The organism is Belliella pelovolcani, from assembly GCF_900156785.1.
Taxonomy (GTDB): Bacteria; Bacteroidota; Bacteroidia; order Cytophagales; family Cyclobacteriaceae; genus Belliella; species Belliella pelovolcani.
Window position 1 is genome coordinate 57,672 of the sequence record NZ_FTOP01000003.1, and the last position, 57,671, is coordinate 115,342.

The 57,671-nt window shown below is 39.4% G+C and carries 54 protein-coding genes and 1 riboswitch (2 of these 55 cut by a window edge); of the genes, 16 read left to right on the forward strand and 38 right to left on the reverse strand.

Annotation, left to right across the window (positions count from 1 at the left end):
• Together BW935_RS04285 and BW935_RS04290 are read left to right on the forward strand one after the other, a co-directional pair.
• A protein-coding gene (locus BW935_RS04285; RefSeq protein WP_076498908.1) for an amidohydrolase crosses the window boundary here: on the forward strand, nt 1-835 show its 3' portion. 809 nt of this gene lie to the left of the window's left edge; the window shows 835 of its 1,644 coding nt (coding positions 810-1,644); its start codon lies beyond the left edge, outside the window; the stop codon is at nt 833-835.
• 61 nt (nt 836-896) lie between these two features.
• On the forward strand, nt 897-1,472 hold the full coding sequence (locus BW935_RS04290) for a DUF2911 domain-containing protein (protein ID WP_076498910.1): 576 nt from the start codon (nt 897-899) through the stop codon (nt 1,470-1,472).
• A gap of 149 nt (nt 1,473-1,621) precedes the next feature.
• Here BW935_RS04290 and BW935_RS04295 read toward each other — a convergent pair whose 3' ends face one another.
• The 6 genes from BW935_RS04295 to gcvT all read right to left on the reverse strand — a co-directional run bounded on the left by BW935_RS04295 (nt 1,622) and on the right by gcvT (nt 7,472).
• Nucleotides 1,622-2,791, reverse strand: coding sequence for a trans-sulfuration enzyme family protein (locus BW935_RS04295; RefSeq protein WP_076498913.1), 1,170 nt, complete (start codon nt 2,789-2,791; stop codon nt 1,622-1,624).
• Between the two features lie 216 nt (nt 2,792-3,007).
• Nucleotides 3,008-3,111: riboswitch (SAM riboswitch) on the reverse strand.
• 168 nt (nt 3,112-3,279) lie between these two features.
• Nucleotides 3,280-3,840 (reverse strand): aminoacyl-tRNA hydrolase, encoded by a 561-nt coding sequence (gene pth / locus BW935_RS04300; protein WP_076498915.1) that lies wholly within the window; start codon nt 3,838-3,840, stop codon nt 3,280-3,282.
• Between the two features lie 114 nt (nt 3,841-3,954).
• Nucleotides 3,955-4,527, reverse strand: coding sequence for a 50S ribosomal protein L25/general stress protein Ctc (locus tag BW935_RS04305; protein ID WP_076498916.1), 573 nt, complete (start codon nt 4,525-4,527; stop codon nt 3,955-3,957).
• Nucleotides 4,528-4,569: 42 nt separating this feature from the next.
• Nucleotides 4,570-5,496 (reverse strand): ribose-phosphate pyrophosphokinase, encoded by a 927-nt coding sequence (locus tag BW935_RS04310; RefSeq protein WP_076498918.1) that lies wholly within the window; start codon nt 5,494-5,496, stop codon nt 4,570-4,572.
• A 104-nt stretch (nt 5,497-5,600) separates the two neighbouring features.
• Nucleotides 5,601-6,329 carry a 2-phosphosulfolactate phosphatase gene (locus BW935_RS04315; RefSeq protein WP_076498920.1) on the reverse strand — a complete coding sequence of 243 codons (729 nt, stop codon included), beginning with the start codon at nt 6,327-6,329 and terminating at the stop codon, nt 5,601-5,603.
• A gap of 48 nt (nt 6,330-6,377) precedes the next feature.
• Nucleotides 6,378-7,472: a glycine cleavage system aminomethyltransferase GcvT gene (gcvT, locus tag BW935_RS04320; RefSeq protein WP_076498921.1), complete on the reverse strand. Its 1,095-nt coding sequence runs from the start codon at nt 7,470-7,472 to the stop codon at nt 6,378-6,380.
• Nucleotides 7,473-7,967: 495 nt separating this feature from the next.
• On the opposite strand from gcvT, the gene BW935_RS04330 reads away from it, so the two are divergent.
• Entirely contained in the window at nt 7,968-9,059 is a 1,092-nt protein-coding gene (locus BW935_RS04330; RefSeq protein ID WP_076498924.1) for a hypothetical protein, read from the forward strand.
• A 58-nt stretch (nt 9,060-9,117) separates the two neighbouring features.
• Here BW935_RS04330 and BW935_RS04335 read toward each other — a convergent pair whose 3' ends face one another.
• The 23 genes from BW935_RS04335 to BW935_RS04445 all read right to left on the reverse strand — a co-directional run bounded on the left by BW935_RS04335 (nt 9,118) and on the right by BW935_RS04445 (nt 33,937).
• Nucleotides 9,118-9,444, reverse strand: a complete 327-nt coding sequence (locus BW935_RS04335; protein ID WP_014772526.1) for a HesB/IscA family protein — start codon at nt 9,442-9,444, stop codon at nt 9,118-9,120.
• Between the two features lie 136 nt (nt 9,445-9,580).
• Nucleotides 9,581-10,348, reverse strand: coding sequence for an ABC transporter permease subunit (locus tag BW935_RS04340; RefSeq protein ID WP_076498926.1), 768 nt, complete (start codon nt 10,346-10,348; stop codon nt 9,581-9,583).
• Complete coding sequence (locus tag BW935_RS04345; RefSeq protein WP_076498927.1) at nt 10,341-11,084, reverse strand: ABC transporter ATP-binding protein; 744 nt, start codon at nt 11,082-11,084, stop codon at nt 10,341-10,343. The genes BW935_RS04340 and BW935_RS04345 overlap by 8 nt, the downstream gene beginning before the upstream one ends.
• Complete coding sequence (locus tag BW935_RS04350) at nt 11,071-12,294, reverse strand: nitrous oxide reductase family maturation protein NosD (protein WP_076498929.1); 1,224 nt, start codon at nt 12,292-12,294, stop codon at nt 11,071-11,073. Before BW935_RS04350 ends, BW935_RS04345 begins: the two co-directional genes overlap by 14 nt.
• Before the next feature lie 93 nt (nt 12,295-12,387).
• Nucleotides 12,388-12,822, reverse strand: a complete 435-nt coding sequence (locus BW935_RS04355) for a nitrous oxide reductase accessory protein NosL (RefSeq protein ID WP_076498931.1) — start codon at nt 12,820-12,822, stop codon at nt 12,388-12,390.
• 42 nt (nt 12,823-12,864) lie between these two features.
• On the reverse strand, nt 12,865-13,473 hold the full coding sequence (locus BW935_RS04360) for a hypothetical protein (protein ID WP_076498933.1): 609 nt from the start codon (nt 13,471-13,473) through the stop codon (nt 12,865-12,867).
• Between the two features lie 45 nt (nt 13,474-13,518).
• On the reverse strand, nt 13,519-15,471 hold the full coding sequence (nosZ, locus tag BW935_RS04365; protein ID WP_076499435.1) for a Sec-dependent nitrous-oxide reductase: 1,953 nt from the start codon (nt 15,469-15,471) through the stop codon (nt 13,519-13,521).
• A 23-nt stretch (nt 15,472-15,494) separates the two neighbouring features.
• A complete protein-coding gene (locus BW935_RS04370; protein WP_245802635.1) occupies nt 15,495-17,297 on the reverse strand; it encodes a c-type cytochrome in 1,803 nt (600 codons plus the stop codon).
• Between the two features lie 27 nt (nt 17,298-17,324).
• Nucleotides 17,325-18,047, reverse strand: a complete 723-nt coding sequence (gene ric / locus BW935_RS04375) for an iron-sulfur cluster repair di-iron protein (protein WP_084565804.1) — start codon at nt 18,045-18,047, stop codon at nt 17,325-17,327.
• Nucleotides 18,048-18,100: 53 nt separating this feature from the next.
• Nucleotides 18,101-18,532: an RrF2 family transcriptional regulator gene (locus BW935_RS04380; RefSeq protein WP_076498936.1), complete on the reverse strand. Its 432-nt coding sequence runs from the start codon at nt 18,530-18,532 to the stop codon at nt 18,101-18,103.
• Between the two features lie 193 nt (nt 18,533-18,725).
• Nucleotides 18,726-21,860 (reverse strand): PAS domain S-box protein, encoded by a 3,135-nt coding sequence (locus BW935_RS04385; protein WP_076498938.1) that lies wholly within the window; start codon nt 21,858-21,860, stop codon nt 18,726-18,728.
• Nucleotides 21,861-22,112: 252 nt separating this feature from the next.
• Nucleotides 22,113-22,745 (reverse strand): nitroreductase family protein, encoded by a 633-nt coding sequence (locus BW935_RS04390; protein WP_076499439.1) that lies wholly within the window; start codon nt 22,743-22,745, stop codon nt 22,113-22,115.
• Nucleotides 22,746-22,954: 209 nt separating this feature from the next.
• Nucleotides 22,955-23,869, reverse strand: a complete 915-nt coding sequence (gene moaCB, locus BW935_RS04395) for a bifunctional molybdenum cofactor biosynthesis protein MoaC/MoaB (protein WP_076498940.1) — start codon at nt 23,867-23,869, stop codon at nt 22,955-22,957.
• Between the two features lie 319 nt (nt 23,870-24,188).
• On the reverse strand, nt 24,189-24,635 hold the full coding sequence (locus BW935_RS04400; RefSeq protein ID WP_076498941.1) for a molybdenum cofactor biosynthesis protein MoaE: 447 nt from the start codon (nt 24,633-24,635) through the stop codon (nt 24,189-24,191).
• Between the two features lie 439 nt (nt 24,636-25,074).
• Nucleotides 25,075-26,154, reverse strand: coding sequence for a HesA/MoeB/ThiF family protein (locus BW935_RS04405; RefSeq protein ID WP_076498943.1), 1,080 nt, complete (start codon nt 26,152-26,154; stop codon nt 25,075-25,077).
• A gap of 3 nt (nt 26,155-26,157) precedes the next feature.
• On the reverse strand, nt 26,158-26,385 hold the full coding sequence (locus BW935_RS04410; protein WP_009034400.1) for a MoaD/ThiS family protein: 228 nt from the start codon (nt 26,383-26,385) through the stop codon (nt 26,158-26,160).
• A gap of 35 nt (nt 26,386-26,420) precedes the next feature.
• On the reverse strand, nt 26,421-27,158 hold the full coding sequence (locus BW935_RS04415; RefSeq protein ID WP_245802636.1) for a sulfite exporter TauE/SafE family protein: 738 nt from the start codon (nt 27,156-27,158) through the stop codon (nt 26,421-26,423).
• Nucleotides 27,158-28,333 carry a molybdopterin molybdotransferase MoeA gene (locus BW935_RS04420; protein ID WP_076498944.1) on the reverse strand — a complete coding sequence of 392 codons (1,176 nt, stop codon included), beginning with the start codon at nt 28,331-28,333 and terminating at the stop codon, nt 27,158-27,160. Before BW935_RS04420 ends, BW935_RS04415 begins: the two co-directional genes overlap by 1 nt.
• Before the next feature lie 412 nt (nt 28,334-28,745).
• A complete protein-coding gene (gene moaA, locus BW935_RS04425; RefSeq protein ID WP_076498946.1) occupies nt 28,746-29,726 on the reverse strand; it encodes a GTP 3',8-cyclase MoaA in 981 nt (326 codons plus the stop codon).
• Between the two features lie 399 nt (nt 29,727-30,125).
• Nucleotides 30,126-30,653 (reverse strand): REP-associated tyrosine transposase, encoded by a 528-nt coding sequence (locus BW935_RS04430; protein WP_076498947.1) that lies wholly within the window; start codon nt 30,651-30,653, stop codon nt 30,126-30,128.
• Nucleotides 30,654-30,979: 326 nt separating this feature from the next.
• On the reverse strand, nt 30,980-31,657 hold the full coding sequence (locus tag BW935_RS04435; protein WP_076498949.1) for an anaerobic ribonucleoside-triphosphate reductase activating protein: 678 nt from the start codon (nt 31,655-31,657) through the stop codon (nt 30,980-30,982).
• Between the two features lie 5 nt (nt 31,658-31,662).
• A complete protein-coding gene (gene nrdD, locus BW935_RS18760) occupies nt 31,663-31,833 on the reverse strand; it encodes an anaerobic ribonucleoside-triphosphate reductase (protein WP_076498950.1) in 171 nt (56 codons plus the stop codon).
• Entirely contained in the window at nt 31,823-33,937 is a 2,115-nt protein-coding gene (locus BW935_RS04445) for a ribonucleoside triphosphate reductase (RefSeq protein ID WP_076498952.1), read from the reverse strand. Before BW935_RS04445 ends, nrdD begins: the two co-directional genes overlap by 11 nt.
• Before the next feature lie 230 nt (nt 33,938-34,167).
• Between BW935_RS04445 and BW935_RS04450 the strand changes: the two genes are divergently transcribed.
• From BW935_RS04450 to BW935_RS04465, 4 genes are all read left to right on the forward strand, one after another.
• Nucleotides 34,168-35,301 (forward strand): hypothetical protein, encoded by a 1,134-nt coding sequence (locus tag BW935_RS04450; RefSeq protein WP_076498953.1) that lies wholly within the window; start codon nt 34,168-34,170, stop codon nt 35,299-35,301.
• 147 nt (nt 35,302-35,448) lie between these two features.
• A complete protein-coding gene (locus BW935_RS04455) occupies nt 35,449-35,847 on the forward strand; it encodes a nucleotidyltransferase substrate binding protein (protein ID WP_076498955.1) in 399 nt (132 codons plus the stop codon).
• Nucleotides 35,844-36,158, forward strand: coding sequence for a nucleotidyltransferase domain-containing protein (locus tag BW935_RS04460; protein WP_076498957.1), 315 nt, complete (start codon nt 35,844-35,846; stop codon nt 36,156-36,158). Before BW935_RS04455 ends, BW935_RS04460 begins: the two co-directional genes overlap by 4 nt.
• 51 nt (nt 36,159-36,209) lie before the next feature.
• Nucleotides 36,210-36,650: an RrF2 family transcriptional regulator gene (locus BW935_RS04465; RefSeq protein ID WP_014772565.1), complete on the forward strand. Its 441-nt coding sequence runs from the start codon at nt 36,210-36,212 to the stop codon at nt 36,648-36,650.
• A gap of 39 nt (nt 36,651-36,689) precedes the next feature.
• Here BW935_RS04465 and BW935_RS04470 read toward each other — a convergent pair whose 3' ends face one another.
• A complete protein-coding gene (locus BW935_RS04470; RefSeq protein ID WP_076498958.1) occupies nt 36,690-37,586 on the reverse strand; it encodes a sterol desaturase family protein in 897 nt (298 codons plus the stop codon).
• Nucleotides 37,587-37,994: 408 nt separating this feature from the next.
• Between BW935_RS04470 and BW935_RS04475 the strand changes: the two genes are divergently transcribed.
• The 4 genes from BW935_RS04475 (at nt 37,995) to BW935_RS04490 (ending at nt 40,924) form a co-directional block, all read left to right on the forward strand.
• Nucleotides 37,995-38,552 carry a fasciclin domain-containing protein gene (locus BW935_RS04475; protein WP_076498960.1) on the forward strand — a complete coding sequence of 186 codons (558 nt, stop codon included), beginning with the start codon at nt 37,995-37,997 and terminating at the stop codon, nt 38,550-38,552.
• A gap of 135 nt (nt 38,553-38,687) precedes the next feature.
• Nucleotides 38,688-39,089: a methylmalonyl-CoA epimerase gene (mce, locus tag BW935_RS04480; RefSeq protein WP_076498961.1), complete on the forward strand. Its 402-nt coding sequence runs from the start codon at nt 38,688-38,690 to the stop codon at nt 39,087-39,089.
• A gap of 5 nt (nt 39,090-39,094) precedes the next feature.
• Nucleotides 39,095-40,126, forward strand: a complete 1,032-nt coding sequence (gene thiL, locus BW935_RS04485; RefSeq protein WP_076498963.1) for a thiamine-phosphate kinase — start codon at nt 39,095-39,097, stop codon at nt 40,124-40,126.
• Nucleotides 40,127-40,219: 93 nt separating this feature from the next.
• Nucleotides 40,220-40,924 carry an ERCC4 domain-containing protein gene (locus BW935_RS04490; protein ID WP_076498964.1) on the forward strand — a complete coding sequence of 235 codons (705 nt, stop codon included), beginning with the start codon at nt 40,220-40,222 and terminating at the stop codon, nt 40,922-40,924.
• Nucleotides 40,925-41,060: 136 nt separating this feature from the next.
• On the opposite strand, the gene BW935_RS04495 is transcribed toward BW935_RS04490, so the two are convergent.
• The 3 genes from BW935_RS04495 to BW935_RS04505 all read right to left on the reverse strand — a co-directional run bounded on the left by BW935_RS04495 (nt 41,061) and on the right by BW935_RS04505 (nt 43,658).
• Nucleotides 41,061-41,438, reverse strand: a complete 378-nt coding sequence (locus tag BW935_RS04495; RefSeq protein WP_076498966.1) for a hypothetical protein — start codon at nt 41,436-41,438, stop codon at nt 41,061-41,063.
• On the reverse strand, nt 41,435-42,841 hold the full coding sequence (rlmD, locus tag BW935_RS04500; RefSeq protein WP_076498967.1) for a 23S rRNA (uracil(1939)-C(5))-methyltransferase RlmD: 1,407 nt from the start codon (nt 42,839-42,841) through the stop codon (nt 41,435-41,437). Before rlmD ends, BW935_RS04495 begins: the two co-directional genes overlap by 4 nt.
• 217 nt (nt 42,842-43,058) lie before the next feature.
• Nucleotides 43,059-43,658: a Pr6Pr family membrane protein gene (locus BW935_RS04505; protein ID WP_076498969.1), complete on the reverse strand. Its 600-nt coding sequence runs from the start codon at nt 43,656-43,658 to the stop codon at nt 43,059-43,061.
• 161 nt (nt 43,659-43,819) lie between these two features.
• On the opposite strand from BW935_RS04505, the gene BW935_RS04510 reads away from it, so the two are divergent.
• Both BW935_RS04510 and BW935_RS04515 read left to right on the forward strand, forming a co-directional pair.
• Nucleotides 43,820-44,632 (forward strand): SDR family oxidoreductase, encoded by an 813-nt coding sequence (locus BW935_RS04510; protein ID WP_076498970.1) that lies wholly within the window; start codon nt 43,820-43,822, stop codon nt 44,630-44,632.
• 5 nt (nt 44,633-44,637) lie between these two features.
• Nucleotides 44,638-48,579 carry an AAA domain-containing protein gene (locus BW935_RS04515; protein ID WP_076498972.1) on the forward strand — a complete coding sequence of 1,314 codons (3,942 nt, stop codon included), beginning with the start codon at nt 44,638-44,640 and terminating at the stop codon, nt 48,577-48,579.
• A 15-nt stretch (nt 48,580-48,594) separates the two neighbouring features.
• Here the strand turns inward: BW935_RS04515 and BW935_RS04520 are convergent, their stop codons facing one another.
• From BW935_RS04520 to recQ, 4 genes are read right to left on the reverse strand one after another with little or no spacing between them, the layout of a single operon-like run.
• The gene (locus BW935_RS04520; RefSeq protein ID WP_217695342.1) at nt 48,595-49,062 is read right to left on the reverse strand and encodes a gliding motility lipoprotein GldH; all 468 of its coding nucleotides are present in this window, start codon (nt 49,060-49,062) and stop codon (nt 48,595-48,597) included.
• On the reverse strand, nt 49,043-50,500 hold the full coding sequence (locus BW935_RS04525) for a PSP1 domain-containing protein (protein WP_084565809.1): 1,458 nt from the start codon (nt 50,498-50,500) through the stop codon (nt 49,043-49,045). Before BW935_RS04525 ends, BW935_RS04520 begins: the two co-directional genes overlap by 20 nt.
• Nucleotides 50,501-50,544: 44 nt before the next feature.
• Nucleotides 50,545-51,843: a phosphoribosylamine--glycine ligase gene (gene purD, locus BW935_RS04530; protein ID WP_076498975.1), complete on the reverse strand. Its 1,299-nt coding sequence runs from the start codon at nt 51,841-51,843 to the stop codon at nt 50,545-50,547.
• Nucleotides 51,844-51,858: 15 nt separating this feature from the next.
• A complete protein-coding gene (recQ, locus tag BW935_RS04535; protein ID WP_076498977.1) occupies nt 51,859-54,036 on the reverse strand; it encodes a DNA helicase RecQ in 2,178 nt (725 codons plus the stop codon).
• 100 nt (nt 54,037-54,136) lie between these two features.
• Between recQ and BW935_RS04540 the strand changes: the two genes are divergently transcribed.
• Nucleotides 54,137-55,105 (forward strand): KpsF/GutQ family sugar-phosphate isomerase, encoded by a 969-nt coding sequence (locus BW935_RS04540; RefSeq protein ID WP_076498979.1) that lies wholly within the window; start codon nt 54,137-54,139, stop codon nt 55,103-55,105.
• 9 nt (nt 55,106-55,114) lie between these two features.
• A complete protein-coding gene (locus BW935_RS04545) occupies nt 55,115-56,188 on the forward strand; it encodes a mannose-1-phosphate guanylyltransferase (RefSeq protein WP_076498980.1) in 1,074 nt (357 codons plus the stop codon).
• Nucleotides 56,189-56,203: 15 nt separating this feature from the next.
• Here the strand turns inward: BW935_RS04545 and BW935_RS04550 are convergent, their stop codons facing one another.
• Nucleotides 56,204-56,923: a metallophosphoesterase family protein gene (locus tag BW935_RS04550; RefSeq protein ID WP_076498982.1), complete on the reverse strand. Its 720-nt coding sequence runs from the start codon at nt 56,921-56,923 to the stop codon at nt 56,204-56,206.
• Nucleotides 56,924-57,185: 262 nt separating this feature from the next.
• Between BW935_RS04550 and BW935_RS04555 the strand changes: the two genes are divergently transcribed.
• Nucleotides 57,186-57,671 carry the 5' portion of a DUF4136 domain-containing protein gene (locus BW935_RS04555; protein ID WP_076498983.1) on the forward strand. Its footprint extends 99 nt past the window's final position, so the window shows 486 of its 585 coding nt (coding positions 1-486); its start codon is at nt 57,186-57,188; its stop codon lies beyond the right edge, outside the window.

Here is a 57,671-nt window from a genome sequence, read left to right on the forward strand (position 1 = left end):
TGGGATGCTGAATGGTAATGATGATCAAATGATGGAAGAGTGGTTTGCAAAAGGACCCAAAATGGATTTAGATCGGAAATTTTTGGTAAAAGGAATTAAAGTATTTTACGATGGTTCTTTGGGATCAAGAACAGCGTTGCTCTTTGGGCCATATTCAGACAATCCCAAAGCTGCGAGAATGACTGAGAGAATCAGTATTTCCAAGATCAAAGAATTGGCTACCAAAGCAGCTGATAAGGATTTTCAGTTGGCTATTCATGCGATAGGAGACCTAGGAAATGACAGAATCTTAGATGTGTATGAAGAGGCTATCAAAAATAAACCTTTTGATCATCGCTGGAGGTTGGAGCATGCACAAGTAGTATACGAAAACTTCTATGTACGAGCATCAGAGCTAGGTGTGTGGGTGAGTATGCAGAGTAGTCATGCTGTAGGTGATCGCAATTGGGCTGAGGACAGATTGGGACCAAATAGAATAAAGCATGCCTATGCATGGAGAAATATGCTGGATAATCAAGTGCCATTTATTCTTAATTCGGATATGCCAGGTGAACCTTGGGAGCCGATGCAAACCCTTTATTTTGGTGTTACGAGGATGGACTTACAAGGGAACCCAACTTCAGCTTGGTATGCAGAACAAGCTTTGACAGTAGAGGAAGCATTAAGAGCCATGACTATTGATGGGGCTAAGTCCGCTTTTATGGAAAAAATGACAGGATCTCTAGAAGTAGGGAAATTTGCTGATTTTGTGATTCTTTCAGAGAATCCTTTAGAAGTAGCACCACATAAAATTAAGGACATTCAAGTTGAAAGAGTGGTTATTCAGGGGAAATAAATTTGCTAGCATTGACTTCAAGAAAAATTATTTAAATTCGAATTCGAAAAAACATAAACACATGAAAAAATCAAACGCTTGGATGATGGCCATTTTGATGGCTGGAACGATGACTTTCTACGGTTGTGGCGCTGAGAAAAATACAGAGGAGGAAGCATCTTCTGAAATGATGGAAGAACTAGCTCCAGTACAGGAGAGAGCGAGTCCATTGAGAACTGTGCAAGGTACAGTGGGAGATAATGTAACCCTTGACCTGCAGTATGGGGCCCCTTCTGTCAAAGGCAGAGTGATTTGGGGGGACTTGGTCCCTTACAATGAAGTTTGGAGAACCGGTGCCAATGAAGCTACTTGGGTAGAGTTTGCCACTGATATCACAGTAGAAGGATCAGTACTGCCTGCTGGTAAATACTCTTTATTTACTATTCCTAGAGCATCAGGAAAATGGACTGTGATTTTCAATTCTGAATGGGATTTGGAGCATGGGCATTTCCAATACAAAGAAGAGAATGATGTCTTGAGAGTAGAATCAACTCCAACTTTTGTAGAAGAAAGCCAAGAGCAATTGTCTATCTCCATAGAATCACCAGGTATCGTGGTGAAGTGGGAGAAATTGGTATTGCCAATTGTAATTGGATAAAGGGAAGTGGTTACTGGTTGATTGAGATATTAGTTGAACAGTAAACTTCATTAAATAAGATAAAAGGGAAGAACATCTGATGCTCTTCCCTTTTTGTTTAGTAGACCTGACAGGCTTTCAAAACCTCTCAGGTCTTTTCTTATTACAGATTATCTTGACTTTTCCAATGCACGCTCTACATCTTTGATGATGTCTTCTTGGTGTTCGAGGCCTACAGAAAGTCTGATAAGTCCATCGCTGATCCCTACTTTTGCACGCTCCTCTTCAGATAGTTTGCTATGGGTAGTCGATGCTGGGTGGGTGATGATGCTTCGGCTATCTCCAAGATTGGCAGTCACTGAGATCATCTGCAATTGATCGATGAATCTCTGTGCTCTGGCTATACCTCCTTTGAGTGTAAGTGTGATGATTCCACCCCCTAGCTTCATCTGTTTCTTGGCGAGGTCATACTGGGGATGTGACTTCAAGAATGGATACTTCACAAAATCCAAGTCAGCGCTATCTTGGAAGTATTCAGCTACTGCCAAGGCATTGGCGCAATGTCTGTCCATCCTTACAGCAAGTGTTTCCATACTTTTTGCTAGAATCCAAGCATTGAAAGGAGAGATAGAAGGACCAGTATGTCTGCTAAAGAATTGTACTTCTTGAATCAATTCTTTTTTTCCAAGAATCAAACCACCCAATACTCTTCCTTGCCCATCAATGAATTTGGTCGCTGAGTGAGTCACAATGTGCGCTCCCCATTTGGCTGGTTGCTGAAGGTATGGTGTAGCGAAGCAATTGTCCACTACAAGGATCAAATTATGTGCTGCTGCAAACTGTCCTGCCCATTCCAAATCAATGATTTCCAAACCTGGGTTCGAAGGGGTTTCGATGAAAAGCATTTTGGTGTTGGCCTGTATCAATTTATCCCAGTTTTTGTAATCTGAGATATCGCCATAAGTGGAGATGATGCCCCATTTTGGGAAAACTCGAGTCAATAATTGATGTGTAGAACCAAATAAGGATCGAGATGCCAAAATATGATCCCCCTGCTGTAGAAGTGCAGCCATGCTTCCAAACATCGCTGCCATTCCAGAAGCTGTGGCTATGCCGTCTTCAGTACCTTCAGCAGCACAGACCTTCTCTATCAACTCGGTGGAGTTTGGGTTGGCATAGCGGGAGTAGATGTTGCCGGGAATTTCTTCTGCAAACATGGCTCTGGCCTCCTCTGCTGAGTCGAAGGTGAAACTTGAAGTTAGGTATAGCGGCGCAGAGTGCTCTCTTTGGTTAGATTTAGATGCGTTGAGACGTATGGCATCAGTTTCGAAATGGGACATAATGAATTAGTTAACTATCGATTAGTTATTAGAGATTGAGGATTTTGGGGGTTTGATATATCTTGGATAAGGTTGATATACAATGAGTATCTGGTCGAAATATAGTTGAAATACTGTTTTTGAAAATGGGAATACAGTAGATAGTCATTTACACTTTTATCCATGTAAATCAACTTAAAAGAATAAAGATACTGCCTAGAAATATGCATAATGTCTAATTTATAGTTCCCACATTGGGCAGGTTTTGGCACCTTTCAGCTGGGATGTGATGGTTGCCAGAGGGTCACGGAGCCTGTTCTCTCACCTCTTCTTTATAAATCAGTAAACTGAAGTGCTACAAAGTAAAGACCTAATTCTCGAAATTCAAAAAATAGACCTCTCAGATTTCTTTCTAATTTAAGATTTAAGAAGGTAGATTTTAGATTTGAGGGATCAACCCCTGTTATTGCAGATGGATTATTTTTAAATCTAAAATCTAAGATCTAAAATCATTCATTAAACTGCGACATCGTCATATTGATACCGATAGTCCCGAAAGATATGATCATCTCAATGGCTTTATCCATAAATATGGGTAGCTCGTCTATTTCTTGTTGGGTCCATCTTCCGAGGACATATTCTACCTGCCTCCCTTTAGGGAAGTCATCTCCAATGCCAAACTTAAGTCTAGGATAATCTTGCCCTCCCGTTAATTCCTCTATATTCTTCAAGCCATTGTGACCAGCAGCGGAGCCTTTTCCACGCATGCGCAATTTTCCGAAGGGTAAAGCCACATCATCTACTACCACCAAGATATTTTCCTTGGAGATATTGAGTTCTTTCATCCAATAGTTGACTGCTTTGCCACTGAGGTTCATGAAAGTAGTCGGTTTGATCAGGTGAAATGTTCGTCCTTTGAATTTGAAATTAGTGGTAAATGCCAGTCTGCCACTTTTCCAAGAAACGCCATGCTTATCGGCCAGTCTGTCCAAAGTAAGAAAGCCTACATTGTGTCGTGTCAATTCATATTCTGGCCCTATGTTGCCCAATCCTACTATTAAATACTTCATCTATGATAAACTTAAATCTATTCTTAAGCCTGATAGCTCTGATAATGTGAGCACAAAAATAAAAAATCCTGCTCGCGAACAAGCAGGATTTTACAATATTCAAGAAAGCCGTGATTATTCAGCTTTTTTACCTCTAAGTGCTCTTGGAATACCGATCGTAGCGATAGATACATTAGGGCTAGTTAAGATTTCGAAACCTTCTACAGAAAGCTCACCTACTTTAACTGATTTACCAAGATCAAGATGAGAAATATCAACAGGGATTCTGTCAGGAAGATTAGCAGCTAGTCCTTTTACTTTCAAAGTTCTTGCTTTCATTTCTAATTTACCCCCTTTGATGATACCTGGAGAAGTACCCATGATTTCAACTGGGATATCCATTTTGATCTCTTTGTTTTCAGTATAAGCCAAGAAGTCAGCGTGAAGCAATACCTCAGATACTGGATGGAATTGCGCTTCTCTCAAGATCGCTTTTACCTTAGTACCTTCGATGTTCAAGTCTACCATGTGAACATCAGGAGTATAGATCAAGTCTCTGAAAAGGATAGCTGGAGAGTAGAAATGAATCTGCTCTTTGATACCTGGACCGTAAACTACACAAGGAACGTTGCCTTCTTCTCTGATTTCTTTCAGTGCAGCTCCGTCGAGATTTGCTCTTTTAAACCCTATAATCTCTAAAGATTTCATAAATTTTAAATTGAATTGTTTATAAATAATTAAGTGTAATGCTTAAATAAACAGTGCTGAAATTGAAGTATTTCCTGTCACTGCGTGTATTGCTTTAGCAAAAAGATCAGCAACAGAGATGACTCTGATTTTGTCTGATTTTTGCTTTACTGGAATAGTATCAGTGATGACCAATTCCTGCAATACTGAATTTTCAATATTTTCATAAGCTTTTCCTGAAAGTACACCATGTGTTGCGATGGCTCTGACAGATTTGGCTCCCTTATCCATGATGATTTGAGCAGCTTTGCAAAGTGTGCCAGCAGTATCTACCAAGTCATCTACCAACACCACATCTTTTCCTTCTACATCACCTATCACTTGCATTGAAGCCACTTCATTGGCTCTTTTTCTGTGCTTATCACAGACGACCATTTCTACTTCGAAGTGCTTGGCATACGACCTTGCTCTTGCTACGCCACCCACATCAGGTGCTGCAAAAATAAGGTTGCTGGTGTCTAGCCTTTCCAAATAGGGCACAAAGATAGCTGAACCATTCAAATGATCCAAAGGTATGTCAAAAAATCCCTGAATTTGTCCCGCATGCAAGTCACAAGTCATGATCCTATCAGCGCCAGCAGAGGTCAAGATATTAGCCACAAGCTTGGCCGCTATCGAAACTCTTGGTCTATCTTTCCTATCTTGTCTTGCATAGCCGTAGTAAGGAATTACTGCACATACTTTGTAAGCAGATGCTCTTTTTGCAGCATCGATCATCAGGCATAGCTCGAGCAAATTATCCGCAGAAGGGTTGGTAGATTGAATCAAAAATACTGTACATCCTCTTACTGATTCGTTGAAGCTGGGTGACATTTCGCCATCGCTGAACTTGGACATGGTGAGATCGCCAAGTTTTTTGCCATAATGTTTGGCGATTTTTTCGGCTAATTGATTGCTGTTGGTTCCGGAGAAGAGTTTGACCTCAGTCATTTTTTTGTGAAGGGTTTTGGGAGTGAATCTATTTGTTTTAAGATGCCTGTAAAGGTAGCTATTTTTGCAGGCTTTGAGAAAGATTATTAATGCTTTGTGAAATTTTATTTGGTTTTAATCATTTGTGCTACAAGTTCTTGATCTTGTAGCTTTCCTATGATTGGGAATAAGTCCAAACTAAGGCAAAAATCTATATCTGCCTCAATCTGATGGTTTTGGAGTCTTTTTGCGTGAGAAGCTTGCGCTAGAAACCCCGCTAAATCGGATTTATTGGATTCGTAAAGACCTTTCATGGCGATAGCTCCATCACAGTCAAATTCGAAATTTTCTTCCAATAAGCTAACCAAAGCTCCAGCATATAAGGAATCTTCAAGGTTGAATTTGCCTTTCCAGCCGGCACAGTGAATCAATACATCATGGTTTTGTGAAGTCAAGTAATAGGCTGTAGCTCGTAGATTGACAAAAGCCCCTATCAGTACTTCCTTGGAACCTGCTTTGGATTTTTCTATAGCCAAAGTGCCATTTGTCGTGGTCATGGCTATTTTTTGATTTGTATATGCGCCATCAAGATAAGCTAAGGGGGAATTGCCTAGCGTGAAGCCCTCAGCAGTTTGGCCATTTCTTTCTCCTGCGATGACATAACCCTTAGACTGCATAGCTCTACAAGTTTCTAAATCGGCAACAGGAGTGATGCTAGTAACACCATTTCCCAATGCCGCGATCATGGTGGAGGTAGCTCGGAATATGTCCACCACGACCACGATCTTATTTTCTAATTCATGAAGATGAACCAATTCAGGACTGAAGCAGACTTCTACTTTTCTCTTTGTCATGGGCAAAAGAAAACCCGCAAGACAATATTGCCATGCGGGTTTCTGTAATTATTTTTTATATAAAGGCAGCTTTTCTATTTTGGCCGCAATATTCTTGTTTCTGATCTGAATCGCAATCTCGGTACCTGGAGCAGCAAACTCCGACTTGACATAGCCTAAGCCTATACCTACCCCCATGGATGGTGACTGCGTTCCGGAGGTCACTTCACCGATTACCTCACCTGCTGCATTGACAATAGGGTAGTGGGCCCTAGGGATTCCTCTTTCTTGGAGGATGAATCCGACTAGTTTTTTGTCAACTCCTGCTTCTTTTTGTTTTTTCAGGTTTTCACAGTTGATGAAATCTTTGGTGAATTTGGTAATCCAACCTAAGCCTGCTTCCAGTGGAGACGTTTCGTCATTGATGTCATTGCCATAGAGACAAAAGCCCATTTCCATTCTCAAAGTGTCCCTAGCGCCTAGACCTATTGGCTTGATGTCATAGGATTTTCCAGCTTCAAAGATGGCGTTCCATACTTTTTCGGCATCCTCGTTTTTGACATAAATCTCAAACCCGCCAGCACCTGTGTACCCCGTTCCTGAGATAATCACATCTTTTACACCTGCAAATTCACCTACTGTAAAGTGATAAAATTTCACTTCTGAAAGATTCACAGGAGTGAGCACTTGTACTGCTTCTATGGCTTTTGGTCCTTGAACAGCAAAAAGAGAAAGCGTATCAGAAATATTCTCCAAATCAGCACCCATAGTATTGTGCTGATTGATCCATGCCCAATCTTTGTCTATGTTGGAAGCATTCACTACAAGCATGTATTTTTCATCTTCAAACTTGTAGACGATCAGGTCATCTACTATACCACCTTTGTCATTTGGGAAACAAGCGTATTGTGCTTGTCCATTGATCAGTTTGGAAGCATCATTTGAAGTTACTTTTTGGATCAAGTCCAATGCTTTTGGACCTGTTACCATGAATTCACCCATGTGGGAAACATCAAAGACTCCAACGCCTTCGCGGACTGTTTTGTGCTCTTCCATATCAGAAGAATAGCGAACAGGCATATTGTAGCCAGCAAAAGGAACCATTTTTCCTCCCAAAGCTACGTGGAGGTCATTAAGTTGGATTTTTTTGATAATATCTTCCATGATCGGGTTTATTTCTTTAGGGGGCAAAGGTAATTTATAAAGGTGGATTACAAAAAGCAGGAACAGCCTTTTCCTTCAAATATTTTTATTAATTTGGAATTTGATTCATTAGTTGAAGTCTAAAAAATTATGAGGGTTGTCCTGATTGTGTTAATAGCTTGGTTGATCATTTTAAGTTTTATTTTTCGAAATGAAACAGTTGATATTCAACTTTATGATACCTATTATATTATAGGTGTTCATTACATCATGTTAATTTTAGCAGTACTAGTGTTGTGTATTGGACTTATTTTAAGGCTTATGGAATTGAAAAAGCAAAATGACTCTAGCAAAAAGATTGTTGACTAAGCTTTTTTAATTAATTACGCAAAAAAATAATGGTTCTATCAATCTGCTATAAAGCCCTGATTATATAGGATGTTAAAACGATTGGAACCATACTCCATCCTAAATATATTTTACTAGTTTTTATATAAACCCCATAATTTTAATTTCATGTATAACAATCAAAAATTAGAGTATTTTAAAAAGGTTAAATTCAATGGTTTAATATTTATTTCTTTAGCTTTTTTACTTTTCAATTGTATTAACAAAGAAAGTTCTATTCAGCAATTTAATGAGGAAGTGCCTATTTATGGAGAATTTGTTAAGGAAATCTCTATATTCAGTCAAAGTAATGTGAATTTGATGGTTGTTGATTCTTTTTTGGTTATTCAAACTAGCAAAGACAATTTCTTGAAAGTGTATAATACAAGTAATTTCCAGCTTTTAGCTGAATATGGAACTATTGGAAATGGAGATCATCAATTTGCGACTCCTCGTTTGTTGAAAAATTATAGAAGATCAGAAAGTGAGAATTCCCCAATTGTTGTGGTTTATGATTTGGATAGAATGGAAATCAATGAAATAGATTTATTTAAATGGATTAATGGCGAACCTCAATTTCATAGTCAAAACCCTTTAGATGATAGAGAAAATTATTATTTGAATTTCTATTACAGTTCAGTAGATTATTATATCGGTGTTCCTGATGGACCGAAAAAATTCATCCTATATGATAGGATCGGTCAAAACGAAATGGTGTTTCCGTACACGCCTAAGTTGGATTTTGACATTGAGCCATTTTTGATGTATTCAATTTATAAGCCAGCAATTACAGTAAATCAGAGGGGAATGAAAATCGCTGCTGCAAGTTTGTTGGTCCCTAATCTTGAAATTTATGACTTTGAGCAGAATCTTTTAGCATCTATAAACTATGATACTGTGGATTCTCTTAAGAATGGTTTAGAAGAATATAGAAAAACTGAATGGTTTGATTCTAAGCATTTTATTGTAGATATAGATTCGAATGACGAATATATTCTTGGATTAAATTACAATAATTCTTCTACTGCAATTTATAATAACTACAATCATCAAGATTTGAGTTTTTTGCAATTTGATTGGGATGGAAACCTCTTGAAAAAATATGTGCTTGCAGATAATAAGTTCGTGGAATCATTCGCAGTCGATTTCAATAATAAAAAGGTGTACTGCTTTCTACCTCACGAGAAGGAATACAATCTTTATGTTTATGATTTAAACTAAAAAAAAACGTCTTTCCGCAAAGCGAGAAGACGTTTTTGATTACTAAACCACTATTGGCCTAAACAGAGAAGCTTTCTCCACATCCACAGGTGCGAGAAGCATTGGGGTTCACGAACTGGAATCCCTTGCCATTTAAGCCATCTGTAAATTCTAAGGTGGTTCCAGCCAAGTATAGCAAGCTCTTGCGATCAACTAGGATTTTGATACCCTTGTCTTCAAATACATGGTCTGTATCGGTCAAAGAAGCATCGAAACCCAAGTCATACATCAATCCAGAGCAACCTCCACCTTTGACAGAAACTCTAATATTTTCATTTTCAGATCGGCCTTCCTCTTTTCTAAGCTCCAAGATTCTTTCTTTTGCCTTTTCAGAAACTACTATCATATCTTATAATTTTCATTTATCTCAAATCAAAAGCAAAACACGCTAGGATTTGAAATGATTCAATTACAAATATACTTTTGAAGTGACTAAGTAGCAAATCTCTTTATGGTGCTGATTAGGGAAATGGATTTTGGGATTAGAAATCTTTTCTTTTGAATATCCGCATGGCTGTGGCAATAGGCCATGAAATCCAAAGCAACATGATGCTACTCGATAAGAACATTCCCTTGGCACTGCCGAAGAAATTTTGGAAAAATGCTCCCGTATAGCCCATCAAGGCTGAAATATCTAATTTCATCAGCATGATGATCCTGCCTAGATCTACTGGATTGAGAAAGACTAGACTGAGTGTCGTTTTTTCCAATGGATAATCTGAAAGGCTGTAAATCAAATAGAGCACAAAGCCATCATAAATCAAAGAAAAGTAAATCCAAAATGAAAGGCTGATACCGATTGCCTTGGCCTTGTCCCGTGTCAAGACAGAAGCTAGGAAAGCTAATCCAGCAAACACAATTGAAAGGGCTATTCCAATGGCTAGTAGAATCAGGATGCTTTCATCGGCTCCCCATAGCAGCATTGGGATACCGAAACCGATCAGAATCGCAGCACTTAGCATGATGATGACAGCCAAGATTTGACTTAGAAATACATTTCTTCTTTTCACAGGCTGTGCCAACATCAGCTCAGTAAACTCTAGGTTATTGAAAAAGTGTGTCGTTGCAAATACTGCAGCAATCAAGGGAACGATCATCAGCATGATATTGAGCAAGCTCAATGAGACCTTGGCCAGGTCTTCTGATACTTGGTAGATGGATACAGCCACCAAAACCATGAAGATGGTGTAGAGTATAGCAAATCTACTTTTGAGAATATCGTATAGCGAATATTTGAGTAGCTTAAACATGGCTCATTTCAGTTTTAGGTTGCTTTTTTTTTAAACTCCATTCCATCAATCTGGCAATAGCAGTGGTGAATCGATCTTCTCCAGTTGTTTCCTTGAGGGCGTCCACACTGTCGTTGAAGAAAATATCTCCTTCATAGATGTAAATGGCTTGATCTGTCAATTCATCCAACTCACTCAATATATGTGAAGTGATCAGAATCAATTTTCCTGAGTCTCTTTCTTTTTTGATTTTATTCTTAAGTGTTTCTACTGCCATGGGATCAAGTCCTGCCGTAGGCTCATCTAGGATTAGGATGTCTGCATCGAACATAAAAGCCAAGGCTGCACTGACTTTTTGCCTTGTTCCTCCGCTGAGGGTATGCATAGGCTTTTCCATCATCTGATCTAGTCCAAATGCCCCAATCAATTCCAAGTCGTATTCCTTGATCTCAGGGCGCATATCTTGCATCATTCTGAAGAGTTGTCCGATCTTCATATTATCAGGATAGCGGCCGATCTGAGGCATATAACCAATATTAGACCGGTATTTGAAATTGTTTTTGATGGAATCGCCCTGTACGATGATGTCTCCTTTGTTGGGAATGACCATACCGAGGATGATTTTGATCAAGGTGGTTTTGCCAGATCCATTAGGCCCCATCAATGCATAGCTTTTTCCTGCTTCAAACTCCAAGTTGAATTCACGGAGTACTTCTAGCTTTCCGAATTTCTTCGATATATTTCTAACTGAGATCATAAGGTTTCATTTTAGGGTTGTTGTCAATCATGTTTTCTGGTGTGATGGCAGGAATGATTTTTTCCATTCTATCGAGTAGCGTCACCATAAAACTTCTCCAGAGAATGACAGCCGAGGGGATTTTTTCTACGATGACTGAAAACAAGCTGATGGGTCTGTATGGTACATCTCCGATTTTATCTTTGTTTAAGTCATAGCCTTCGTATTTGTCCCAGTAGTTTTCTTTGAGGGTGTTGAGAACAACGCTTCCATTGGTACTGATGTCGAAGGTGTTTGCAATGAAGTTATTTGCTTCAAAAGTATTATTGTCGCAGCTCGCCATCAATTTAAGCGCCCAGCCATTGCTGGTAAATGCGTTGTTTTTGAAAAGGGTCCGACTACTTCCTTCCATGTAGATCCCGATAGTGTTTTTCCTGAAAATGTTACCTACTACTTCTGAGTCTGTGATGTCTTTGAGTAGAATGCCGTAGGAACTTGGGCCTTCATTTTCCTCGAATACATTATCTCGCATGACTACATTTCGCGTGTACATGACAGCTACGCCTGCTCCATTTTTACGGAAGGTGTTTTTGATGTAGCTGTTGTCATGGGAAAACATAAAGTGCAAGCCGTATCGCTTGTTTCCATCCACAGTATTGTGCTGACTGATGGTATTGGTGACAAATTCCAAATAAATGCCATCACGATGCCCTTCCACATGGTTACCTTCAATCATGGAGTCTTTGCATTTCCAAAGGTGGATGCCATTACCTGTCTGATATTCTCTTTCGGCTCTAGAGATGAGCTTGTTGTTTTTTATGGTGAGGTTTGATGAATTGGAAAAATGCAAGCCAAAAAAAGTATTGTCAAGTTCGACGCCTTCAACGCTACAGTGTTGGGAGTCAAAGAATTTGATCGCAGCAGAGTCATCAATATTTGATTTTCCAGTATTGATGATCCTCAAGTTTTTGAAATGAATGTTTTCTCCCGCAACGATGAATATATCCCCTTGTTCTTTTCCATTGATGGTAGGCATTCCCTCACCTTGTATGGTAAGTGATTTGCGGATGATGATTTCGTGTTCGCTGTATTCTCCAGCGCTCAAGATAATCACGTCACCTTCCTGGGCTTTTGCAACAGCCTCTTTGATAGAGTCTCCAGGCTTTAGCAGCACAGTACCTGCCAAGACAGGGCTACTAAGCAGGAATAAGCATAAGAGTAGTGTTTTCATGATGTTGATATTTAGAGATACGAGACGAGAGACAAGAGATATGAATCAAAATTCATCCTTCATAATTCAACCTCCTAAGTTCATCCTTTCTATTCATTTAAATTGTGTCAGCAGTTCACCCCATGCCATGTAGACTCCACCATGGTCTTTTTTGTATTTTTTGAGGGTTTCGTAGTCTGAGAAAGCGACAATATTGCTTGCCATTGGGGTTTTGAATTTTTCAGATTTCAAGTAAAAGGCAGTAGTTGCATCTGTCAATGTTTCACCTTGATTGTAGTCAGTGATTAGGATATGTTTTAGTTCTGCTGAGCTGAATTCACCGGATTCCATGAAGGTCATCAGGCAATTGACATCATCGAAGATGAAAATTTTACCTTTTTGCGTCACGACTTCCGCACCGTATTGAGGATCCATGAGTTTCATTTTGCAGTGATGGCATACATCTTCGCCATAATTGATAGCTCTGGGGTCTGCACTGCAAGAGAGTAGGAAAATGACTGAGAGAAGTGTTAAGATTTGCATTTTCATGGTTTGGGTATTTAGTGGCGTAAATGGAATCTGTTAATTTTTTTATTGGACCTTCATATATGGGTTTTGCAGTTTGGCTTTTCGGTCTTCTAGGAAGCATCTGCTCACCACGATCAGCATGAGTATGCCGGAGAAGGCGATGATCCAACCACCCGTGTCAGGTCCAGAATAAGCGAGGAAGTTTAAAAGTTCTTTGTATCCTAGCAGTGGAGGCTGGTAAGCCATACCAGGGACTTTGATGGCTGCAGTTGGGTCTAGATTGTGTCCGTAGTCATATCCCCATAGATACATATCCACCAATACCCCTACACCTAGTAAAGAAATCATGGAAAAGAAGGTGTAAACTGCCCATCTTCTAGCGATCAAAGCAGCCAAAACTCCAAATCCAATAATAAATGCGAATACATAAATCAGGTATGTGAACTCGGGAAACATCTCCACACCGATATGCTTCATGCCAATGTAATGGTTGACCCCATTGATGATATCTACATCTCCGCTAAGCCTGTCAATCCATATTTTCATATTTAGCCCCTCAGGATATTGGGGAGCCCATAGACTGATTTGCCAAAGAGGAGTGAAGTATGCTGTGATCATCAGCAATGCAGCGATCAAAACCAATGTGCGATTAGATGAATCTATTTTTTTCATAACCATGGAGGTAAACCACCGGCAGGAATGCCGGTGGTATTGGGTTTATTCACCTGTATAGAATTTGATTTCGGGATTGCTTCCTGCTGGAGATACGCGGAGGTACCCTTGCATTTCTTGGTGCAGTGCAGAGCAGAAGTCAGTACAGTAGAATGGGAAGATGCCAACTCTGTCAGGTACCCACTTGAGCGTGGCTGTTTCGCCGGGCATCACAAGAAGCTCAGCGGTATTGGCGCCCTTGATTGCAAATCCGTGTGGTACATCCCAGTCTTGTTCCAAATTGGTCACGTGGAAGTAAACTTCGTCTCCAACTCTGACGCCTTCGATATTGTCTGGTCTGAAGTTGGACCTGATGGTAGTCATGTAAACATGAACCTTGTTTCCTTCACGCTCTACTCTTGCATTATTGATTCCTTTTAGAGCCCTTGGGTGATTGTTTTTTTCTAAAGGATAGAACTTCACCTGCTTGTCTTTGATCAAGGAGGCTGGGAAGGCTTCTGCATAGTGAGGCTCACCTATAGTTGGGAAGTCAAGCAGCAGCTGCATTTTATCCCCTGAGATGTCATATAGCTGAGCAGAGTGAGCCAATTCAGGGCCTGTAGGCAAGTATCTATCTTTAGTGATCTTGTTGTAGGCTACCATATATTTTCCGTGTGGCTTTCCAGTAGGGCCTCCTGGGATCATCAAGTGACCTACGGAATAGTAGGTAGGAACCCTGTCCAGTACTTGAAGAGTTTCGATGTTCCATTTCACAACTTCTGAGGACACAAACATGGAAGTGTAAGCATTGCCTCTTCCATCAAATTCCGTGTGAAGAGGGCCAAGACCTGGTTTTTCTACTTCCCCGTGCAGTACAGATTCGTATTTCAAGACTGGCATGCCATCAATAGTACCTTCAAAGTCCTGGTTTTCTATGGCTTTAAGCATTTTGGTAAAAGAGAATACAGGGATGATAGCAGCTAATTTTCCCGAGCCGATAATATATTCTCCAGTTGGGTCAGTATCCGTACCGTGTGGAGATTTTGGACAAGGGATAAAGTAGATGATGTCTTTCAGCTCTTTTGGATCCAAGGTCAGAATGTCTTCCTTGATGGTGGAAGTAGCCATGTGGGTATTTTCATCCCAAATATTGTGTGCATACTTGGCTTTGGTTTTTTTGCCTTTGCCTTCTTTGATGTATTGTTCTGCTTTTTTCCAATTTACAGCCATAATGAAGTCCTTGTCCTTCTGTGAAGCATTTACTTCCAAAAGTGTATGGGCCATCTCAGTGTTGTAAGTAGAGAAGAAGAACCAGCCATGTGATTTTTTCTTTCCTGCTCGAGCTAAGTCAAAGTTGAAAGGTGGCGCTTCAAGCTGAAATGCCAAGTCCATCGTTCCGTGATCTTTGTCTACAGAAATGAAGGAGATCGTGCCTTTGAAGTTCTCTTTATAGGTTTCTATAGGTACATCTCTATTGTCACCTGTTGGGACAGAGAATCGGGTTCCAGCTACCACATATTCAGTGTTTTCTGTGATAAAAGGAGAGGAGTGATTACCTGCTGAGTTAGGGATCTCGAGGATTTCTACTGTTTTGAATGTAGTCAAATCCACTCTAGCGATTCGTGGGGTGTTATTTCCGTTACCAAAAGCCCACCTTGCATCATGCTCTGCATTGGTAGTAGAGATGGCGATGTGGTGTAAGTCATCCCAAGGGACAAAACCATGAGCTGTATTGAGCATTGGCTTGGATTCTTCTGAGAATCCCCACCCATTTTCAGGGTGTACAGAGAATACGGGTACTATTTTCAATACTCTTCCAGAAGGAAGGCCTACGACGGACATTTGTCCATTGAAGCCACCGGAGACGATATTGTAAAACTCGTCATGTTCTCCCGGTGCTACATACACTTTGCTGGCAGCATCACCAGATAGGGCAGATTGAGCACCTTTTGGTTTGCAACCAGGGGCAAATGCTATGGCCACCATAGCTCCTGCCAATAACCATAATCTTGTCTTCATTTTCATTGGGTTTAATTTATAAGTCAGTTTAGAGCTGCATCACTGCCGCCAGTTCTTTCTCTATCATTTTTTCTGAAGTATTCGAGGATTTGTCTAGATTCATCAAGAGAGATATTTTGATTAGGCATTCTGGTTAGACATTCTTCCAATAATTGTTGCGCTACAGGATCTTCATCCAGCATGACATCCACATTGGTGATCATATTCATGATCCATTCAGGCCTTCTTCTATTGGTGACTCCTTCAAAACCAGGACCTACTATTCGCTTGGCATCGTATTGATGACATGCTGTACATTTCATATCGAGGATGGCTTTTCCTTTTTCTGCCAATACCTGATCGATTCCCTCGCCGAGATTTACTTCTTTGATTTCTCCTATCCCTTTGGGATCAGCTATTTTTTCTTTTTGAGCGCTCGGAGGGGTGTATGAACCTTTATTTTCATTACTTCCTCCACCGCAGCTTGCCATAAGGAGCACTACGAATATTCCAAATGACATCAGTACTGTACTTTTCATAGTTTCTGTGTTTTTAGATTTGTGTTGATTTTGTTGGATATGAATTGAATTTGGTGATTTCTGAAAGAGCGAAAATGACGTCCATTGAGCAATCAGCATCATGCTCAGCCCTATGGGGAAAAATGCAGAGGAGACAAAGATTAAAAGATGATAATATGGAATAAACCCCAACTTTGCCCAGAGTAAGGTGCCTTGACCTAGAAGGAGTAATTCTGAAGAGATAAACCCAATAGAAAGTAATATCCAGGCTGTTTTACTCAATGAGCTATTGCTAAGCCATTTGTTTTTCAAAGCCAAAGCTCCCAAGCCAAAAGTAATGGCTCCAAGCATGACCAAATGAACAAATCCAATCACATAATTTCTGATCGTATAGGCAATGTTAGCCACATCTGGAAGTATGAGAGTTGCTTGAATCAAGGCTTTGGCTAGAAGGCTAATGATGCCTATCCATAGCATGGAATTGATCCAGCTTTTTGGAAAAGTGTAGACGTTGTACAGGTGTCTGATTATTGGTTTCAAGATGATGAAATAAGCGATCACTTGAAGTATAACCCCCAGCCCATTCAGGTACAAAAGACCAGTGATGGGCGTACTCCATGCCACTGAAAGAGCATAGGTTAGGAAGAGTGATGAATGTAGCGCAAGAAGTATTTTTGGACTAATGGTTACAAAGTTGCCTTTGGTTTCCAAATAAGCTAAGAGTAAACCAAGAAGTGCGTAAACAAACCAGCCATTCAACTGAAAGTGCAAGAACCACTGGACAGACATAAAATAAAGTGGGTGCAATCGTCCTAAAGTAGCTCCTATGGGTGCAATAGCCCAAAGGCCTATGCTTGAAATTAGCATCCAGATGAGGCTGAGTTTGATTAAGTTTTTGGCGGTATTAGAAGGTGATTTTTTTAAATCCTGAAAGAAGAAATAAGCAAAAATATAGCTCATCACAAGGTGCATGGTAGAAAATGCAATGCTAAATCCTCCGTAGCCTTGAAAAGGAAAACTCAGCATCATTCCTAAATTCGCTATGATGGTCAGGCTTAATATTTTTTTGTAGATATTAAGCCTATGTGGGCTTCTGACATAGCTGAAAGTCAATAGGCCCGCCACAAGTAAGTAGCCCCATCCCAGTAGTGCTACATGAGAATGTGCGTGGAGGAGATGCTTGTACTCAAAAAATGGTACTTCTCCGATAAAGAAATAGCGCATGGCTAGACCAAATATAGCAGCGCAAAAGAAAAAGAATACTGCCCAAGTCATCCAGGTCTTGGGAAGAGACTTGGATACTATGGAAGGCATTTGCAATTTGTCCATATGATTAAGGGCAGTATTCATGGGTGATTAAGCGTTGAGTTTTTGATATAAATTCACAGCTTTGGGGAAGAGGATGTTATTTTCCAAGTGAATATGAGTATGTAGATCCTCTTCAAATTCTTTCAGCATGGCAAATGCTACCTTGTAAGTCTGACAGCCATCTGGTGGACAAGTATATCCATCTGTCAATGCTGCTATCTTTCTGAATCGCTCCCCTTCTGTGTCATGCTCGTGCTCCATCATGGCTATAGGATTATTGATATGTCCAAAATGAGCCTGTGATAGACTGAATCCGCTGCTATCGGCTTCTTCCATGGCTTTGATATAAGGGAAAAGGACCAACTCTTCTTTTTTCATGTGAGTAGTCAAAGCATCAGCTGCTAGCAAAAACTCCTGTGCCACAGCAAAAAGCTCTGGATGACGACCACCATGTACAGCTGCGAGTTTAGGGAGGTAGATTTTTAATGCTGGGATAGTCTCTTCTACATAGCTATGATGCTTGGTCACGATATGGTCTATCAGTTGACTTAATCCAAAATCCTTGTAATGAACCTCCTCGGGTTGGACGACTATTTGTTCCAAATCTGCAAGAATGCTGGATAGTTCTACACCGTTCTTCTCGCAAGCATCCGACACACTGATTCCGCCTTTACAGCAGAAGTCTATTCCGTATTGTGTGAAAACCTTGGCTGTTTTGAAGTTTTCTGCGACGATTCCGCCTACTTTTCTAATTGCTAGTTCCTTCATCATTTCTTTTTGTGGTTTATGGAAGACTATTTTATCTTTTATTGTTGTAAATTTTTTTAATATTTCAGGAAGCTTATACCATCATTGACCCGTGTAGCTATGTCTTTTAGATTGGTAGTCAACATCATACCTGTCAGATGGTCTCGCACTGCCTTGAATTTGTGGTGAACAGGGCAAGGGTGATCTTCTGAGCATTTTTCTAAGCCTAGTGCACACCCTGTAAAGATCAGGTTACCATCTATGCTACCTACTATTTGTGCAATAGTAATGGTATTTGGATCCCCTTGAATTTCAAATCCCCCGTGTGGGCCTTTGGCTGAATTCAGCAGTTCATCCCTGACGAGTTGCTGAAGTATTTTTGCTGTGAATGCTTCTGGTGAATTGATTGCCTGAGCGATCTCTTTCAAGCCCGCACGCTGTACTCCCTCAGGAAGGGTAGCCACATAGATCATGGCGTTGATGGCATATTTGCAGGCTTTTGAAAACATCTCCTCTTTAATACAGGACAAATATATCCTTTATTTAAATAAAGACAAAAATATCTTTAAATATTTTTTACAATATAGTTTAGCAAAAAGAAAGTTGAAGCAGCTTTTTGAAGTAAGCATCAGCGAAAAAAATATACGTCCACAGATATAATTTGTAATGGTTATTTGAAAAGCTGAAATATAGGATTATTAACTAGAGGTGTTTTTTGATGGTGAAGAAAAAGGTGGTGCCTTTATCAACTTCTGACTCTACCCATATCTCTCCTCCGAGTAGGTCAACGTTTTTCTTGACAATAGCAAGACCTATACCTGTACCTGAGAATTCATCCTTGGTATGTAACCTTTGAAACAATATGAAAATCTTATCGAAATACTCTTGCTGTATTCCTAGTCCATTGTCCTCAACTGAGAATTTCCAATAATTGGGGAGTTCCTCTGCTTTAATTTTTATCGAAGGCTTTACTCCCTTTCGAGTATATTTGAGACTGTTTTCGATTAGGTTTTGGAAGATTTGTCTGATGGGTGTTTCAAAGGATTTGATTACTGGAAGATCTCCTATTTCAAACTTAGCGTTAAGTTCCAAGATTCTTTTACCTTGCAGTCCAAGCACTTTTTCGATAATAGATTTCACTGGAATATATTCCATATTACCATTATCTCTACCTACTCTGGAAAACTCTAATAGATCAAGAATGATCTGTTTCATTCTATTAGCCCCATCTATAGCAAAATGAATATACTGTTTGCCTTTTTCATCTAGTATTTGGTTATATTTTTTTTCTAGGAGCCTCATGAAGCTGCTCACCATTCTCAAAGGTTCTTGCAAATCATGTGAGGCGATATAAGCAAACTGTTCCAATTCCTGATTGGATAAGGCCAAGTCTTTGATGTTTTTTTGGAATTCCAGGTTCAATTGCTGAAGCTTTTGCTCGGAGAGTTTTTTATCATGAATATCCTGAACACTGCCATAGACCCTCACACATTTACCATTGACAAATTCTGGTTGTCCTATTGATTTGATCCATTTTTCTTCTCCCTGCATGGTGATGATGATGGAATCTACTTCATAGCTTTGGTTTTTCTCGATTGCGTTTTCAACACAGCTGGAAATTTCTTCACGAAATTCTTCTTTGTAAAAGTTGATGGCTTTTGCCACGTCTGGTTTATAATCATGCGGAACTCCAAAGATATCGCATGTAGTAGGTGTCCAGCTGAGCGTATTTTTGATCATATTGATTTCCCAACCACCGACTTTTGAAAGTTTGGAAGCAGAGTCAAGTAGCTCCTTGATCCTTTCGATTTCAGTAATATCTTTGATTGTTCCAATTACTCTGACAGGTTCACCTTGTTTGTTTCTCAAGATAACAGCAGAATCTTCTATCCATAAATATTCCCCAGCTTTATTGCGCATGCGGTAGATATGAGACCATTTTTCGGTCTTTGGGTTTTCTAAGGCTAGATTGAAAGAATTGACTGCAAAATCCTTATCATCAGGGTGAATCAGCTCTTTGTACCAATTTTTGTCTTCTTTTTCATGATCTAATTTATGACCAAAAATTCTCTCAAAATTTCTACCCAAATAAAAATCACCAGTTATGGGATTAGACTCATAAATCACCTCAGAACTTGCTTCATTGAGTAATTCAAAGCGTTCGTTGATTTCTTTTACCTGTCTTTCAGCCTTGATCCTGTCATTGATGTTGATCCCAGAGCATTGGATCTCGGTAGGGTTGCCATCTTCATCTGTAAGGCATACAAAGTCCCACAGCGTTGTTACTACCTCTCCAGCTTTTTTGGCAGGTTTATCAACTTCAAATTTATAAACCCTTCCAGGTTCTTCCATGCATTTACTAACAATTTCAATCACTTTTTCGTGATGATAATCACATATTGATTCTAGCGAATATCTTCCTTCAAAATTATAATTATGGATCCAACCAAACTCCTCTATGAATTTTTTATTGACGTAGGTATATCTTCCTTCAAGGTCTGTTTTGATAATGTAATTGCTTTGGGATTCGAAGAATAAGCGGTAGCGCGCCTCACTGCTTTCAAGCTTTTGCTGAAATTCCTGTTGCTTGTTAATATCTCTTGAGTTTGTCAAAATGCCTTTGATTCCTTCTTCATCTAGGAAGTTGGTTGCTATGGTTTCTATCCATCTCCATCGACCAAGATTATCTTTGAACCTGTATGGTGTAAGTTCAATTCTTTTGGATTTTTGAAGTTGTTTGAATTCTTCTAGCACCAATGTCAAATCTTCAGGATGGATTAAATCAAAGCAGTTTTCACCTAACATTTCATCAGGAACCCATCCCAATATATTGAATGCGGTGGAACTGATATAGGTAAAGTTACCATCAGTATCCAAGATAGTAATCATGTCTCCGCCATCTTGTACAATAGCACGGAATTTTTTTTCACTTGCGGCGAGTGCTTTTTCTATTTTTTTTGAAGCGTTGATATCAATCAATAATCCTGTAATTCTATGTGGTTTGCCATCTTTGGCATATACCTTTACCTTGTCTTGCATCCAAATGTATTCGCCAGATTTGGTTCTCATTCTATAGTCAAAGGTATGGTCTTGAAGCCGTGTAGTTTCCGTATGACAGGTATTGATAGCATATGTTCTATCATCTGGATGAATATGATCTTGCCAAAAATTGGGTGTATTCAACCACTCCTCTGCTGTATATCCTATGAATTTTTCTGCTTGAGGGCTTACATAATAAAACTCAAAAGTCTGTGCGTCTGCTTCCCAAAAAATTCCATCCGTATTTTCAATCAGTTTCCTATTTCTATCTTTTGCAACTTCTAATTCTTGGATTTGCTTGTTTCCTGCAAAACTAAGGTGCCTTAACTCCAAAAGCGTGATGACTTGATCTCTTAATTTTAATAGTGCTTCAATCTGTGCTTCTGATAAACTCCTTGGGTTGTGATCCATCACACATAGTGTTCCTAAGGAGGTCCCGCTTGGAGTGATTAATGGTATACCAGCATAAAAAGAAATTTTCGGATCTTGGTTGATCAGAGGGTTATCTTTGAAACTTTCATCTGCATGTAAATCTTGGACAATAAAAGGCTGATCCGAATGCTGAATAGCTTGATTACAAATTGAATACTCTAATGGAATTTCTGAAATGTTTAGTCCATGATGTGACTTGAAAAATTGATTTTTGTCATCCAATAAGGTAATCAAACTAATGGGGGTTCCGCAGATAAATGCAGCCAATTGGGTGATAGCGTCATATTCTTTTTCTGGAAGGGTATAAAGTATCTCGATGGGTTCAAGGTAAGCTAACCTCATTTTGACGGCACTCTCGTCTTTCATGCGGGAAAACATTTGGTGATAAGTTTTACAATTTTAGAATTGAGTATCAGAGGGTGATTGAAATTACTCTTCTCCAATTTCGGTAAAATAATCGAATGTTTTTTTATTACTTGAATTTACTTTACAACCTGAAAATTAATGATTACCAATGCTAGATTTAATGGTATAAATGTTTTCAATAGCTTTATTTTTAGTAGATGAAATGATCTGCTAGAAAATAAAAAAATCCCAGCATTAAACTGGGATTTAAGTTTAGATTTTTACAAATAACTTGTCTTTTGGTCTTCTAACTTTCTTGGCATTCACTAAGTGATCAGTATGGTCGTCTCTGTAGCCTAAGGCTAAAAGAGACGAAGCACCTAAACCTTTTGCTGCAAGTCCTAAAACTTCATCCACTTCGGCAGGATTGAAACCTTCCATTGGTGTGCTATCAACTTTTTCCTCAGCAGCCGACACCAAAGCGGTTCCCAATGCGATGTAAGCCTGTTTTGACGCCCAATTGAAAATCTCAGTCTCCGACTGTTTGGCAAAATGTTCCTTTAGAAAGTTGGCATATTGATCAAGAGCTCCTCTTTCCATACCTCTTTCTTCATATACAAGGTCGAAATAAGTATCAATCTGCTCAGGAGTAATTTTTTTCCAAGCAGCAAAGACCAGTAGGTGAGACCCTTCTACCACCTGCGGTTGCTTTACAGCAGACTTGAAAAGCTTTTCTTTAGTCTCCTTGTCTTCAATGACCAATACCGTGAATGGTTGTAAGCCATTAGAAGTAGCGGTCAATCTGATAGATTCTAAGATGTTTTCAAGTTTTTCAGCAGGAACTTGCTGCCCATTCATTCTTTTGGCTGCATAGCGCCAATTCAAACTTTTTATCGTTGTACTCATTTTGTTTGTCTTGTTAACTGATGTATATACATATAATAGGATTGAATAGTTCAGAGTTTCAAAAAATACTAGCATCAAAATTATTTTAATAAGACTATCATTTGATTGAGAGCTTTTCCAAAGTTTGGTTAAAAATTCTGACTGACTTTGGTAAATCTGAACTTTGGATAAGCCACATTAAATCAAATTGAAATCATAAACCAGAGTTTTCAATGCCTATACTTCGGCCCTTCCAAAACTTTGAATAGATGTAAAACCGCTGGAAAAATAGCGTCCATAGATTCTTCGGCGCCTTTGGTTGATCCTGGAAGGGCTAGTACGAGGGTATTGCCGATCAAGCCAGCAACAGACCTGGAGAGCATGGAGTAGGGCATACGGGCTTGTCCATAGCTGCGGATAGCCTCTTCTATACCGGGTACTTCTCGCTCTATCAGCGGTCTGATGGCCTCAGGGGTTACATCTTTCGGTGAAAGTCCTGTACCTCCTGAAAAGATGACCATGTCCATGCCTGCCTCAACAAATCCTCTGAGCTTGCTTTGGATCTTTTCTTTTTCGTCAGGGATGATGGAATAATCTTCAATGCTGACTTTTGAAGCTTCTAATTTTTGGATAATTACCTTGCCTGCCCTGTCTTCCTTTTGCCCTGAAGCTATGCTGTCCGAACAGACAATTACAGCGGCTTTGAGGTTTTGCTCCTTGTCTTTGGCATAATCTGTTTTTCCCCCTTTTTTCTCGATCAATTTGATCTGCTCTATGCTGATGTTTTTGTCTATGGGTTTGAGCATGTCATACATGGTCAGGGCCACCACAGATGCAGCATGCATAGCTTCCACCTCCACGCCTGTTTTGTAGATGGTGTGGATTTCTACCAAGACATAAATCTCCAAACCTTTGATTTCGTAATTCACGGAAGTGAACTCCACAGGAAGAGGATGGCAATCCGGAATCATGTCAGCAGTACGCTTGGCAGCAAAAAGTCCAGCCACCTTGGCCATTTCAAATACATCTCCCTTGGGCACTATTTTATTGACCACAGCAGCGATGGTTTCTTCCGAACTCACTTTAACAATGGCCTGTGCTATGGCTTTTCTAAGGGTGGTGGATTTATGGGTGATGTTGATCATTGTATTTTTAGCTTTATATGAAGTAAGTAGGGAAAAGGGTTAGATATTGATGGATATTAGCTGTTGCGATATTGGGATATTAGGTTAGCATGAAATAAGTATGTTATCCCCAAATTTAACTCAAAACACCTATATCAGTAACTTTAATATTTAGGGTTATCCGATGCTCAGAAACAAAAATCAAATAATATCCAAATATCTTATAAGACGAATTTGACATGATGCTTCAGTATCTTGAGTTTTAGGTTTTATCTTGAGTTTTAGGTTTTGCGTCGAAACCAATATCCATTAGTATCAAATATCAATCAATATCTAATTTTCAAGTATTCACCTTCCACTCAGATTTTTCATTATCCAGAATTTCTTTTCCCCAGATGGGCAACTCTTTTTTGATGCGCTCGACGAGTTCTTCACAGGCATCGATGGCGGCTTTCCGATGTTTGGAGGAAGTAAAGACAAAGAGGCAGATTTCTCCTGTTTTGACCTCGCCCAAGCTATGGTAAATATGCATGCAGGTCAATGGATATTTGGCAAAGATGGCTTCACGGATTTCGAAGGACTGTTGCAAAGCCATGTCTTCATAGGCCGTGTATTCGATGGCCACTACTGAGCCCTCTTCTTTTTCATCAGCTCTTACCTGTCCGAGAAAGATGCTATGTCCGCCAATATTTGTTTTTGTGCTATGATTGGCGATGGATTTCGCGATTTTATCAGGAGAGATCGCTCCTTCTACAAATATGTTTTTTGGTGTTCTTTTCTTTTCCATGGTTTTTTTATTTAGGCCACAAAGGCGCTAAGACACTAAGGTAATATTGGTTTTGGCTCTTTGGGGCTTGTTTTTGATAGAAATATGATAGAAATATGGTGGAAATATTATAGAAATATTGTTGAAATAGGGTTTGTCTTCATGTTTCATTCAGGTTTTTCGAAGCATATTTCCATTCTATTTCAACTATATCCCGAATCAATTCGCTCTCGGGATCTCCATTTCACTCCGATTTCGCCGAAGGTATATTTCACTATCCACTAATATCCAATATCCACAAATATCCTTTCTTCAATATCCTGAATCAATTGTATCTTCTGGTTTGCGCTAAAACTCTGGGTTGAAAATATTTCGCCGAAGGCATATTTCTAATTATCTCGCAAAGCATATTTCTGTGTCATAATATCCATTAGTATCTAATATCAATCAATATCTTATTTCAATCAAAAAGGTACCTTAAAATTCCCCCCTCAACAGATTGAATATTTTTATCAGGAAATTGACTTTTGAGCATGTCAACGGCTTTCAGGCTTCTGCTACCTGATTGACAGAAAAGGAGGATGTTCTGAAAGGATGCTAGCTGACTTCTGGAATTGGGTAAGTCAGCCAAAGCAATCTGGATGTGGTCAATATCGACCAGTTCCGGTTGTTCTCCAAGTTCCCGAACATCCACCAATACGGACTGATTGGTGTTTCTCAATAAGCTCAAAGCAACCTCCCAATCCGTTTGTGCACTCAAGCCACAGAAGTCCTGATAGTCCATTGTTTGGAGTTCGGAATGGTTTTTTGGTCTGTTTTGTTCCCTGTCTGGATTTTTGGCAAGTTGAACCTGATAGGAGTTGTGGTTGAGCAGGTCATAGAAGAGCATTTTGTCTTCAAGCGAGTCCCCATATCCAGTCAGGTATTTGATACATTCTGCAGCCATCCACGTTCCGATGATCCCTGGTAGCACACCTAATACGCCTGTTTCATTGCAGTTGGGTACTTCACGAGCTGATGGTGGTATGGGGTAGAGGTCCCGGTAATTGATAGAATGGCGTCCCTTGGCATTGAAAATAGCTACTTGTCCCTCGTGCTGATAGATGGCTCCGAAAACCAAAGGTTTGCCAGCGATCAGGCAAGCATCATTGACCAAATACCGCGTGGGGAAATTGTCCGAGCCATCTAAGATCAGGTCGTAGTTTTGGATGATGCCCAGAATGTTTTCTTTCGTCAGGAAATATGGGATAGCTTCTACCTCTATGTCATCGTACTTTTTCTGAATGATTTCGGCAGCAGATTCAGCTTTGTTTTTTCCGAGATCTTCTTTTCCGAACAGGACCTGTCTGTTAAGGTTGGAAAGTGAAACCAAATCTCCATCTATGATGCCGATTTTTCCGATTCCTGCTGCGCTGAGGTAAAGCAAGGCCGGACAACCCAAACCGCCGGCACCTATGATCAGAACTGAAGTTTTTCTGAGTTTTTGCTGTGATGCGGGACCAAAGCCAGGTAGTATATATTGTCTTTCAAATCTATCCATGGATCACCCTCCGGAGAATGGTGGCAGCAAAGCTACCTCAGCACCTGTGGTTATGCTTACATTTCCGTTGACTTGTTTTTTATCTATGGCAATGCTGAATTTAAGGTCTTTCAATGCGGGGTATTGTTGCTGCAAATAGCCCACTAGGATATCCGTATTTGGAAAATTCTCAATTTCTATCTCCTGCTTTCCAATGATCTCTGCTATTTTTCCGAAGGCTAATAGTTTCATTGATTTTTAATTTTATTTAAATATACTACAAATTCTTAACCCCAAATTAATTTTACAGCGGCTATTAGTAATACGACAGTCAACGTATATTTCACTCCTTGGTAATTAAATTTTTTTGCCCCGAAGTATGCTCCCAAGGCTCCTCCAGCTATGGTCAGGGGCATCAAAACCCATAATTGAGGGTCGAATGAAATAGCAAATGCGTTGGTTCCCAATAAACCTGAAATGGAATTGAAAAAGATAAATAAAGCACTGACGGCGGCAGTTTCTTTCATATCTGTCCAGCCCAAAAGCAGCAAGATTGGGGAGAGGATGATTCCGCCACCTATACCGATCAAGCCTGAAACGAAGCCAATCCCTAGGCCAAGAATACCTGCTAAAATCCAGTTTTCTGAGATTTTAGGTGCTGTAGATTTCGGGAAAACATTCAAAAACCGCAGTATCGGAAAGAATAATAATACTCCCAAAATCTGCTTGTATAAGCCCGCATCAACCAAAATCCTTCCCCCAAAAAAAGCGGCAGGAACTGAAAAGATGATGATGGATAAAAAGAGTTTGGTGGGGAATTTCACAGTTCCCCTAAAGGCCAAAAAAGCCATTAGTGAAACGACAATGTTCAGAATCAAAGCGGTAGGACGGATTTGTTCCGGGGCAAAATTGAACAAGGCCAGAAACATCAGGTAGCTGCTTGCACCGCCATGACCTACTGCTGCGTATAAAAATGCCACGCTCGGCATCAGAATGTAGAGTAACCACCAATATGCTTCCATCATTACCAGAGATACACGCCAACTTTTTCTCCTTTTTCCATCTCTTCAATACCTTCAGGAATCTCTGCGAAACCATCGGCTATTGAAAATGCAATTAGGTTAAAAGATTCCTGACCTTGTAGTATTTCCACTTCTTCGGAGTGGGTTTTGATTTTTAGGAAAAAAGTGAGGTTGGGGTTCTTTTTCATTGGGCTATTTAATGGAAGCCAAAGAGATGGTTCCCAGCCCGGTTTTTTCCCCATCCATTGTCTGATGGAAGGTTTGACGTATTGGTTGAAACAGGTGATTACTGAGGCTGGATTGCCGGGTAAAGCAAAAACCATTTGCTTATCCTTAATGCCGGCATAAAGTGGTTTTCCTGGTTTCTGTTTGATTTTGTAAAAAAGTTCTTGGACACCCGCCTGCTCTAATCCTTCTTTGACAAAGTCATAATCTCCGACTGAGATCCCTCCAGAGAGCAAGATCAAATCATGGATGGCCAATGCCTTATTAATAGCTTGCCGGACCATGTCAGGATTGTCCTCTACGCGAATACATTCAATAGCTTCTATGCCTGCCTGTTGAAGGTAAGTGGTTAGCAGAGGGCCGTTGGCGTTGTAGATTTCGCCATTTTCCAAAGGTTGCCCCACTTCTTTGATTTCATTTCCTGTGATGATGATGCCGACGGATGGAGGAGCCACTACGGAAACGTGTTGGATTCCCACAGAAGCCAATAGGCCTATACCGCCAGGAGTGATTGCAGTTCCAGCTTGCATGATTATGTCACCGGATTGGGTTTGGGCACCTTTTTTTCGCACATGCATGCCTTTGATAATTTCTCCAGATTGCAGAGATATTGCGCCGTCCTCCGCAGTTATCCATTCCTGTTGGATCACGGTATCTGCACCAGCAGGCATCGGAGCTCCAGTGAAGATCCTTATGGCCTTTCCAGAGGAAAGGTTTGGAATGTCTTTGGCACCAGCTGCAATTTCCCCTTCCAATTCCCAAGAGGTTTTTCCCTCTTCCCATGCAATGGCATAGCCATCCATGGCCGAATTGTCAAAAGAAGGGACGTGCATAGGGGAGTTGATATCTGTTGCACAGATCAAACCGATTGCTTTTTCGATAGGTACAAGTTTAGATTTCCTTGGAGGAATATGTTTTTGGAGTATTGCTTTAGCCTGACTGACTGAGATCATATTTGTTTTTCACTAAAATGGGCTTCTTCTATTTTTTCTTTTTGGGACTTCTTTGACTGATTATTCTTACTTTGCCAAATTAGCTGATTAGGTCAAACCTGCCAGGTTTATAAGCCAAAACAGGTTTATTTTTTATCATTTTAAAAAGAAACCTGGTGGGTTTTTCTTGTCATTTTTAACCTGACTAAGTAGGATTAGAGGTTAGAATTATATCTTTTCAATCTTATTTCCATCATGGTCCAAAATCAACTTTCCACAAAATATCCAATAGTATCCACCAGTATCCATTAAATTCATTTGTTTCGTAGAACATCTATTTCTAAATATTTCAATTGTATTTCTACCATATTTCAAAAACAAACTTCCCCTCAAAATATCCATCAATATCCACTAATATCGATTAATATCCTTTTTATCCCCCAATCTTAATCATACTCCGGTTTTCGATTTTATCGGCCTCTGCTTTGGTGTAGTCCTGAGAAAACTGTCCCCCAAGGGCTGCATACTTGTTCCAAACTGATAGTCTAATCAAGGGTTCAATGTCTTTGCCTTCCCTCAAAGCCCCTAAAATATCCATCTCTTCTTTTCCGAAAAGGCAATTCTTCATTTTACCATCTGCTGTAATCCGCATCCTATTGCAGGTACCGCAGAAATGCTCGCTCATGGTAGTGATAAAGGCAAAAGTCCCCAAATGCCCAGCCGCCTGAAAAGCTTTTGCGGTATCATTTGGAGCATCTTTGAGTTTGCTGACAATGAATCTCTCTTTGACCATTTCCAGCATTTTGGCTGCTGTGAGTACCTTATCCTTGTTCCATAAGTTGCCTGCAAAAGGCATGAATTCTATAAAACGGACATGTAAAGGAAGGTTTTCGGTAAGCTGAACAAAGCCCAACAATTCCTTTTCAATGATACCGTTCAATGCAACCACATTGATTTTCACACGGAAGTTGTTTTCCAGTAAAAGGTTGATGTTTTCCCAGACCTTTTCGAATTGATCTCTTTTGGTGAGTTTGTAAAAAGTTTCCTTATTGAGCGTATCAAGGCTTATATTGACCTTTCTGATATCGGCGGCTTTGAGTGATTCAAGGTGTTTGTCAATCAAAACACCATTGCTGGTCAAGGTAAGTTCAACGGGGAGTTTGGAAAGGGAATGGATGATGTCAGTAAACTCCTTTCTTACCAAAGGTTCACCTCCGGTAAGTCGGATTTTTTTTACCCCAAGTTCCACAAACTTTTTTGCGATTGCTTCAATTTCATCCGGCTGCATCAGGTGCGCATTAGGCATGCTCTGAATATCCTCTTCAGGCATGCAATAGCTACAGCGGAAATTGCAACTGTCTGTCAGGGATATTCTAAGGTAATCGTGCTTGCGTTGAAACTGGTCTTGAAGCATTGAAATGATTTTAATTCAAATTTGCTTAAACAAGGTAAAGACTTTTTGAATTGTTCCCTAAAAAACGGAAAATACATTAGTGGTAATTAAATACTGTCAGACTTTTTGAAATCTTTTTTTTAGCTGTTTTCCAGCTTTTCGGGATTTTGGCTGTTCGGGATTTACAATCCCGAACCTAGATAAAGAGGATTTGAAATCCTTATTTCCGGTTTAGGGTAAAATGGAATTAGAAATTCCTTTTATCTGTCCTCGAAATTGCCAGCTTTTCGGGATTTGCAATCCCGAACTTCAGATAAAATGGATTTGCAATCCTTTTATCCAGGACAGGGTAGAACGGAATTAAAAATTCCTTTTATCTGTCCTCGAAATTGCAAATTTCGAGGAGCAGGGGAGCAGGGGTTATAAAGGACTTAATTCAATCTTACTTTTTCTTAAACCATAAAATTCACCACAACTGCTGTTGATATACTCCTCTTCTTTTTCAACTATTCCTGCTCTCACAGGATTCATGTGGATATATCGTATTTTGGATTCTAAAAAATCTTTTGAATAAATTTCCTCACCATGGTAGCCGTGCTCCCAAAACCAAATATTTTCACCTTTCTTGAGCAACCACAAGAGCCAGCGCTTTCTACTTTCCCTTGGATTGTTTTCTATTGCCTTATAAATCGCTTTTGAAGTGAATTTTCTTAAATCTCTGATGATATCACTTAATGGTATTTTATCACTGCCTAGTAATAAGTGACAATGGTTGGTCATAATTACCCAACAGTAAACTTTTAAGCATTTATTTTTTTGACAATATTGGATGCTTTTGATTAAAATGTCAATGTATTCCTCCCTGGTAAAAACATCCACCCACTGGTGAACGGTGAATGTGACATAGTGCATTGCAAATTGATCTTTGACAGTATATGAAAAAGCCATAATCGAAAAATTTAAAGTGATACTAATCTATTCAAATTAATAAAAATTAGGGAGAGATTAAAATGTTTATTTGGATAAGAGTGGAAATGGAATTAGAAATTCTTTTTACCTGTCCTCGAAATTGCAAATTTCGATGAGCGTGCTATTCGGGATTTGCAATCTCGAACCTAGATAAAGAGGATTTCAAATCCTCTTTTCCGGTTTAGGGTAGAATGGAATTAGAAATTCCTTTTATCTGTCCTCGAAATTGCAAATTTCGAGGAGCAAAGTTTATTTATTTCGAATTTTCTCCAAATCTTCAGTGCTTCTGTGGCAAGGGAAAAATCTTAGTTTCGCCAGACTAATTCAAGTTCGGGATAATCTGTAATTACTAGGTTTGGCTTTTTGCTTTGAGGTAAGGTCTTGATTGTTTCTTTTTCGTCTACGAAGTGTTGTAAATAATATTTTCCCTTGTAGCCTTGGTGATGAAGGAAACTAGCCATTTTCGAAACCTTTTCTGCGTTGATCAATTCTGAATGGACGGTTGTCCTTATTTCAAAGGGAACATTGTGGCCTTTCAATACTTCCAGACTTTCTCTAAACTGCTCAAAAAAATCAGAGTGGGTGATGCTTTCAAAATCTTCCGGCAAAGCTTTGAAATCCAGTGCGACATAATCCACCAATCTTTCATAAAACAAATCTTCAAGTACGTGAGGGTGGCTTCCATTGGTATCTATTTTGACTTTCATTCCAAGGCGCTTTACTTCCGAGGCATAGTAGGGTAGGTCTTGGTGCATCGTGCACTCCCCGCCGCTGAAGACAACACCATCAAGCAGGTTTTTCCTTTTTTCTAAAAAGCTAAGCACTTCATCGAAACCGACCTTTCCTTTTCCTTTGACGATTTCAGGATTGTAGCAATAGCCACAACGCATATTACAGCCTGCAAACCAAAGAATGCAGGCTGTATGATCAGGATAATCCAGCAGCGTAAATGGAGTGATACTGTAAATTGGCTTTTTGACCATTAAGTTTATTCTTTGAAATGGGTTCTCTGTTTGTGTTCCCCTTTTTTGCCAACGTTAAAACTTTCTACTGGCCTATGGTAGCCCATGACCCGGGTATATACCAGACATTTCGTCCTTTTGTCTTCATGTTGGGAAAGTAGGTTTTTGGTTTGGCGTTCTTTGATTTCAGTTTGCATGATTATATTGATTTTGGTTTAAATTATCTAATAGGATGTCATCGCATTTTGGACAGAATTCATGTTCACCGTTCAGATATCCATGTACTGGGCAGATGCTGAATACCGGGGTGATAGTTATGTATGGTAGTTTAAAATTGGAGAGTACTTTTTTGACCAAGTTTCGGCAAGCCTCTGCTGAAGATATTTTTTCCCGCATGTACAGGTGGAGTACCGTGCCTCCGGTGTACTTGCATTGGAGATCATCCTGTAGCATCAATGCCTCGAATGGATCATCGGTATGATCTACAGGAATCTGCGAGGAATTGGTATAGTAGATGTTTTCCTTCATTCCAGCCTGAATGATATCATCAAAGCGTTTTTTGTCTTCCTTCGCAAACCTGTAGGTAGTGCCTTCGGCAGGAGTGGCTTCAAGGTTGTAAAGGTTACCTGTCGCCTCCTGATAGACTTTCATCTTCTCCCGGATATATTCCAGGATATCTGCCGCCAATTTTTGTCCTGAGTCAAAAGTGAGGTCATCCACACCATCAGTGAAGTTGAGGATCATTTCATTGATGCCATTGACACCGATGGTGCTGAAGTGGTTTCGGAAATGGGGAAGGTACCTTTTGGTATAAGGGAAAAGACCTCTGTCATACATTTCTTGGATAAATTGTCGCTTCTTCTCCAAGGTAGATTTGGCTATTTCCAAAAGATGATCCAACCTTTGATAGAGTCCCTCCAAGTTACCTTTGTAGATATAGCCTAACCTTGCCATATTGATGGTGACTACTCCAATGCTTCCGGTCATCTCTGCCGAACCAAAAAGTCCATTTCCTCTTTTCAGAAGTTCGCGAAGATCCAGTTGCAGTCTGCAACACATGCTGCGCACAGCATTGGGTTTATAAGCATTTGGGTTTTCAACCCTATTACCTGATTCATCAAAGGTGTATTGACTTCCTATGAAGTTTTGGAAATATGAAGAGCCGATCTTAGCAGTATTTTCGAACAACATATCCGTATTTTCACCATACCAATCAAAGTCCTCCGTGATGTTGACAGTAGGAATGGGAAAAGTAAAGGGCTGACCATTGGCATCACCTTCTGTCATTACAGAGTAGTAGGCCTTGTTGATCATGTTCATTTCCTTTTGAAAATACTTATAGCTCAAATCTTCCAAGCTGTTTACACCTCTGATTTTGGCGATTTCCAGTAGTTTTTCATCTTGGATAAATTTGAACAAATGAATGTCATTTTTAGTGGGGATCTGATCTTTTAAGTCCTCAGGAACTACCCAATCCAAAGTAATATTGGTAAAAGGAGACTGTCCCCATCGGGCAGGGACATTGAGGTTGTAGACAAAGGAGCGGATGGCTTTTTCTACATCTTTTTGGGAAAGTTGGTCTTTGAAGACATAGGGTGCCAAATAAGTATCAAAGGAACTGAATGCCTGTGCACCTGCCCATTCGCTTTGCAGGATTCCAAGGAAATTGGCCATTTGACCAAGTGCCTCTCTGAAGTGGGAGGGAGGCCGGCTTTCAACCCTGCCTCTTACACCATTGAAACCTTCATTGAGCAAAACCCTCAGGCTCCAACCTGCACAATATCCGGTCAGACAATCCAGGTCATGTATATGAATGTCTCCATTGCGGTGCGCATAGCCTTCTTCCTTGCTATAAACCTTGTCGAGCCAGTAATTGGCAATGATTTTTCCTGCCACGTTATTGACCAACCCGGCATTGGAGTAGGATGTATTGGCGTTGGCATTGATGCGCCAGTCGGTTTGATGGATATATTCTTCAATAGTCTGCGTGCTGTCCACGTAGGTTGTGTCTTCATTGAGTCCGGCCACATGTTCCCTTTGCAATTTGCGCGTATGCCTGTAGAGCATAAAGGAGCGCATGACATCAAAATACCCGAATGCATACAGTTCCTTTTCGATGATATCCTGGATCTCCTCTACTGCCCAGGTCGTTTTGTATTCTAAATGCTCGAGGACTCTTTTAAAAGTGAGGGAATGATAGGGTTGATGCACACTCTGAAATGCCTTCATCAGGGCATCTTCTATTTTGAAAGGTTCAAATGGGGCGTATTCCCCGTTTCTTTTGATGACAAATTGATTCATAAGCTGGGTTGATTTGATAGTTTAAGTTCACAAAACTTTTTCAAGGTAGAGCCAATAGTATGCTTCAGAAATAGAAATGGTCATGTTTTGAGTTGAGATATATCATGAAAAACTAATAAAAGATAAAATTATCTTTTAATGGAAAAGTTGATATATTTGTCTTCAGAAACTAGGGGAGCTATGCTCTTCTTTCTTATCAAATAAAAACGGATAAAATTATCCGACTTAATATGAGACTCTTGAAGCCACTTTATGTATTTCCATTGGTTTTGTCAGGGCTGTTACTTGGCATTTCAGGTGGTTTTGTGAGGTTAGGCTTTTTAGACTGGAATATTTCGGGAACTGCAGCTCAGCATGGTGTATTGATGGTTGGAGGTTTTTTAGGAACCTTGATTACGCTGGAGAGAGCGATGGTGATGAAAAATAGACTTTGGTTGTTTGTTGCTTTTTTAAGTGGTGTTTCCATCCCGGTTTTGTTGTTGCCGGGGTGGAGCACTTTTGGCCAGGTTTTATTACTTGGAGCCAGTATTGGTTTGGTGATCATCATTTACCTGCAGAGTATCAGACATCCCCAACCTTATCAATATATCATGTCTATAGGTGCTATTTCTTGGTTTTTGGGGAATTTCACGATGATTTATACTGGGTTTATTCCAGCAGCAGTTCCTTGGTGGATGGGGTTTTTGTTGTTTACCATTGTTGGAGAGCGGTTAGAATTGAGTAAGTTTTTGCCTACACCGTCTTATGCAAAGAAAGTTTTATATGTGTTGTTGGGGTTAAATTTTATAGGCATGTGGCTTCCTTTTCATGGGATTGGTAATTGGCTTATGGGAGGTTCAGTGATATTCATTGCTTTCTGGTTATTGCATTTTGATATGGCAAAAGTCGCTTCGAAAAAAGAGCGACAGTTCAAGTATATAGGAATAGGTTTAAGGGTAGGTTATTTGTGGCTGGTTGTAAATGGTTTGGTGCTTTGTTTTATGGAAATGCACCCTTTGTTTTATGACCTTTACTTACATACTTTTTTTCTGGGGTTTACATTTTCTATGATTTGGGCACATGCGCCAGTCATCTTTCCCATGATCATGAATATCAAAGAAAAACCCTATCACCCAATCCTATGGCCCGCTTGGCTGATCTTTCAATTGACGCTAATAGGTAGGATAGGGAGTAGTCTATTGAAATTATCAGATTGGAGATTGTGGTTTGGTGTGGCTAATGGGTGGTCAATTTTAATCATTTTTGCTTTGATGGCGCTAATTGTCCTTACTAAGATCACGTATTCTAAATTTTATCAAAGAATCAATACTTCTGTTCGTGTTCAAATTAAAAACACAGAGAATAAAGTCACAGAACAGTCTTGAAATTCATTTGCCTTTTGAGAAACAATCATAGGAATTTTAATAGAGTGCTTTCCCTAAATTTTAAGAAAGTAAAAACCCATTTTAAAAAAGATATATTTATCTTCACTGGAATCAATCATTTATATAGCATTCAATTTGAAAGACAAAATGGACATCAGGTGGAAACAGCGGTTTGAAAACTATCAAAAGGCTTTTGGTCAATTAAAGTCTGCGATTGAAGACAATGGAGTGAACCCAATTGATATTATCAAAGAAGGGATATTACAACGTTTTGAATTTACGCATGAGTTAGCCTGGAAAGTGATGAAGGATTACCTTGAATTTGAAGGGATTCAAAATATTACTGGTTCCAGAAGTGCCACTAGAGAAGCATTTAATATTGGATTAATTCAAAAAGGACAAATTTGGATGGACATGATTGAAAGTAGAAATAAAATAGTACATACATACAATCAAGACGTATTGATTGTAGAGTTTAAGAAAGTAGTTGAAGATTACTTTGTGCTATTTGAAGCGTTTGAGGAAAAAATGAAATCATTGTTATGAAGTTTGGTTTAGATCATAAAACGATTGAAAAAATTCAAAAAGTGTTTGAAAAATTTCCTGAAGTAGAGGAGGTGGTGATTTATGGTTCAAGAGCCAAGGGAAACTACAGAGAAGGATCGGATATTGATATTACTTTAAAGGGAGAGCGCTTAAAAGAAGACTTACTTTCGATGATTTCGCAGGAAATTGATGAGCTAAATACTCCTTATCTTTTTGATATTTCTATTTTTCACAAACTAAAATCACCTTCACTGATTGAACATATCAATAGAGTAGGGAAGGTCTTTTACAGGCTCAAAGAAAAAGTCTAATCCTGTTATAAAGACATTTTTATCCTTAATTTAGCAAGAAATAGTATTTATATGTTTTCAAAAGCTTGTCAGTACGGAATCAAGGCAGTCATATATATATGGTCACAAAGTCTCAAAGGGGTAAAAGTAGGCGCTAAGGAGACGGCAGAACACGTGGATGCTCCCGAGCCATTTACTGCCAAAATCCTCCAAGAACTAGTCAGAAAAAAAGTCATAGGCTCTCAAAAAGGCCCTTCTGGTGGTTTTTATGCGGGGACAGAACATGAAAAACTCACCTTACAAGACCTCGTGATAGCCATAGATGGAGATGGACTTTTCAGTGGCTGTAGTCTTGGATTGAAAGCATGCTCAGAGACCAATCCCTGTCCGTTACATCATGAAATCAAAAAAGTAAGAACCCATGTAGTAAGCATGCTCACCAAAAAGACACTTAAAGAACTCGCCCTTGAAGTAGAGAGTGGAGAGACTGTCTTGGCTAGATTTGATGTGTAAAATAAAAAAAAGCCAACCGTACGGCTGGCTTCTATGCTTTTATAGACTGACTTTTTCCTTTTCTCTATACTTCTCTTTGATAGTTTCTAATTCGCTGGGCCTTGAAAATGCCATGGCATAAGCTTCTTTGAGCGATTTAGAATTTTTGACATCTCGCACCAAATCCGCCCATTCATGAAAGTTCAGTGTGATTGGATTGTATGAATTCACTTGCTTGGTCAAGCCGTAAGTAGGTCGGTCTTCTTCTGGCATGAAAGTGCCAAACATCCTATCCCAGATGATAAATGTTGACCCATAGTTTTTATCCAAATACTTTTCATTGCTCGCATGATGAACCCTATGATGGGATGGTGTTGTGAAGAAATACTCTATTGGTTTTGGGAGTTTTGTGATGTACTCTGTATGAATCCAGAATTGATACAAAACGGCGATCTGATGTACAATAAAGAATACTACGGGGTGAAAACCTGCTAATGCTACTGGAATAAAAAATATGATCTTGATATGTTGGGTCCAACTCAATCTGAAAGATACAGACCAGTTATACTTTTCAGAATTGTGATGTGTCACGTGTGTTGCCCACCAAAAACGGTTTTCATGTGCAACCCGATGTGCCCAATATCTCCAGAAATCAAGCCAAAACAAGCAAAGTATAAAAGCCCACCAGGTATTGGGAATAGACCATGGTACAAGGTTATAGAAAAACAAAATGATTCCAAATGTAACTACTTTGATTCCAGCGCTCATGGCCACATTAACTAGACCTATGAAGGTTGCTGAAATGGTATCCTTGCCATCATAATAGTCTTTCTTCTCTCTGTAAGAGAAAAACCATTCTAACAAAACCAATCCTATCATAACAGGTGCTGCATACAGGATGATATTTGGTAAATCTAAACTAAAGACTTGTTCTAAGGTGAGTTTTTCTTTGTTCATAAATTTATAAAAAGGAAGATTAATGGTTGAAATCATGTCACTGCTGGGCTTTTTTTTTTAGTTTGCAGGGACCTAGATTTAGGTGATTCCAAGAAAAATGAATGTAGTAAAAACACGAGTTCGTAAGATTGAAATATTGGTAATCATAATCAGGTAATTTTTAAGCTTTTCGTTTTTGAAAAGTACATCAATCTTAAATATAAGTATTTTTTTCAGCGAATGAAAAGTAATAGTTTGTTGATTGATTTTTGTAATGATAAGGTTCTAGGGTTTGGGTTCTTGATTTTATAGGATATTGTCGTGGAATTATTTTTCAAAAAACAATTTAAAAGCGCTAAAACCTGACTTTTATCATAAAGGATATATTTATCCTTTATTAATTTTGATTGTTAATCAAACCCGATCAATATGAAAGATACTTTAAAAATTTTGCTGGGAGCCTTTCTGGTCAGCAGCATGATGGCTTGTGGTGGAACTGGTCTAGAATCTACCGCATCAACACCACAAGCTACAGGAAAATCAGTGGGTCAATCTGGTGTTAAAGATGACGTTTCCAACCCCAATGTTGTGCAAGTCGCGGTAGGGTCAGCTGATCATAGTACCCTTGTTGCAGCCTTGCAAGCAGCAGATTATGTAGATGCTTTGACCAATGTTGGACCATTTACTGTATTTGCTCCAACTAATGCAGCTTTTGACCAATTGCCAGCTGGAACTTTGGAATCACTAATCAAGCCAGAAAATCAGAGAAAACTCCGAGATATCCTTGAGTATCATGTACTTTTGGGAGTGTACAAAAAAGGAGATTTTGTAGCTGGAAGAAAAATGGGGACAGCTGATGGAAGAGCTGTTGAAATCATGGTGAATGAATCAGGAGACGTCTTGATCAATGGAGGTAAAATCCTTGGTACAGTAGAGGCTTCTAATGGGATCATCCATGTGATCGACAAAGTATTGGTACCCAATTGAAAGACTAAATAGAGGAGTTTAGGTGGTTTATGAAAGTCCCAGATAAGTTGTCTGGGATTTTTTATTGACTTCTCTTATCTGATTTAGGGGAGATTTCAAGGAAGTAATCCTTATTTTTGTCAAAATGCGAGAATCATGAGAAAAATTGAACACTTAGGAATTGCTGTTAAAGACCTAAAGGCTTCCAATGAGCTTTTCAAGAAGTTACTTGGACAATCACATTACAAGGAAGAAGAAGTAGGCGGTGAAGGCGTGATGACCTCATTTTTTCAAGTAGGAGAAACGAAAATAGAACTTCTAGAAGCCACTAGACCTGATAGCCCTATTGCCAAATATTTAGAAAAAAAATCTGAGGGGATTCATCATATCGCTTTTGATGTGGAGGATATACATGCAGAAGTTGAAAGATTGAAGTCTGAGGGTTTTGAAATCCTCAATGAAACGCCCAAAGCAGGCGCAGACAATAAATTAGTTGTATTTTTGCATCCCAAATCTACCAATGGTGTTTTGGTGGAATTGTGTCAAGAGAGAAAATAGAGATTATGGAGAATAATAAAAGAACAGAAATAGGGGAGTTAGGTGAATTTGGCCTAATCGATCATTTGAATAAAAGTGTCAAAATCAAAAATTCATCTACCTTCAAAGGTATTGGAGATGATGCCGCTGTGATTGAGGCAGGAGATCATGTCAAAGTGGTGACCACAGATTTGCTTTTGGAAGGTGTACATTTTGACCTTTCTTATGCGCCGCTTCAGCATGTGGGGTTCAAAGCAGTAGCTGTCAATGTCTCAGATGTAGCCGCTATGAATGCTATACCGAAGCAGATTACGGTCAGTATTGCGCTGTCCAATCGTTTTTCAGTAGAGGCAGTAGATGCGCTTTATGCAGGGATCAATGCAGCCGCAGAGCATTATGGCGTAGATGTAATTGGAGGAGATACTACAGCATCTAGGTCTGGCTTGGTGATTTCTATTACTGCAATAGGAGAGGCCAAAAAGGAAGAACTTTCTTACAGGTCTGGGGCCAAAGTGAATGATATCATTTGTGCAACAGGAGATTTGGGCGGCGCATTGGTTGGCTTGCAGATCTTGGAGCGTGAGAAACAGGTATTTATGGCCAATCCTGATATGAAGCCTGATTTGGATAAGTACACGTATGTGACTGGTAGACAACTCAAGCCTGACGCAAGGATGGATATCATCCATGAGCTGAGAGAATTGGGTGTTGTACCTACCAGTATGATAGATATTTCGGATGGCTTGGCTTCTGAGTTATTTCATATCTGTAAGGCGTCTAACTTGGGCGTGACTATCTATGAAGATAAGCTTCCTATCGATAAGCAGACTTTTGATACCGCAGTAGAACTGAATATGGATCCGATCACTTGTGTGCTCAATGGGGGAGAGGATTATGAATTGCTATTTACGATAGATCAAAAGGACTTTAAGAAGCTGGAGAAGCATGCAGACATTCACTTCATCGGCCATACCACCAAGCCGGAAGATGGTAAAAACCTAGTTACCAAAAGTGGGACTGTGGTAGAATTAAAGGCTCAAGGCTGGAAGCATTTCTGATATTTTCACTAGAAGAGGGGAGCGAAATGCTCCCCTCTTCTAGTGAAAATAGTTGTTGTTATGTATATTTATAAAGAATCAACTTTTAACTCTATGAAAGATTTTTTGAGTGGGTCGAAGTTTTATCCGTTGGAGATTGTGATTGATGATAGGGAGCCTGATGCGATGCTTGAGTATCTGCTTTTTTACAAAAACATCATTGTAAGGAAAGAACGGTTGCTTGTAGGGGATTATCTTCTAGATTCGGAATTAATTGTTGAGAGAAAAACCCCTTCAGATTTTAGTGCTTCTATTAAAGATGGAAGATTTTTTAAGCAGGCTGGTAAGTTGGCGAATTCAAAAGTACCTGCTTGTCTGATTTTGGAAGGTCGAAAAAGAGAATACAAGAATTTAGGTTTTAGCAAAAATGCAGTTCAAGCAATTTTAATGTCTGTATCCTTGATTTTCAAAATCCCTATTTTAAGAGCTAAGACTCAGAAAGACACTGTTTCAATCATGCTACAATCTTTTAAACAGCTCACTAAAGATAAATTGGCTGATTATAAATTTCACCCAAGGCTAAAGCCTAAATTCAAAAGTCAGCAATCTGATAAATATTTGAAGCAAAAAATCCACATCCTTGAAGGATTTCCAGGTATAGGAGCTGACCGCGCTGAACTATTGCTGAATCACTTCGGGAATCTTCAAAATATATTCAATGCCCCAGAATCAGAACTGTCGAAAGTGGTGGGAATAGGCAAATCTACTATTGAGAGGATGAAATTGATTTTGAATGAAGGGAATTTTAATAATGCTTAAATACCTCACTCTAAACCAATTATATTACTTCTAACACCTTTAAGCCTCCAATACCGATAAACAGTCTTAACAAATTCCCTAATCTCCCAATCTCCCTAACACACCTTTGCAACTTCGCATGCTTTGCGAGCTCTAGCTACTCCTCAGGAAATGGCACGTACACAAAACTCGTAAACTCCTTGTCCATCACAAATAGACAGCAGAATTCATCTGGGTTTTTGTAGTTTTTCTCAAATTCCTCCAATAAGTCCTCGGCTATCAATTTCCTTTGGATAAATTCATCCACATAAGTGATGTAATAATTCCAGTCTAAGTTCTTTTCTTCTCGTCCAAGAAGCAATTGACCTATGGGCTGCTCTTCTTTGGAAATCGGGAAGATGGGGTATTTGGAAAATTTCCTACTCCTTACTTGGTAAGAAGCTTCTTTGAGTATCTCTGATACCTTGATGAAGTCTTTGGTAATTGTTCCAAGGTATTTACCGTTGAGTTCTGGATCGTTGAAGTCTGATATCATGATTTCAAAGTTAGAAGTACTACATTTTCTACGTGGTAGGTCTGTGGGAACATATCCACAGGCTGGATTTTATCTACTGAATATTTATCAGCCAGCAAAGCCACATCGCGAGCTTGTGTAGCAGGATTACAGCTGACATAGACGATTTTTGGTGCTGCTAGTTTGAGGAGCATATTGACCACATCTTCATGCATACCTGCGCGTGGCGGATCAGTGATGATGACATCAGGACGAGCATGTTGTGCAATAAATTCATCATTGAGCATGTCTTTCATATCTCCAGCATAGAATAGCGTGTTCTCTAGTCCATTGACTGCAGAATTGAGCTTGGCATCTACGATTGCTGCTTCTACATACTCTATACCGATCACTTGTTTGGCTTGTTTGGCCACGAAGTTGGCGATGGTTCCTGTGCCCGTGTACAAGTCATACACTACTTCATCACCTTGTAGCGCAGCAAATTCCCTGGTGACTTTATACAATTCGTAGGCTTGGTCAGAATTGGTTTGGTAAAATGATTTGGGACCGATTCTGAATTTTAAGCCTTCCATTTCTTCTTCGATGTAGGCTTTTCCAGCAAAAGTAACTACTTCCAAATCATGGAAAGTTTCATTTTTCTTTAAATTGATAATGTACAGTAGAGATGTGATTTGCGGGAATTTTTCATGGAGAAAATTCATCACCAGTTCAATCTCATCCTGATTATCTCCGCCAAACTGTACGATGACCATGCTTTCGCCAGTACTTGTGGTTCTGATGATCAAGTTTCTAAGTAAGCCAACTTGGTTTCTGATATCATAAAATGTAAGTGAATTGCTTAATGCAAAATCTCTCAATTCATTTCTGACATCATTTGAAATGTCCCCTTGGAGGTAGCAATGCTCGATATCTACAATCTTATCAAACATCTTTGGGATATGAAAACCAAGCGCATTTCTTTCAAAGTCTGCTCCCGAGTCTATTTCTTCTCTGGTGAGCCATCTATTGTTTGAAAAAGTAAAGTCAAGCTTATTTCTATAATACTGTGTCTGTGCTGACCCTAGTATGGGCAAGACCTCAGGAATATCCACTTTGGCAATTCTCGTAAACTGGTCCACGACCTGTTGCCTTTTGTATGTTTTCTGTAAGTCGTAATTGATATGTTGCCACTTGCAGCCACCACAAGTGCCGAAGTGGGCGCAAAATGGCGCTATTCTGTCTTTGGAGTATTCATGAAAACGAATCGCTTCACCTTCCATAAAGGAACTTTTACCTCTGGTGATCCTCACATCCACCACATCTCCCGGTGCCACACCCTGCACAAATACCACTTTACCTTCATGATGTCCTACGCACTTCCCTTCCGTAGCGATTCTTTCTATAGTCAGGTTTGTGATAACCTTGTTTTTCATTTTTCTCGACATGGGCGCAAAATTAAACAAAAATGTCAATGTAATTGGGTATAATTGAAATATGCATTACCTTTTTAAGTAGGTGAGAATTGAAATTTAGGTTTTATAAAAGGATGATTGTAAAGTTGATTTCTGATTATGGTCAAAGAGAAAAAATCATCTCTAGGAACGCTGAATTAGCTGACGTAATTGAGCTTATTGATATAGAAATAGTATTGAAGCTAAAAGATTAAAAGATTCTCTTGATCAAAATCAGCCCACTCGACAAAACCACAAAAAGTAATAATACACCAAGAGAATTGATCGCTGTCTGCCCGTATCCTATTTCGGCAACATTCACAAAAGGATAAGGGTAAAATCCAGAAAAATGTCCTCTGATCATGATGTAAACCAAATAGACTGCAGGATAGGTAAGCCATGCAGGTAAGAGCTGCCAAGTCAGTTGATTTTTCTTTTCATAAAGATACCAATACACCAGCGTCAAGACAGGAATCACAGTATGTAATAATTCATCAGTGATTTTTTGCAATCCCTCAGGATTCCAAATACTTCTGAGTGCTACTTGATATACTATCCCTACTACAAGAATATAAACTGTGATGGCGCTCAAACTTCCCTTTCTGTTGAAAAATGAGATTTTGTCATTAGTTGTGGTTTGAGCAGTGAAATAGCTAGCGACGAGTGTGTTAGTCAAAATAGTAAAATAGCTAAAAAACCTGACCAAAGCTTCAGGTACTGGAGTCGCTCTATTTTGTAAAGCCAAATATAGCTGAGACAACACTGCAAACCAGCCAATAAGCGCAAATAGGATTGATAGGTTTTTTTTCATGACCTGTAATTTAAATAAAATATCGATTGAACTCTTTTAGATCATGTGGAATTATGATTTATTTGGTGAAATGTTGTAACTTGAATTCATGCAATTACCTAATCGCTTTGCCTTTTCACTGCCATTTCTAATTTTTATCTTTGGGCTCAAAATAAGGGAAAATGAAATTTAAGGATAAAGTAGTCATCATCACCGGCGCAACTTCTGGAATTGGAGAGGCTTGTGCAGCAGCATTTGGACATGAAGGCGCCAAGGTGGTGATCACTGGGAGAAGTCAAGTGAAGTTGGACAATACCTTGTCAAAATTGCAAGGAGCAGGTATAACTTGTCATGGTGTTTTGGCCGATGCGGCATCTGAAGAAGCTAATCAAAAAATGGCTGAAGAAGCTATACAGAAATATGGTAAAATTGATGTCCTGATCAATAATGCGGGGATATCCATGCGTGCACTTTTCCAAGATTTAGATTTGAAAGTATTCAAGCAAGTCATAGACGTGAACCTTTGGGGGACGGTATATGCGACCAAGTATTGCTTGGAGCAAATCACTGCCAATCAAGGAAGCATCGTAGCCATTTCTTCAATCAATGGTTATAGAGGGACTCCTGCAAGAACTGCCTATACAGCGAGTAAATTTGCAATGAATGGTTTCATGGAGTCACTCCGGACGGAGTTGCTTAAGAAAAATGTCCATGTTCTATTGGCCTGTCCTGGATTCACTGCATCCAATATTCGCAATAATGCACTTCAAGCTGATGGCAAACCTCAAGGCGCATCACCAAGGGATGAAGGCGAAATGATGACAGCAGAAGAAGTGGCTTTGGAGATTGTGAAGGCTACATATAAACGAAAAAGGGAAATCGTATTGACAGGGCAAGGAAAATTGGCGGTATTTTTGAATAAATGGATTCCGGGCATCATGGACAAAGTCGTCTACAATGAAATGGCCAAAGAAAAAGATTCTCCATTCAAATAAACTGTATGCTTAAAGAGACTTTTCAGATCTATCTCAATCGCTTGACCGATTTATCTTCTAGAAATCGATCACTTTACTTGCCAAAGCTTCATATTTCGCAAATGATGGATCTGAAAACTTTAGATTTTTTCAATCATCATCCAGCTTTTGATTATATCAAAATGATGATCGAGGGAAAGAAAAGCTTCCCACTGATCCCAATATCAGATCCCCGAGATCAGCATGTCAACAAAGCCTCCAAAGACCTCAACAGGATTATCCATCAAGTGCAGCTCACAGAAGAAGAGACTGGTGAGAAGAGTTTATACCTGGCTTATCCTTTTGTAGAGGGTAAATTGCTCAATGGCCAAGTGGTCAGATGCCCCTTGATTTTTTTTCCTATCAAGCTCACCAAAGAACACGGCAGCTGGATGATCCAAAAAGATCAAGAAGATCAGGCTGTATTCAATAAAACTTTCCTTTTGGCTTATGAAAGAGCATATGGTAAAGCTCCAATTGGCGAAGATGATCTTGTATTGGAGGGGTATCCTGATGATGCGAAGGCCTTCCGTACGGCATTGTATGAAGTGCTCAAGGATAATTTTTCGATCAATTTCAATCAACAATTGTATGAAGATAAGTTAGAGATCTTTCCTGATTCAGCGAAAAGCGTTGATGAAGCTAATTTAAAAACTGGAGAGCTCAAATTGATGCCATATGCAGTATTAGGGCAGTTTTCTCAAAAAACTAGCTTTCTGATGGAAGATTATTCCGAGCTGCTAAAGCAAAATGAGTATAATAATCTGGAAGCGTTGTTTTCCACTTATTTCGCTCCAGAAGATGATATACAGATCCCAAGAGAAGATCAGCTTTATCATGTTTTTCCACTTGATGCCAGTCAGGAAGAAGTAGTCAAGGCAGTCAGAGCTGGTAACTCCTGTGTAGTAGAAGGCCCACCTGGAACAGGGAAGTCACAGTTGATCAGTAATCTAGCAGTTGATTACATTGCAAGGGGCAAAAAGGTCTTGGTAGTTTCTCAAAAAAGGGCTGCACTGGATGTTGTTTTTAGGAGACTAGAAGAAAAGGGTTTCGGCTCATTTTTGGCATTGGTTCATGACTTCAGAGCAGATAGAAAGTCACTTTTTGAAAAGATTAAAGCACAGATTGAATCTGTTGAGCAGTATCAAGACTTGAATAGAAGCATCAATGCCATTCAATTGGAACGCGAGTTTACTCAACTATCTAGGACCATAGAAATGCACCTAGAGTATCTTGATGAATTTAAGAAAAGCCTTTTCAATACTGAAGAATGTGGTATACCAATCAAGCAGCTTTACATGACCTCTAGGTTGGGAGAAGAGACTTTAGACTTGACTCAGTATTACAAAAAATTCCACTGGGATCGAATAGGGGAGTTTTTAAGAAACTTTAAATCCTATGAAGTTTATTATCGCAAATATCAACACGCGAAGTCGTTTTGGTTACATAGAGTTGATTTTAGTGGTTTTGGCTCAGCAGCGGCCCAGCGAATCAAAGAGACTTTGGCCGAAATAGATGATTTAAAGACTAGATTCAATAAGGCATTTGGAGATATTACAGGGTTTGATTCTACTTATTTATTTTCACTGTATGACCAACGAGAAAAGATACAGATCTTGAAGCATTTTCTCCATAGGGAGGACAGTCAAAAAGCTTTTGATCAAATCAAGGATGTTCCGATTGAATCTTTCGACCTGCTATGGTTAGAAAATAAAGTGGATACAGTCAAGACCCTACTTTCTCAAGAAGGAGTAGTCTGGACCGTGCCCGACGGACAAATCCAAGAGCATTTAAGCCTGGCTTTGGATTATACACAGTCCAAAACATCTGTTTTCGGGAAAATCAATTTATTTTTCAATCATAAGAAGTTCGGTTCATTGAAGAATTTGCTTGAAGCGGAAGGTTTAAATGCCACCCCACATGACTTAGATTTATTAATCAAAAAACTTGAAAATAGACTCAACCTCAATCATCAATACACCTTATTGGATGGGAAACCTTGGCTGAATATGCCCGCCAAGCCATTCAATTTTGTCGTTTTTAACCATTTTACATCTAGCTTACTCGAAGCGATCAAGGCAAGATTTACCTTAGAAGAGTTCGATGGTATTATTGATTTGATAGAGGATCAAATCCCAACCGCTAAGACACTACTCTCTTTGGTGGAGCAGTTGGAGTCATTTACAGAGGAAATTGAATCTAAGCTGAAGACTTGGTCTATTTACCTCAGTAAAATTCAGATCCAGCACCTGATTTCCCATGCACCAGGAGAGAGTTTTTTGGAGCAGAAGGAACAGATTCCTTTCGTTTTTGATGAATTGCTAGCCTTTGACACCCTCAGGGCTAAATTACCATCTGAAGATAAAGTTGTGATGGAAAAACTTCTTGATGACTTCCCTGAAGAAGATTTTGAGCAATTGAGTTATCATTTTTTGGTTGCATTGAGTAATGCTTGGATAGATCATATTGAATCCAAATACCCCGTTCTGAAAGAAATTATAACGCCAAAATTTCAATTCGTACAAGAAGAACTCCTGCAGGCTATAGAAGATAAGTGGAAGATTTCTCAGTACATTTCCGAGCTAAGAGTTAGAGAGCAGACATTCAAAAACCTTGAATATAACAGGTTGAATAATCTGGTAACTTACAAAGAATTGCTGCACCAGGTGAGTAAAAAAAGAAGACTTTGGCCTTTGAAAAAATTGATAGCAAGTTTTGAAGAAGAATTGTTTAAACTTATTCCTTGTTGGTTGGCATCTCCAGAGACTGTTTCGGCTTTATTTCCTATGAAGCAGGAATTTGATTTGGTGATTTTCGACGAAGCATCACAATGCTATGTAGAAAAAGGTGTCCCAACGATGCTAAGGGCTAAGCAAGTAGTCATTGCGGGTGATTCGCAGCAATTGCAGCCCTATGACTTATATCAGATCAAGTTAGAAACTGATGAGGAGGGACTGGAGGTAGAGACAGAGTCACTGTTGGAATTAACTTCCAGCTACTTCAAGAAGTTTTGGCTCAAAGGACATTACAGAAGTTCTCAGCGACCATTGATAGATTTTTCCAATCAGCATTTTTATCAAAATAAATTAGAGATGCTTGTGGATAGAACATTGCTCAATCAAGGCGTAAATCCATTTGACTTAGTGAAAGTTGATGGGGTTTGGGAGAAACAACAAAATGTCATAGAGGCATCAGAAGTCATACATCAAATCAAGGAAATTCAGCAAAAATATCCCGATTGGTCTATCGGAGTAATTACATTCAATTATTTTCAGATGGAGCTAATCCAAGAGCTAATTGAGCAGGATGTAATAGTCAATCAGGAAATGGTCGCTGTGAAAAACATTGAAAATGTCCAAGGAGATGAATTTGACTGGGTAATTTTCTCCATCGGTTATGCCAAAAACAAAACCGGTAAGCTGATTGCTAATTTTGGAATGCTGTCAAAGCGTGGAGGGGTCAATCGATTGAATGTCGCAATCACAAGGGCTAGGAAAAGAGTGACTTTGGTGACAAGTTTATCTTCACGGGATTTTAAGAAGGAACAGTTAGAAAATCATGGGATAAAGCTGCTAAGAGATTATCTCCTTTTTGTAGAAAATCAAGTTCAGGGAAAGATTGAACGAGAAGAATTCCCATCACCGAATGGCTTTATTGATAGTTGGTCGCTTAAAAAGCGCTTGAAATCAGTCAATGAGGAGCATGAACTCCATCTTTTTCCAGAATCATCTTGGATGGACCTTGCCGTTAGATGTAAGGAAGAAGGATTCCTTGAGGCGATTTTGACAGATGATCAAAGGTTGTATGATTCTTCCGGTGCAAAAGAGGCATTTGTCTACCATCCATTGCAACTTAGAGCCAAAAACTGGCCATTTCATTTTTATTTTAGTAGACAATATTGGATGGGCAAGGAGCTTTTTGAAAAATAAAAAGTCATCAGAATTTTATTTCTTGACTTGCTTGAAGCCTATGGCCTCTATGCCTTCAAGATCATCCACACGCATATATTGTACAAACTCAATCTTATGGTATTGGTCATGACTTTCGATTGGTAATGTGTCCATTCTTGTAAAAGTACTTCCAAAGCCCTTTCCAGTTGGTTTCCCTTCTTTGCTGTCAAAAAGCCTGATATTTAACAGTTGACTCTCTAAGGTATTGCCAGCACTGTCAGAAAGGAAATATTTGAAATATAGATTGCGATAGGCATAATCTGTATTGTACTTCACAGCGATCAATCCTATTGTATTTTCTTGGGGATTTAAATCAAAACTAACCGTATCATTGATGTTCCAGCTTTGTTTTTCCATACCTTGGTACGCTTCAAATACCCTATCACCGCTACATGCTTGTAGTAGTGATAGGGTAATTGTTAAACAAAAGCCATAGAAAAATCTAGTCATTTTGATTGCCATTATTTTGATCTCCCTTTGGACCACCTTTTCTAGGTGGAAATCTTCTTTTTCCTCCATTACTTCGGTTTTCCCTTGGGTTGGTATTATTGTTTCCTTCAGGTTTTGAAGCTTGATTAGCTTGAGGCTTTGGCTTGTGTTCCGTAGGAGTATTGCCTTGAGTTTTGTTCTCAGGGTTTCTTCTATTAGGCTTATTTCTTCTGTTTCTATCTCTTTCTTTTCTGTTTTCACCAGAAGGTTTTTGGTCTTTTCCCTCTTGAGATTGAGTATTTTCTCTTTTAAGAGGTCTGTTTTGTCCTGCTTGATTTTCCGGCGTTCCCAGTTCTCTATTTCTTGGTTTTTTCTTTTTCTTCTTCTTTTTAGAAGTAGCAAATTTTTTATCTAGAGCCTCCAATTCCATCGTAGCTTTAGATGCCTTATCTTCTACATCTTTAGCATTATTATTTTGGAGGTCAAAAGGCTTCACATCTTTTGCATTGAGCTCTTGGATTTCTTTTACTCTTTCACAAGTGATGGAGTGCCAGTTATTTTCATTGTTGTAACTGAACCACATCAGTTTTCTGAAAATATCCGTCTTTTGTAATTTGGCTTGGCCAGCTTCTGTCAGCAACGGCCTGTCTACATTAGGGATATCTTCCAATGCGGACATATAAGTGTCTAGTTCATAATTTAAACAGCACTTCAATCGACCACATTGACCAGATAGTTTGGTAGGGTTGAGGGAGAGGTTTTGGTATCTCGCAGCAGAAGTACTTACGCTTTTGAAGTCATGAATCCATGTCGAGCAGCATAATTCCCTACCGCATATCCCAATGCCACCTAGTCTTCCTGCTTCTTGTCGGAGGCTTATTTGGCGCATTTCTACCCTGATTTTGAATTCAGAGGCAAGTAGTTTTATCAATTCTCTAAAATCCACTCGGTCTTCAGCAGAATAGTAAAAAGTAGCTTTGGAATTATCAGCTTGGAATTCCACATCTGATAATTTCATGTCTAGTTTCAACTCGTCTATAATCTGCTTGGTGCGATAGATGGTCGGAACTTCACGGTTTTTGGATTCCTCCCATTTTTCGATATCCTTTTGATTGGCTATGCGATATATTCTCAGGATGTTGTCATCATCCCTGATCTTTCTTTTTTGCATTTGAAGCCTAACCAATTCACCTTGCAATGAAACCCAGCCAATATGATGACCATTGGGAACATCTACTACGACGGGATCTCCTGTAGTGAGTGAAAGGTGATCTACGTTTCTATAGTATTCTTTTCTGCCACCTTTGAATTTTACTTCAACGATGTCAAATTTATCTACTACTGGTATTCCCATGTGGGAGAGCCAGTCAAAAGCATTCATTTTATTACAATCGCTCGTGCCGCAGGTGCCATTGTTTTGACATCCTCCGCTTCCACCTGTGGTGGTTGAGCAGCTACTACATCCAGCCATAATTCTTTATATCTAGGGAGCCATTGCTCCTCCTTAGTTTGGGTTTACTTCTGTAATCTCAAAATATCCTGACCTATATCTTTTCTGAAATATAAGTCATCCCAGCAAATACCCGATACGGTTTCATAAGCATTTGCTAGGGCCTCTTGGACATTATGCCCGATTCCCGTGATAGCCATGACACGACCACCGTTGGTTAGTACTTCATTTTTTTCATTCAACTTGGTTCCTGCATGAAAGATGAGTGCAGTGTTGTCTTTACCTAAATGCTCCAATCCAGAGATATTGTCCCCTTTACGATAGTCACCCGGATAGCCACCTGCTACCATCACAATAGTAGTGCTGGTAAAACTTTCTAGCTCAATCTTATACTGATCAAGCTGTCTGGTTCCCATGGCATGCAATAAATCTACGAAATCACTTTTGATTCTCGGTAATACTGCTTGGGTTTCAGGATCACCCATACGCACATTATACTCTATGACATAGGGATCCCCACCAATATTCATCAATCCAATGAAAAGGAATCCAGTATATCGGATGTTCTCTTTTTGTAAGCCTTTGACAGTAGGGATGACAACTCTTTCTTCTACTTTACGCATAAAAGCTGCGTCAGCAAATGGAACTGGACTTACTGCTCCCATCCCACCGGTGTTCAGGCCTGTATCTGCCTCACCGATTCTTTTGTAATCTTTGGCTTCGGGTAGGATTTTATAACTTTTCCCATCAGTGGCTACAAACACCGACAGCTCAATACCGTCGAGAAATTGCTCTATAACCACTTTTGAAGAGGCTTCTCCAAATTTGCTCTCAAGAAGCATTTCTTTCAATGAATCTTTGGCTTCATGATGGCTTTGACAAATCAAAACACCTTTTCCTGCAGCAAGTCCATCTGCTTTGAGTACGATAGGAGTTTTTTGCTGGTCGATGAAAGCTATGCCCTCTTCTATATTTTCTTTAGTAAATGTCTCTGATGCGGCAGTAGGAATCTGGTGGCGGTCCATAAACTGCTTGGAGTAGTCTTTAGAACCTTCCATTCTAGCACCTTCTTTACTTGGTCCAATAACTGGAATATTCGCTGTCTGAGGATTGGCTTCGAAATAGTCTACAATACCTCTTACAAGGGGCTCTTCTGGCCCTACTACCACCATTTCGATTTTATTAGCTAAAACGAAGTCGGTGATTTGAGCGAAATCAGTAATGGATAAATTGACATTTTCAGCAAGCTGTGCAGTCCCGGCATTTCCCGGAGCTACAAAAAGTTTTGTGCAGTTTTGACTGTTTACAATCTTCCAAGCGAAGGCATGTTCTCTTCCTCCACTTCCTAATAATAATATATTCATGGAATGAAATACGGTTTAATTGGCGTGCTCTGAAATGAATTTGACTCTGTAGACTCTGATTTCTTCTTCAGCAAAATCTTCGTCTTCCAATTCACTCAATGCTGCCTTGATATTGTCTGTTTCGGCACTCATGAAGTAATCATGGAGAATGTCCTCTCTTTCCTCATCCATGATGTTTTCAATATAATAGTTGATATTCAGCTTCGTGCCACTGTAAATGATCTGCTCTATCTCTTGGAGCAATTCACTCATGGACAGGTTCAGATTTTCGGCAATTTCGTCTAAATCTATTTTCCTATCTACTTGCTGAATAATTGATATTTTGACTTTGGAACGGCTTCCTGCAGTCTTGACGACCACATCGGCAGCAGTCATGATGTCATTTTCTTCTACATAAGTAGCAATCAACTTCAAGAAGGAAGCTCCAAATTTAGCTACTTTTCCCATTCCCACCCCATTTATTTGAGCCAATTCCTCACGGGTGGTTGGGTATACAGTTGCCATTTCTTCTAGAGAAGGATCTTGGAAAATTACATAAGGAGGTAGACCTTTGGATTTTGCGACCTTTTTCCGTTCTGCCTTGAGAAGCTCAAAAAGATTTTCATCATATGATTTTCCATTTGCTGACAAGACCTCTGGGGCTTCATCGATCATCATTTGTTCAAAATCATGATCTTTACTCATCTGTATGCTGTAGGGCTCTTTTAGGAAATTGAGACCTTTCTCTGTAATCTTAATTACGCCATAATTTTCGATGTCTTTTTCTAAGAAATCATTGATCATAGCCTGTCTGATCACCGTTTTCCAAAGTCTTTCGTCATCATCTTTGCCAATGCCAAATAAGGCTAGCTTATCATGGCTATAGCTGACCATGTAATCGTTTTGCTCACCACGGATCACATTGACGATATGGTCGATATTGAATCTATTATTAGTTTCTTTGACTGCTTGTATAGCTGTGACCAAATAATCCTTTCCGTCGAATTTTTCCTTTGGATGCTTACAGTTGTCACAAAAGCCGCAGTCTTTTTCCATGTACTCTCCAAAATAATGGAGGATGGTTTTTCTTCTACAAACAGAACTTTCTGCATAGGCTGCCATTTCCTGAAGCAAGACCTTGGCATTTTCTCTTTCTGTGACAGGCTTATCTTTGTTGAATTTATCAAGCTTGATGATATCATCATACCTGTAGAACATCAGGCAGTGTCCTTCAAGACCATCCCTTCCGGCTCTACCTGTCTCTTGGTAGTAACCTTCTAGCGATTTTGGCACATCATAGTGAATGACATACCGCACATCAGGCTTGTCGATTCCCATTCCAAAGGCAATGGTAGCGACAATGACATCCACTTCTTCGTTGAGGAAGTCATCTTGATTTTTGATTCTCACCGACTGATCTAGACCAGCATGATAAGGCGCTGCATTGATGCCATTGACTTGGAGTAAAGCGGCAATTTCCTCTACCTTTTTTCTACTTAGACAATAGATGATTCCAGACTTCCCTTTTTGACCTTTGATATACTTGATGATTTGCTTTTTGGTCTCATTTTTTACTTTAGGACGAACTTCATAATAGAGGTTGGTTCTATTAAAAGAAGACTTATAAAGGTCAGCTTCCTCCATTTGGAGGTTGCGTTGTATATCCTGCTGTACTTTTGGTGTTGCAGTGGCTGTTAAGGCAATGATGGGGAGTTTTTCCCCTATTTGGGCGATGATTGATTTGATTCTTCTGTATTCAGGTCTGAAGTCGTGTCCCCATTCGGAAATACAATGTGCTTCATCAATCGCTACAAAACTCAGGTTAGCCTCTTTGAGAAACTGCACATTTTCCTCTTTGGTCAAAGATTCAGGTGCTACATAGAGAAGTTTGGTTTTTCCTGCCAATACTTCTTTTTTCACCTTATTGGTTTCAGATTTATTGAGTGTAGAATTGAGAAAATATGCATTGATTCCAAATGCATTGAGTTGATCCACCTGATTCTTCATCAAGGCGATCAATGGGGAGATAACTACGGCTGTCCCATCTTTGATCACAGCTGGAAGCTGATAGCAAAGTGACTTACCTGCTCCTGTAGGCATGATGACGAAGGTGTTGCTACCTCCAAGTATGTTGTCTACGATGGCCTCTTGGTTTCCGCGAAATTGGCTAAAACCAAATATCTGTTTGAGATTGTCTTTTACTTTCTGATCCACTTCACGTGCATGTTTTAATGTCCCGCTTTAGGGCTTTCATTAAACTTTAAGGATTTCTTTTTTACCTTTGATACAAATTTAATGATTAAGCCCGTCAAAATTGAAATTAGCAAAAAATATTAAATCAAGCGCTATACAGGTCCTTCAAAAGGAGGCTGATGCTGTACAAAATCTAATAAATTACATCGACGAGGATTTTGTTACTTGTGTGGAGGCGATTTTGGCTTCTCCAGGTAGAGTGGTTATTACTGGAATCGGTAAAAGCGCCATCGTTGCAAATAAGATAGTGGCTACGCTCAACTCTACTGGGACACCAGCACTTTTTATGCACGCAGCAGATGCCATCCATGGTGATCTGGGTATGATCCAAAAAGATGATTTTGTCATTTGCATATCAAAAAGTGGTAATACTCCTGAAATCAAGGTTTTGGTACCACTTCTAAAAAGACTGGGTTCCAAATTGATTGCTTTAGTGAGCAATACCAAGAGCTACCTGGCAGAACATGCAGATTATGTGCTGAATGCCACTATAGCTGAGGAAGCTTGTCCAAATAATCTGGCACCTACGACAAGTACTACTGTACACATGGCTTTGGGTGATGCTTTGGCTGTTTGCTTATTAGAAGCTAGGGGCTTTTCATCAGAGGATTTTGCTAAGTATCATCCTGGTGGTGCACTGGGAAAGCAACTTTACCTCACTGTGGCCGATGTAGTGCCCAAAAATCTAGTGCCAAAAGTTTCAGAAAGTGCACCTTTATCAGAAATAATCGTTGAGATCAGTAGCAAAAGGCTTGGAGCAACAGCGGTCGTGGATAACAACGATCAACTTTTAGGGATTATAACTGACGGGGATTTGAGAAGAATGCTACTTTCAGGAGCTGATATCAATCGAGTGAAAGCTTCGGAAATCATGACCAAAAATCCCAAATCAATAGCTCAAGCTGAATTTGCCATTAGAGCACTCAATCAGATGAAAGAACACAATATCACCCAATTGGTAGCAATGGATGGGGATAAAATTGTAGGGTTCATTCATATTCATGATTTGATGAAAGAGGGAATAGTTTAAAAAATTAAAATGCAAGACAAACCGTATATAGTAATTATGGCAGGGGGAATAGGTTCCCGATTCTGGCCGTATAGTAGACATGAAAAACCAAAGCAGTTTTTAGATATCCTAGGCACAGGAAGAACGCTGCTTCAGATGACTTTTGATAGGTTTTTAAATATCACTGATGTGGATAGATTTTTTGTTGTCACGAATAAAAAATACGAACATTTGGTTAGGGAGCAGTTGCCCGAAATTCCAGAGACCCAGATTTTATCAGAACCGCTCCGGAGAAATACTGCAGCCTGTATCGCTTATGCAAGTTACAAGATAGCTAAAAAAGACTCACAAGCCCAAGTCGTCGTTACCCCTGCTGATCATTTGATTCTCAAGGAATCCAATTTCATTCAAAAAATCAAGCAATCGCTTTCAGCTGCGGAAATAGAAAACCACCTTATCACTATTGGTATCAAGCCAAATCGTCCTGAAACTGGCTATGGCTATATCCAATACATCGTCAACGAGAAAGCAGAAGCGAAGAAAGTAAAGACATTTACCGAAAAGCCTAATGCCAAACTGGCGAAGACCTTTTTGGAAAGCGGAGATTTTGTTTGGAATTCGGGGATGTTTGCCTGGCATGTAAAAAGTATTATTCATGCATTTGAAAAATTCATGCCTGAGGTTGCAGAGATTTTTGAAGAAGGGAATACATACTATGATACCGAAAAAGAAGAGGCGTACATCAACAAAGCTTACACATTGGTGAAAAACGTTTCCATTGATTATGGTATCATGGAAAAATCAGATCAAGTATATGTCATCCTAGGAGATTTTGGTTGGTCAGATTTGGGTTCTTGGATGAGTTTGCATGAGCTGCAGCCTAAGGATAAAGGGAATAATGTAGTGGAGGCCAATGCGCTACTGTATGACACTGAAAATTCCTATATCAAAGTCAATTCAGATAAGCTTGTAGTGGTGCAAGGATTGAATAATTACTTGATCAATGAATCTGATAATGTCTTATTGATCTGTAAGCTTGATGCTGAAAAGAAGTTCAGGGAATTTGTCATTGATGCCAAATCAAAAGGGGAAGACTTTGTCTAGTCTTCCCCTATTTAATTAATTCGATAAACTGATATTTTGTCCTTTACTGTTGATCACCATCCCGCTTGGAAGTGAGTTTTTTTGTTCGACATCTCTAGGGTCGGTAGGTATAGTGATGGTTTCTATAAGTGTACCATCTTTATTGAGTTTGATTCCAGTGAGGTAATTTCCTTGATAGGCACCAGTATCAATATTCCAAGAATTGGAAGCTTCATGAAATTCGGCTTTTGAACCAGCGATTGGCGTATGTCCGATCACTTGTAGTTTACCCATATGGATCAGTGGTTTTCTGTTCCATAAGACTCCATCAGGGTTGTGGGTGTCAAATGGTGAACCATTTCCTGAAAATCCTGCATGGGAGACCAATACGTTTTTATTTTCCCAGATTAATGGCATCGTATTCAGCCAACCCAAATAAAAGTAGGGGTCAAGCTTGTGGGTTTTGAATTGCTCAAGAGTTTCTTTGCCACCATTGTCCAGCCAATGATCGGAATTTGGCTCCCCTTGGAGATACCTGATCATCATGTGCTCGTGATTACCTTTTAGGAAATGGACAGAGTTTTTGAATACTTTTTTGACTTCGAATGCGAGTCTAATTGTCAATGGAGAAAAGTTTCCTCTATCTACCAGGTCTCCAAGCTGAATAAGTGTCTCAGTCTTAGGTTCCCAATGGTCCATCAACTTAAGATAAGTATGGAAACATCCGTGCACATCACCAATGATAAAAAGTGACATATTTTTTAAGTTTTTTAAATGGATTTTTCAGTGATCAATACCACTGATTACATAACGAAAGTAAGCGATTCTAGCTTATTTTGGGCATTTTTTAATGAAAAAATTGACATAAATCTTTGATCTCCAATATCCTATATTCCACAAACAAAATTCCATATATGAAGTTATTTTTTTGATTTGCTTCATTTTGAGGAAATCACTGCTTAAATTAAAGAAATTTCCAAAATGTGAATATTTGATTGATAACTTTACCTATTTCAGTATGAAAAATTTTGCTTCAACTTTCCTAGTCCTCTTGATATTGGGTACTGGATGCATGTCTCAAAAAGATTATATCGCAGAATATGACTTCAACTATACTGCAAATTTTAAAAGGTATAAAACCTTTGGTTTTGTAGAAAATCCAGATGATCATGAAGATCTTGAAGTAGTTGAAATTATTCGTCGATCAATCTCCAATAGATTAGGTTCTCAGGGGTTCAAGTTTGACGAAGCAAGACCAGACTTGTTGGTCAATTATAAAGTCTACAAAGAGGAGGTGAAATATAGAGGTTATGATCAGCCAAATTTTGATTATTGGTTGCAAAGAAAAGGTGCTTTTGTGACTGAAGAGGATGAATTCTTGAAAGAAGAAGATAAGGAGAAAGACGAAAACTACAACCGTGTAAAATATGCACAAAACGATGGCATGCTTGTCGTCTTCGTCATAGATAATAAAAGAGGAAATACAGTTTGGCAAGGTTACACA

Coding starts and splice junctions, on each gene's coding strand:
- BW935_RS04290 (WP_076498910.1), top strand. CDS start 897: ATGAAAAAATCAAACGCTTGGATGATGGCCATTTTGATGGCTGGAACG.
- BW935_RS04295 (WP_076498913.1), bottom strand. CDS start 2,791: ATGTCCCATTTCGAAACTGATGCCATACGTCTCAACGCATCTAAATCT.
- pth (WP_076498915.1), bottom strand. CDS start 3,840: ATGAAGTATTTAATAGTAGGATTGGGCAACATAGGGCCAGAATATGAA.
- BW935_RS04305 (WP_076498916.1), bottom strand. CDS start 4,527: ATGAAATCTTTAGAGATTATAGGGTTTAAAAGAGCAAATCTCGACGGA.
- BW935_RS04310 (WP_076498918.1), bottom strand. CDS start 5,496: ATGACTGAGGTCAAACTCTTCTCCGGAACCAACAGCAATCAATTAGCC.
- BW935_RS04315 (WP_076498920.1), bottom strand. CDS start 6,329: ATGACAAAGAGAAAAGTAGAAGTCTGCTTCAGTCCTGAATTGGTTCAT.
- gcvT (WP_076498921.1), bottom strand. CDS start 7,472: ATGGAAGATATTATCAAAAAAATCCAACTTAATGACCTCCACGTAGCT.
- BW935_RS04330 (WP_076498924.1), top strand. CDS start 7,968: ATGTATAACAATCAAAAATTAGAGTATTTTAAAAAGGTTAAATTCAAT.
- BW935_RS04335 (WP_014772526.1), bottom strand. CDS start 9,444: ATGATAGTAGTTTCTGAAAAGGCAAAAGAAAGAATCTTGGAGCTTAGA.
- BW935_RS04340 (WP_076498926.1), bottom strand. CDS start 10,348: ATGTTTAAGCTACTCAAATATTCGCTATACGATATTCTCAAAAGTAGA.
- BW935_RS04345 (WP_076498927.1), bottom strand. CDS start 11,084: ATGATCTCAGTTAGAAATATATCGAAGAAATTCGGAAAGCTAGAAGTA.
- BW935_RS04350 (WP_076498929.1), bottom strand. CDS start 12,294: ATGAAAACACTACTCTTATGCTTATTCCTGCTTAGTAGCCCTGTCTTG.
- BW935_RS04355 (WP_076498931.1), bottom strand. CDS start 12,822: ATGAAAATGCAAATCTTAACACTTCTCTCAGTCATTTTCCTACTCTCT.
- BW935_RS04360 (WP_076498933.1), bottom strand. CDS start 13,473: ATGAAAAAAATAGATTCATCTAATCGCACATTGGTTTTGATCGCTGCA.
- nosZ (WP_076499435.1), bottom strand. CDS start 15,471: ATGAAGACAAGATTATGGTTATTGGCAGGAGCTATGGTGGCCATAGCA.
- BW935_RS04370 (WP_245802635.1), bottom strand. CDS start 17,297: ATGGACAAATTGCAAATGCCTTCCATAGTATCCAAGTCTCTTCCCAAG.
- ric (WP_084565804.1), bottom strand. CDS start 18,047: ATGATGAAGGAACTAGCAATTAGAAAAGTAGGCGGAATCGTCGCAGAA.
- BW935_RS04380 (WP_076498936.1), bottom strand. CDS start 18,532: ATGTTTTCAAAAGCCTGCAAATATGCCATCAACGCCATGATCTATGTG.
- BW935_RS04385 (WP_076498938.1), bottom strand. CDS start 21,860: ATGAAAGACGAGAGTGCCGTCAAAATGAGGTTAGCTTACCTTGAACCC.
- BW935_RS04390 (WP_076499439.1), bottom strand. CDS start 22,745: ATGAGTACAACGATAAAAAGTTTGAATTGGCGCTATGCAGCCAAAAGA.
- moaCB (WP_076498940.1), bottom strand. CDS start 23,869: ATGATCAACATCACCCATAAATCCACCACCCTTAGAAAAGCCATAGCA.
- BW935_RS04400 (WP_076498941.1), bottom strand. CDS start 24,635: ATGGAAAAGAAAAGAACACCAAAAAACATATTTGTAGAAGGAGCGATC.
- BW935_RS04405 (WP_076498943.1), bottom strand. CDS start 26,154: ATGGATAGATTTGAAAGACAATATATACTACCTGGCTTTGGTCCCGCA.
- BW935_RS04410 (WP_009034400.1), bottom strand. CDS start 26,385: ATGAAACTATTAGCCTTCGGAAAAATAGCAGAGATCATTGGAAAGCAG.
- BW935_RS04415 (WP_245802636.1), bottom strand. CDS start 27,158: ATGATGGAAGCATATTGGTGGTTACTCTACATTCTGATGCCGAGCGTG.
- BW935_RS04420 (WP_076498944.1), bottom strand. CDS start 28,333: ATGATCTCAGTCAGTCAGGCTAAAGCAATACTCCAAAAACATATTCCT.
- moaA (WP_076498946.1), bottom strand. CDS start 29,726: ATGCTTCAAGACCAGTTTCAACGCAAGCACGATTACCTTAGAATATCC.
- BW935_RS04430 (WP_076498947.1), bottom strand. CDS start 30,653: ATGGCTTTTTCATATACTGTCAAAGATCAATTTGCAATGCACTATGTC.
- BW935_RS04435 (WP_076498949.1), bottom strand. CDS start 31,657: ATGGTCAAAAAGCCAATTTACAGTATCACTCCATTTACGCTGCTGGAT.
- nrdD (WP_076498950.1), bottom strand. CDS start 31,833: ATGCAAACTGAAATCAAAGAACGCCAAACCAAAAACCTACTTTCCCAA.
- BW935_RS04445 (WP_076498952.1), bottom strand. CDS start 33,937: ATGAATCAATTTGTCATCAAAAGAAACGGGGAATACGCCCCATTTGAA.
- BW935_RS04450 (WP_076498953.1), top strand. CDS start 34,168: ATGAGACTCTTGAAGCCACTTTATGTATTTCCATTGGTTTTGTCAGGG.
- BW935_RS04455 (WP_076498955.1), top strand. CDS start 35,449: ATGGACATCAGGTGGAAACAGCGGTTTGAAAACTATCAAAAGGCTTTT.
- BW935_RS04460 (WP_076498957.1), top strand. CDS start 35,844: ATGAAGTTTGGTTTAGATCATAAAACGATTGAAAAAATTCAAAAAGTG.
- BW935_RS04465 (WP_014772565.1), top strand. CDS start 36,210: ATGTTTTCAAAAGCTTGTCAGTACGGAATCAAGGCAGTCATATATATA.
- BW935_RS04470 (WP_076498958.1), bottom strand. CDS start 37,586: ATGAACAAAGAAAAACTCACCTTAGAACAAGTCTTTAGTTTAGATTTA.
- BW935_RS04475 (WP_076498960.1), top strand. CDS start 37,995: ATGAAAGATACTTTAAAAATTTTGCTGGGAGCCTTTCTGGTCAGCAGC.
- mce (WP_076498961.1), top strand. CDS start 38,688: ATGAGAAAAATTGAACACTTAGGAATTGCTGTTAAAGACCTAAAGGCT.
- thiL (WP_076498963.1), top strand. CDS start 39,095: ATGGAGAATAATAAAAGAACAGAAATAGGGGAGTTAGGTGAATTTGGC.
- BW935_RS04490 (WP_076498964.1), top strand. CDS start 40,220: ATGAAAGATTTTTTGAGTGGGTCGAAGTTTTATCCGTTGGAGATTGTG.
- BW935_RS04495 (WP_076498966.1), bottom strand. CDS start 41,438: ATGATATCAGACTTCAACGATCCAGAACTCAACGGTAAATACCTTGGA.
- rlmD (WP_076498967.1), bottom strand. CDS start 42,841: ATGTCGAGAAAAATGAAAAACAAGGTTATCACAAACCTGACTATAGAA.
- BW935_RS04505 (WP_076498969.1), bottom strand. CDS start 43,658: ATGAAAAAAAACCTATCAATCCTATTTGCGCTTATTGGCTGGTTTGCA.
- BW935_RS04510 (WP_076498970.1), top strand. CDS start 43,820: ATGAAATTTAAGGATAAAGTAGTCATCATCACCGGCGCAACTTCTGGA.
- BW935_RS04515 (WP_076498972.1), top strand. CDS start 44,638: ATGCTTAAAGAGACTTTTCAGATCTATCTCAATCGCTTGACCGATTTA.
- BW935_RS04520 (WP_217695342.1), bottom strand. CDS start 49,062: ATGGCAATCAAAATGACTAGATTTTTCTATGGCTTTTGTTTAACAATT.
- BW935_RS04525 (WP_084565809.1), bottom strand. CDS start 50,500: ATGGCTGGATGTAGTAGCTGCTCAACCACCACAGGTGGAAGCGGAGGA.
- purD (WP_076498975.1), bottom strand. CDS start 51,843: ATGAATATATTATTATTAGGAAGTGGAGGAAGAGAACATGCCTTCGCT.
- BW935_RS04545 (WP_076498980.1), top strand. CDS start 55,115: ATGCAAGACAAACCGTATATAGTAATTATGGCAGGGGGAATAGGTTCC.
- BW935_RS04550 (WP_076498982.1), bottom strand. CDS start 56,923: ATGTCACTTTTTATCATTGGTGATGTGCACGGATGTTTCCATACTTAT.